The sequence below is a fragment of the Streptomyces sp. NPDC006207 genome (assembly GCF_040613835.1).
In the GTDB taxonomy this organism is placed as follows: Bacteria; Actinomycetota; Actinomycetes; order Streptomycetales; family Streptomycetaceae; genus Actinacidiphila.
The window spans coordinates 1-53,009 of record NZ_JBEXSX010000041.1 but is presented as its reverse complement, the minus strand read 5'-3'; the positions used below and the strand labels follow the sequence as shown (position 1 = coordinate 53,009).

Sequence of the window (53,009 nt, the reverse complement as noted above, 5' to 3'; positions counted from 1 at the left end):
AGCAGCGCTGTGCCGTCGGTGACGTCCACGGCCGCGGGCTGTCCGGGCGCGTAGCCGTAGGCCTCGACCCGGACGTCGTGCCGGCCGGCGGGCAGCGGCAGGCGGTAGCGGCCGCGGGCGTCGGTGGTGGCGCGGAAGATGCCCGCGGTCACCACCGCCGCGGGCACGGGCGCGTCACTGCGCCGGTCGGTGACCGTGCCGGTCACGGTGCCGTGCGGCCCCATCCGGAAGGCCCCCGTGCCGTCGGGGGTGCCCAGGCCGGTGGGCCCGTCGTAGCCGGGGCCCGCGGTGCACAGGTACGCCGGGGAACACCGGCCGTTGGCGCCGGAGGTGACGTCGTGCAGTCCGGCGCCGCCGGAGGCGTACGGGTAGGTGTTGGGGTAGGTCCCGGCGACCGGGGCGTCGGCGGTGGCGTAGACGCCGGCGATGATCGGCGCGGAGGCGCTGGTGCCGCCCGCCACGCCCCAGCCGCCGCCGCTGTAGCTGTCGTAGACGGCGACACCGGTGGCCGGGTCGGCCACGGCCGAGACGTCGGCGACCGTGCGCCCCGGGCAGCCGGTGTCCTTCTGGAAGGCGGGCTTGGCCTCGTAGCGGGAGCAACCGGAGCCGGTTCCGGCCCCGTCGTGGCTCCACACCGACTCCGACCAGCCGCGCGGGGCGCCGGCGTCCCGGGTGAGGGTGGTGCCGCCGACCGCGGTCACGTGGGGGGACGCGGCCGGGTAGGCGACGCCGTAGCGGGAGTCCCCGGACGAGGCGACGACGGCGACACCGGGGTGGTCGTAGTGGACGTCGGCTGCGGACTCACCCGGGTCCTCGGGGAAGAACGCGTAGTTGGAGCCGTAGGAGTTGGAGACGTACCCCGCGCCGAGCGCCACGGCCTGGTCGACGGCGGCACCGAGGTCGTCGATGCCGGCGGAGTCGGCTTCGACGAGCAGGATCCGGGCGTTCGGGGCGACGGCGGAGACCATGTCCAGGTCGAGGGAGATCTCCCCGGCCCAGCCGGGGTCGGGGTCCGGGTAGTGGGTGCCCCCGCGCTGGTCGACCTTGGTGAAGCAGCCGTCGGCGCTGGTGCAGGCGGGCAGCCCGTACTGCGCCCGGTAGAGGGCGAGGTCGGCCTCGGCGTTCGGGTTGTCGAAGGCGTCGACGACGGCGATGGTCCGCCCCGCCCCGCCGTCGGCGGGCAGGCCGTAGGCGCTGCGCAGGTCGGCGGGCCCGAAGCCCTCCGGGTCCTGCCCGGCCGCCCGCGCGCCCTTGCGCGCGGGAACGTCGGTGCGGCGCAGTCCGAAGCAGGTGAACTCGTGCGGCTTGGGCGTACCGCAGAGCGGCTCGACGTGACCCCCCGGCGGCTGCGCGGACGCGGGCGGCGCCGTGGTCCGCCCGCCCTCTGCGGCCAGGGCCTGGGCGGGGACGCCGAGCGCGGCAAGGACGGCGGCGCTCAGCAGCCCGGCGCCGAGGGACAGCCGTCTGCGCCGGTGGGGCGGACGGCTCGGGAACATGGACAAATCGCAACTCCTGTCGGCATCCTCGGGCGGCGGCACACACCGCCCCCGGATGGGTGAGTTGCGCGAAGTCCGGCGGAAGTTCCGGGTCCGGCGGGGGAATTTCCCGCGAACCGCGGTCGCGGACGTCTCAGGCCGTGTCCACCAGCCACTGCCGGACCTGTCTGCGCGCCTTGTGCAGCCGCGACTTGACCGTCCCGAGCGGGATGCCGAGGCGCTCCTCGATCTCGCGGTACTCCATCTGGCAGATGTCGCGGTACACCAGCGGCGCGACCAGTTCGGGGCCGGTGGCCTCCAGCCGCTCGAGGGCGTCCAGCAGGTCGAGCCGGGTCCCGGCGACCACGCTGGTCCTGCGCGGGTCGGGCGTGTCGGCCTCGGCGGCGGAGAGCGGCTGCTCGGCGCGGCGCCGTTTGAGTTCGCGGTACTTCTGGCGGGAGCAGTTGGCGACGACCGTGTACAGCCAGGTGTGGAAGAGGCTGCGCCCCTCGAAGGAGCCGATGCTGCGGGCGACTTGGAACAGCACGTCCTGGGCGGCCTCCTCGGCGTCCTCCCGGTGGGGCAGGAAGCGCCCGCAGCGGCGCATGACCTCGGGCCGGATCCGCGCGAGGAGCAGTTCCAGGGCCGCGGCGTCCCCGGCCGCCGCCCGCGCGGCGAGCTCCTCCGTCTCCTGGGCGGGCGTCACAGGGGTCCTCCTCGGTCCTTCTCGGGGTCGGTGCATGATAGGCACATGCCCCCACCTCAGCAGATCGGCCGCTACCGGCTGGTGCGACCTGTCGGTTCGGGGGCGTTCGCGATGGTGTGGCTGGCCCATGACGACTCGCTCGACGCGCCCGTCGCCGTCAAGGTGATGGCCGAGAACTGGGCGTACCGCCTGGACCTGCGCGAGCGCTTCCTCTCCGAGGCCCGGCTGTTGCGCAAGGCCGCGTCCAGCCGGCTGGTGCAGGTCTTCGACATCGGGGAACTGCCCGACGAGCGGCCGTACTTCGTGATGGAGTACGCCGACGGGGGCACCCTGGACGACCTCCTCGGCCAGGGACGGCCGGCCCTGGCCGAGGCGCTGCGGCTCACGGCGGAGGCCGCCCGCGGTGTCGCGGCGCTGCACGAGGCGGGCGTCGTGCACCGCGACATCAAGCCGTCCAATGTGCTGATCACCGGGGCGCGGGAGGGTCAGGAGCGGGTGCTCGTGGCCGACCTCGGCCTGGCGAAGGCGCTCGCCCAGGCCTCCGGTCTGACGATGGCCGCCGGTTCGGCCGGTTACATGGCGCCCGAACAGGCCCGCCCGGACGGGGGCATCGACGTGCGCGCCGATGTGTACGGCCTGGGGGCCCTGCTGTACCACCTGGTCACGGGCTCGGTGCCCGGCCCCGCGGGCAAGGTCGTACGGCCCGGCCGATTGCGCCCGGACGTCCCGGCGGCCGTGGAGCGGGCGGTGCTGCGCGCCCTGGAGCCGGACCGGCGCAAGCGCTGGCCCAGCGCGTCGCGCTTCGCCGACGAACTGGAGGCGCTGGCCGCCCGGTCCGCCGGCCACGAGGAAGGACGGCCGCGCCGGCGGTGTGGGCGGACCCTGGTGATCGCCCTGTGCGCCGCGGCGCTCGCGGCCGCCGGCGCGGGTCTCGCCGCCTCGCGTTCCGGGGCGCCGCAGAAAGTGCCGCCGACGGCGGTCAGCGACGCCACCGGCCGGATCCGGGTGGAGGTCCCCGCGGGCTGGGGCCGCGAACTCGTCCGCGGCGGCTGGAGCCCCGGGGTGCTGGGCCTTCCCGATACCCATGAGCCGGCCCTCCTGGTCGCCGGCGACGTGAGGAGCTGGCAGGACCTGGGCTCCGGCGTCGACGGCGTGTTCGTCGGGCTGAGCGAGCGGGGCGACCTCACCGCCCGGGTGGATGCCATCCGGCACGGCGGCTGCCGCTACCGGGGCAGCCGCGGCTACGGGACCGAAGGGTCGCCGGGATGGAGCGGGCGGGTCCGTCACTGGACCGGCTGCGGCGCGGAGGGCGGCTCGATCGACGAGATCAGCCTCACCCGGGCGGGTGCCGCGCAGCCCCAGGTGTACGTGCAGATCCGGCAGGACGGCGGCCCCGACCTGACCGACGATGTCCTCGGCGGTCTGCGGATCACCGGTTGAGCGGTGCCACGGATCGGCGAGAACTTCCGCCGCCCGCGGTGCATCTCACCAGGAGTACAGGATGCGGACCGGCACAGGACACCCGGCGGCGCCCTGCCGAGGAGGAAAGAGACATGCACGTGGCCCAGCACGAGGCAAGGCCCATCGAGCGGCTCGACCGGAGGGCGACGCCGTCCGGCCGACGCACCGGCCGTGGCAGAGTCGTCCCGCTGCTCGCGGGCGGGCTCGTCCTGGCGGCCCTGACCGGCTGTGGGAGCGGCGGGAACGGCACCGCGAGCGCCCCGCACACCCTCCCCGGCTCGGCGGGTCCGGCGAGCGGGGACCTGACGAGCAGTGAGCCGCCGACCTCCGCCACGCCCTCCGAGGACACCGACGGCTCCGCCCCCGCGGCGCACCACCCGCCGTCCCCCACCGCCTCCACGCCCCCGCAGGCCGGCGGGCGCTGCCACACCTCGGACCTCAGCGCGTCGATCGGCCGCAACGACCCCGGCGCGGGCCAGGAGAACTTCCCGGTCGTCCTCACCAACCGCTCGGCTCGCACCTGCACGGTCTACGGCTTCCCGGGCCTCGCCTTCGTCAACGCCGCCGGGGAACAGGTGACCGTGGACCCGGAACGCGCCACGGGTCAGCCGGCACGGCGGGTCTCGCTCGCACCGGGAGCCAGTGCCTGGTCGGCGATGTCCTTCTCCAACCCGTCCATCACGGGCGTGACCACGGTGACCCCGGCGGCCGTGCTCATCACCCCGCCGGACGAGACGGCGTCCCTGAAGGTGCCGTGGACCGGCGGCAAGGTCTCCAACACCGGCAAGGCGTCCGTGCCCCGCCTGGGGCCCTTCCAGCCGGGCAGTGGACCTGCGTGACGGGGGCGGCACGGCTCATCGCCGCCGGGCGGCCCCGAAGAGCCGGCCGAGGGGACCTTCGTGGAGGCCCTCGCTGGTGAGGCCGTGGTGGACGATCACCACGGCGATGCACACCCCCCCACGGGGGCGATGAACCGGCCGCCGATGCCGCAGACCACGTACAGGACGAGGCCGGTCAGCGGCCGGGTCCGCTGCGAGCGGAGGTAGCGGGGCGACACACCGGGCTCGAGCAGTTCCGGGTGGTCGCACAGATAGCCGAACACCCCCCACCACGGCGCCGACATGACGGCCGCGACCAGCGCGTACAGGACGACCGCGACGCGCTGGTCGTGAGGGTTCCCCGCATCGCCGAACGCGTCACCGAGGACCGCGGTGGGGAACGGCACGATGACGGCGCTGAACAGGATGGCGAGGTTGATCCACAGCAGGCCGACGTCCATCCGGCGGATCAGACGGAAGAGCCCGTGGTGGTTGAGCCAGATGACGCCGACGCAGACGAACGAGACGAGGAACGCCACGTACGCCGGCCACTTGCCGGCGAGCCCCGGCACGAGTTCGCCGGGCCCGTGGTCCGGATCGTAGAGGTCGAGGACGAGCAGCGTGATTCACGATGGCGAAGACGGCGTCGCTGAAGCCCTCGACCCGGCTGGTGTCCGCCAGGCGCATACCGTCGCCGGCGGCCGGACCTGACGGAACATCACGATCCGGGGGATTTGCCATGATGTGATCCTAGGCGCCGGCGTACGGCGGCGACGGAGGCCACACAGCATGTCGGTCGCGGGGGCGCCGGCGCGGGATTCTCGCTTTCTTCAATGGTCATTCGAGCTGCGCATGCCCCATCGGTGGCGATGTGCCGCAGCGCTGATCAAAGATGGACCGATGGACTACAGCTTCGAGGTCGTCAGTGCCGGTGAGCGAAGTCGACCGGTCATCGGTGTTTTACACGGAGCGCGCAGGCTTCACCCTCGACGTCGACTACGCACCCGGCGACGACTTCCGTGTCGTACAGCTGACACCGCCGCGATCGGCGTGCTCGGTGCAGATCGGGACCGGTCCCACCGATGCCGTCCCGGGGTCGCTGCGCGACCTCCACCTGGTCGTCGGTGACGTCGAGCGGGCCCGCCGGGATCTCGCCGAGCGGGGCGTGGCGGTCGGCGAGGTCCGGCACAAGTGGCCCCGCGACGGGTGGAAGGGCGGTTTCCGGCCCGGGCCGGACCCCGAACGCCGTGACTACGCCAGTTTCGTCGACTTCGCCGACCCGGACGGCAACACCTGGCTGGTGCAGGAGCGCGGTTTCCACCGGACGGAGTGAAGCCGGCGCGCACCCGCCGCAGGGAGAGCCGGGAGATTTTCGGCTTATGGAAGTTTCGAACAGTTCGGATAGATTTTAGACATGGCGACACTGCGGGCGCTGGAGTGCCTGGTGGCCCTGGTCGACGAGGGTTCGGTCACCCGGGCCGCGGCCTCCCTGCACATGTCCCAGCCGGCGCTCTCCCACCAGATCGCGGCGCTGGAGCGGGAACTGGGCACGTTCGTGGTCGAGCGGCTGGCCCGCGGTGTGCGGGTGACGGCGGCCGGCCGTGCCGCGGCCGAGGAGGCCCGGATCGCACTGGCGGCCGCGACCCGGGCCGTCCGGATCGGACGGCAGGTCGGCGCGGGCAGCGGCGGGCGGCTGCGGATCGCCTGCGCGGAGACCATGACCGCGTGGCTCCTCGTACCGGTACTGCGCCGCTGGCGCTCGCGCCGGCCCGAGGTCCGACTGGAACTGGCGGAGTTCAGCAGCGCCGACCGCATGGTGGAGCACCTGATGAACGGCGCCACCGACCTGGTGGTGGGACCGGAACCCACCACGACGACGGCCCACGCGGAGGTGCTGGGGCGGGAGGAGATGGTGGTGGTCACCTTCCCCGGTCATCCCTTCGCCTCGCGGGCGTCGGTCGCGGTCAAGGAGCTCACCGACGAGCCCTTCGTCCACTACGACCCGGACAACGGGATGGCGGTCTGGGTGGACCGGTTCGTCACCTCGCACCAGGTGACCCTGAGTCCCGTGCTGCGCACGCGCAGTCCGCGCACCGCCGCCCAGCTCGCGGGAGCGGGCATGGGGGTGAGCCTGGTGCCGGTGTCGGCCCTGGCCGGCCGGCCCGCGGCGGTGGTCCGGCGGCTGGAGCCCCGCGTCCACCGCGACATCGTGGCCCTCACGATGACGCCCTCGGACGCCCTGGTCCGGCGGTTCATCGCCGACCTGCACAGCCGGGGGCTCCCGAAGGTGGACACCGCCGCCGCGCTCCCGACCGCCTAGCCGCACCCGGCCCCGCCGTCGTCATCGGTGCCCGCCCCCACAACAGCAACCGATCACAGCGCCCAGGAGGTCGAAGATGACCCGCACCGTCCACTACCGCACCACCGGGGTCAACGGCCTGGAGGTCTTCCACCGGGAGGCCGGTGACCCCGGGGCACCCGTCCTGGTGCTGCTCCACGGGTTCCCGACGAGCTCGCACATGTTCCGGAACCGGATCCCCGCCCTCGCCGACCGCCACCGCGTGATCGCCCCCGACCACATCGGCTTCGGCCAGTCGGCCATGCCGGCGGCGACGGACTTCCCGTACACCTTCGACGCCTCACCGAGGTCGCCTCCGGGCTGCTGAACAGCTCGGCGTGGACCGCTTCGCCGTGTACGTCCAGGACTACGGCGCCCCCATCGGATGGCGACTGGCGCTGGCGGACCCGCGGCGGATCACCGCGATCGTCATCCAGAGCGGCAACGCGTACACGGAGGGGTTCGTCATGCCCTTCTGGGACGGGCTGTTCGCCTACGCCAAGGACCCGAACCCCGAGACGGAGGCGCCGGTGCGCGGCGTGCTGACCCTGGAGGCCACCCGCTGGCAGTACCTGAACGGGGTGGCCGACCCCAGCCTGGTCAGTCCCGACAACTGGGTCCACGACCAGGCGCTCCTGGACCGGCCGGGCAACGCCGAGATCCAGCTCAGCGTGTTCCGCGACTACCCGCGCAACGTCGACATGTACCCGGCGGTCCACCAGTACTTCAGGGACTCCCACGTCCCGCTGCTGGCCGTGTGGGGCGAGCGCGACGAGATCTTCGGGCCCGACGGTGCCCGCGCCTACCGGCACGACCTGCCGGACACCGAGGTGCACCTGGTGGAGTCCGGGCACTTCGCGCTCGAGAGCCATCTGGAGCCCATCGCGGAGTACATCCGTGGCTTCCTGGGCCGGGTCCCGGTCTGAGCGGCGGGTCACCGGCCCGGGCCGGGCAGCTCATCCGGCCGGGGAGGCGCGGCCGGAACGGTTGCGTTCGTAGTGGCGTGCGACGCGGGTCCGGTTGCCGCAGACGTTGCTCGCGCACCACTTGCGGCGCCTGTTCCCCGCCAGGAACAGCATCGAGCACTCCGGGTTGGCGCAGCGGCGCAGGAGCCGCAGCCGGTCGGGGCTGCCCAGCAGCGCCACGGCCTCGGCCGCGATCACCGCGAGGGCGGCGTTGCCGCCGTACTCGGTGTGCCGCCTGGCGGTCTCCCGGAGTCCTTCTCCGGTGACGACGAGCCGGGGGCTGACGGGCACGGAGGAGGCCGCGGCGTTGATGTCCTCCACCGCGGCGGGATCCACGGGCCGGCCCTCCAGATGCGCGTCGAACGCCTCCCGGACGGCCGCACGGAGCCTGCGGGTCGCCACCGGATCGGGGGCGGGGCCCGGCGGGAGCCTCCTCGCCTGGATCCCCCACCAGGCGGCGGCCGCGGCAGGAGTCCCGATCAGGTCCTCGGCCGGCTCGCGGGCGGTCTTCACCGTGTCCGCGAGGTCCAGTGCGACCAGGGGCTCCCCGCCCATGGGGAAACCCGCGGCCTGCAGCTCCTCGAGCCCGACACGAACGCTCACAGAGGAAAGATATGCATTAGGGCACCGGGAATCCAGCCGATCCCGGACCGTCGAATTACGACGTGATCGCCTCCAAAAGACGAATCCTTGATCGCTTGTTCCACGTCACTAACGGTTCTAGCGTCGAAGTATCCATTACGACGGCCGACGAGGAAGGAAAAGCCATGGGACTGTCCTGGCAGCAGGGGCCGCTCTCCACCACCCGGATCGGACACTTCCTGGTGCCCGATCCGCTCCCCGAGCGCATGCTCTTCGCCGAGCGCCTTCGACGCCGCATGCGGGTCCGGTTCGCGGGCGAGTGGATCGCCGATAGCGAGGACGTGGTGCTGCTCCACGAGCCGGGCCGCTATCCGGTCGCGTACTTCCCGCGCTCCGACGTCCTGCCCGAGGCGCTGGTGGCCGGAAACCACGTCACGCGGCACAAGGACCTGGGGGACACCGCCTGGTTCGCGGTACGCGCCGGCGAGCGGACGGCCGAGCGCGCCGCCTGGGAACTGGTCGCGCTCCCTGAGCACGCGGGCGACCTCAAGGGGCGGATCGCCTTCGCCTGGCGGGCGATGGACGCCTTCTACGAGGAGGACGACCGCATCCTCGGTCACGCCGCGGACGCATACCACCGCATCGACATCCGCACCACCTCCCGCACGCTGGAGGTCCGCTCCGATGGCCGTGTGGTGGCCCGGTCCGGGCATCCCGTGGTGCTCTACGAGTCGGGTTTCGCGCCCCGGTGGTACGTGCCGCGCGCGGACGTCGACGAGAGCGCGCTGACGCCCGCCGAGGACCGGACCTTCTGCCCCTACAAGGGGATCGCCGCCTACTACGACATCGGCGGTGCCAGGAAGGCGGCGTGGTCGTACCGCGACGCCTACCCCGAGGTCGGCCGCATCGACGACCTGGTCTCCTTCGAGCCGGACAAGGTCGAGGTCACCCTCGACGGCAAGCGGCTGGAGCCGGAGCCGGGCCAGCAGGTGATCCCGCACGGCGTGGACCGCGGCCTGGACGCCGACGAGGTCCGCGGCCGTTAGGCACGGCGCCCGGCACGGTCGCCTGCACACCGGGGCCCCCCACACGCGACGAGATCAAGGAGAGAGTGCCATGTCATCTTCCCTGCAGGACCGGACCGTCCTGGTGGTGGGCCGCGGCAGCGGCATCGCCCGGGCGGTCGCCGACGCCGCGCTCGCCGAGGGCGCGCACGTCGTCGCCGCCGGGCGGACGCCGGGTGACCTCGAGGACGCCTACAAGGGCACGGACGTCACCGTACGGCGGGTCGACCTCACCGACGAGGGCACGATCGCCGCACTCGCCGAGGACCTCGGCCGCGTCGACCACGTGGTCTCCACGGCGTCCGCCCGGGCCCGGGGGAAGGTGAGCGAACTGACCCCCGAGGCGATCGTCCTGTCCTTCCACACCAAGGTGGTCGGGCCGATCATGCTGGCCAAGCACTTCGCCCCGCGTATGCCCGAGGACGGGTCCTTCGTCCTGTTCTCGGGTGTCGCGGCCCTCGAACCCGACCCGGGCTTCCTCGGGGTCGCCGCCACCAACGGCTCGGTCAACACCGTCACCCGGTCGCTGGCCGTCGAGCTCGCCCCGATCCGCGTCAACGCCGTGTCCCCCGGCACCATCGACACCGGCGCCTGGGACGGACTCGGCGACGAGAGGAAGTCCGAGCTCTTCGCCCGCCTGTCCCGCAGCAACCCCGCCCGGCGGATCGGCACGCCGCAGGACGTCGCCCAGGCCGTGGTGTTCGCGATGACCAACACCTTCATGACCGGGGTCTCCCTCGCGGTCGACGGAGGCCAGCCGCTGGTGTGACCGCCCCACCCCGTACCCGGCACACGGGACCGTCGGTGGCCGGACTCCCCCCGGGCACGCGGCATTTCCACCCGAAAGGCCTGACCGATGACCAACCGGCGCCACTCCCCCTTCCTTCTCGACCCGGGCGGCCGGGCCCTGCACACCGAGAGTGCCGCGCTGCGCGCCCGCGGCGCGGTGACGAAGGTGCTGCTGCCCGGCGGCGTCGAGGCGTGGTCGGTGAACAGCCACGCCGCGCTGGAGCACCTGCTCACCGACCCACGGGTGTCCAAGGACTCCCAACGGCACTGGCCGCGCTTCGCGTCGGGCGGGATCACCCCGCAGTGGCCGCTGTACGCGTGGGTGGCGGTGCGCAACATGTTCACCGCCTACGGCGACGACCACCGGCGGCTACGGCAGCTGGTGGCACCGGCGTTCACCCCGCGCCGGACCGCGGCGATGCGCCCGCGGATCCAGCGGATCGTCGAGGAGACACTGGACGGGCTGCCCGCCGCGGCGCGCGACGGGGTGGCCGACCTGCGCAGGCACTTCGCGTACCCGATCCCGGTACGGGTCATCACCGAACTGATGGGCGTGCCCGAGGGCGCGATGGCCACCGGACTGCGGGGGTGCATCGACAACCTCTTCACCACCTCACTCGGGGCGGCGGAGGCGGCCGCCAACCACCGGAACACCTACGCACTGCTGGACGAACTCGTCGCCCTGCGCCGCAGGCGGCCCGGCGACGACCTGACCAGCGCCCTGGTCGCCGCGGAGGAGGGCGAAGAACGCCTCACCCGGGCCGAGGTGACCGACACGCTGCTGCTGATCATCGCTGCCGGGCACGAGACGACGGTGAACCTCCTCGACAACGCCTGCTTCGCCCTCCTGACCTCCCCGGCCCAGCTCGACGCCGTCCGTGCCGGGCGGGCCACCTGGGGCGACGTGATCGAGGAGAGCCTGCGCCGGGACGCACCCGTCGCCCACCTGCCCCTGCGCTACGCGGTGGAGGACATCCGCGTGGCGGGGACCACCATCGCCAGGGGGGACGCGATCCTCGCCTCGTACGCCGCCGCCGGCCGTGACCCCGGCCGGCACGGACCGACCGCCGACGACTTCGACGTCACCCGCTCCGACAAGGACCATCTCGCCTTCGGGCACGGCGTCCACTACTGCCTCGGCGCCCCGCTGGCCCGGCTGGAGGCCGCGGTCGCCCTGCCCGCGCTCTTCGCGCGCCACCCCACGATGACGCTCGCCGAGGAACCCGGCGCGCTGGAGCCGGTGACGTCCTTCATCTCCAACGGGCACGCCCGGCTGCCCGTCACCCTCACCCGAGCCGCCCGGCGCCGCGCGGCGCGAGGCCGTCCAGCTGCCGGTCGTGGACCCTGCTGAGCAGCAGCAGCGACAGCACGGCACCGACCAGGGCGCAGAACATGTCCCACTGGGTGTCCCAGACGTCCCCCTGCGTGGCGAGGAACGCGTCCGCGGCGTCCCCGCCGATCAACGCGGCCCACCACTCGATTAGTTCGAAGAACGCGCTGAACGCCATGCAGGCACAGACGGTGAGCGGCGCGAGCCAGCGGCTGCCGCGCAGCGGGGAGGTGCGGACGAGGATCTCACGGACGAGCACGGCGGGGACGAAGCCCTGCATGAGGTGGCCGATCCGGTCGTACGGGTTGCGCGACAGGTCCAGGGTGTCGCGCAGCCACTCCCCGAACGGGACCTGGGCATAGGTGTAGTGACCGCCCACCGACAGGACCAGGGCGTGCAGGGCCAGCAGCACGCACAGCAGCCCGGTCAGCGGGAAGCGGCGCCGCAGGGCCACGGCGAGCGGCAGCCCGATCATGATCCAGAAGGTCTCCAGCACCCACGTGCCGCGCTCCCGGGGATGGATTCCGGACACCACGAGGACGGCGAGCACGAAACCGGCGGCCAGCACGGGCAGCCCGACGCGCCGGACGGGGACGCTGAGGTCTGTCATGTCCACCAGGGTCGCGGGACGCGGTGCACGGGCGCATGAGTACGCCTACTCAATCCTGAGACGCGGCTCACACCGGACCGTGTCACTGGCGTCCCGGCTACCTCGTCCCAAGGGGTGAAGCCGTGGACGACACGGACGGCGGACACCGGAGGAGCACACCATGGACGCGCGACTGGACTACCTCGCCGACCCGACAGCGGGCAGGGCCCTCAAGCACTTCATGGCCGTGGGCAGGTCGTTCAAGGAGTCGTCGTTGCCGGCCGCGACGCAGGAGCTGGTGGCGCTGCGGGTGAGCCAGATCAACGGCTGCGGCGCCTGCATCGACATGCACACCAAGGAGGCCGCCGCCGCGGGCGAGACCCCGGTGCGGCTCCACCTGGTCGCGGGGTGGCGGGAGGCCACGGTCTTCACCGAGGCCGAACGCGCCGCGCTGGAGCTGGCGGAGGAGGGCACGCGGGTCGCGGACGGCGGTGGCGGGGTCGGCGACGAGGTGTGGGCGCGCGCCGCCCGGCACTACGACAAGGAGCAACTCACCGCCCTGGTAATCCTGATCTCCTTTATGAACGCCGTGAACCGGCTGAACGTCATCGCCCGGCAGCCGGCCGGCGACTACGAGCCCGGGCGGTTCCACTGAGCACGACCGGGGGAAGGGGATCCGGCATGGGCAAGGTGGAGGAGTTCGAGGCGCTGCGGCCGCTGCTGTTCTCGATCGCCTACCGGATCCTGGGCAGCGTGGGCGAGGCCGAGGACGCGGTGCAGGAGACGTGGCTGCGCTTCGACGGCTCGCCGACCCGGCCCGTGTCGGCCAAGGCGTTCCTGTCGGCCACGGTGACCCGGATCTCGATCGACGTGCTGCGCTCGGCGCGGGTGCGGCGGGAGGCGTACGTCGGGCCGTGGTTCCCCGAGCCGCTGCTGAGCGATCCGTACCAGGATCCGGCGCGGTCGGCGGAGCTCGCCGACTCGGTGTCGATGGCCGCGCTCCTGCTGCTGGAGCGGCTCAGCCCGCTGGAGCGGTCGGTGTTCGTGCTGCGGGAGGTTTTCGGCTTCGGTTTCGAGGAGGTCGCCCAGGCGGTGGGGCGTTCGGAGGCGGCGTGCCGTCAGCTGGCGGTGCGGGCGCGGCGGCACATGGAGGCCGGGCGGCCACGGTTCGCGGCGGACCGCCAGGCGCGGCAGGAGCTGGCGCGGCGGTTCTTCGACGCGTTGAAGGACGGCGACGTCGACGCGCTGCGGGACCTGCTCGCCGCCGACGTGCAGCTCGTCGGGGACGGTGGCGGCAGGGCCCCGCAGCTCGCGCGGGCCGTCGTCGGTGCGGAGAACGTGGCCCGGGTGCTGGGCACGGTGTTCCCCTGGCTGGTCCGGATCGACGTGACGTTCGAGCCGCGCGAGGTCAACGGCCAGCCCGGAGCGGTCTTCCGCGACCGGGACGGCAAGGTCCTGCACACCATGGCCCTCGACGTGCTCGACGGGCGGATCCAGGCCATCCGTTCGGTGCTCAACCCCGACAAGCTCGGCCACCTCGGTCCGGTCGCCGACGCCTGGGCGGTGCACCGGGAGGTGAAGCGGGCGCGCAGGCAGGGGAACTGACGGCACTGAGCCGGGCGGGCCTGGTCGTCAGGGCCGGCGCGGCCCGATGAGCGCGGTCTCCAGGGCCTCGCCCGTCATCTCGACGACGACGGCGGCGTCCCGCATGCCCACCGGAAGGTGCGCGTACTCCTCGGCCCGGCACACGACGGCGCCGTCGCTCGGGTCGAGGACGACCGCGCCGAGCCGGGAGACGAGTTCCGCGACGATCCCGAACACCCCGCCGGCGTGCGGGCGCGAGACCATGATGTCGCGCTCGCCGACGTAGACCTCGGCCTCACCTCCGTCCGCGGCCCGCACCAGGAAGTACAGCCCCTCGTCCGAGGCCGCGGTGAGCGGCGGATCCCCGACAGCGTGCGGCTCCAGGACGGCCCGCACCAACGCGCCGTCGACGGGCACGGGCACCTCCGCACCGTCGACGAACGTGAAGATCAGCGGACTCCACCCCACGACGACCCCTCCCCGCTCAAAACCGTGTGCGCCGGCCAGGACGGGAACCTACCCTCCGGGCATGGGTCTTCGCGAAGAGCTCCCGGACGACGCCGAGTCCGTACGTCAGGTCCACCGGCGGGCCTTCGGCCTCGACCACGGCCCGGTCGTGGCCGATCTGGTCGGCACCCTGCGCGGGAGCGTCACGCCCACGGACGGTCTCTCGCTGGTCGCCGAACACGACGGCCGGGTCGTCGGGCACGTGATGTTCACCCGCAGTCTGCTGGACGCCCCCCGGCGCCTGGTCGAGGTGCAGGTCCTCAGCCCGCTGGCCGTCCTGCCCGAGCACCAAGGGACCGGGATCGGCACGGCCTTGGTCCGGCGCGGACTGCGGACGCTGGTCGAGCGGGCGGTCCCCGTCGTCTTCGTCGAGGGCGACCCCGCCTACTACGTGCGCCTCGGGTTCCTGCCCGGCGGCGACCAGGGCTTCCGCAAGCCGTCCTTGCGCATCCCGGACGGAGCCTTCCAGGCGATGGCGCTCCCCGCGTACGAACCCTGGATGACGGGCACCCTGGTCTACGCCGAGGCGTTCTGGCGGCACGACGCGGTCGGCCTCCGCGACCCGGCGGCGCGGGAGGACGACGTGCCGCACGGCGACCGGTCCCCGACAATCCACCCGTGCCCATGATGACCGCCGGCAGGACGGAACGCGGCCCGTCCCCCCGGGCCCTGCTGACGGCGCTGGCCGGACGTGCCTACGGCGCGATCCCGCCCACGGCACTGGTCCTGCTCGGCATCGTCAGCGTCCAGGTGGGCTCGGCGTTGGCCAAGCACCTGTTCGGCGCGGTGGGCAGCTTCGGGACGGCCGCATTGCGGCTGTTCTTCGCGGCGGCGGTGCTGATGCTGTTGTGGCGGCCGTCGCTGCGCATGAGCCGTCGCACGTGGACGGTCGTGCTCGGCTACGGCGTGACACTCGGCCTGATGAACCTCTGCTTCTACCTGGCGCTGGCCCGGATCCCGCTGGGGATCGCGGTGACCGTCGAGTTCCTCGGGCCGCTGGCGGTGGCCCTGGCGGGATCGAGGCGTTGGCTCGACGCGTTCTGGGCCCTGCTCGCGGCCGGCGGTGTGGTCCTGCTGATGGAGGGACGCGGCGAACTCGACCTCGCCGGTTTTCTGTTCGCCCTCGCCGCGGGGACGTGCTGGGGCCTGTACATCCTGGTCGGCGCGGCGCTGGGCCGCCGCACCACGGAAGGCAACGGCCTGGCCCTGGGCATGGCCGTCGCGGCCCTGGTGGCCGTGCCGTTCGGCGTGACCGACAGCGGAACGGCGCTGATCCAGCCGTGGGTCCTGGCCGCGGGGCTCGGCGTGGCGCTGCTGTCGTCGGTGATCCCGTACTCGCTCGACCTGGAGGCCCTGCGCAGGATCCCGCCGCGCGTGTTCGGCATCCTGATGAGCCTCGAACCGGCGATGGCGGCCCTCCTCGGCTTCGTCGTCCTCCATGAGTCCCTGCACTGGGTCCAATGGATCGCGGTGCTGTGCGTGGTGGCCGCATCGGCCGGCGCCGCCCGCGGCACCACCCCGGGGGCCTGACCGCCGCATCCGGCGCCACCGCCGTGGCGCAAATCCGCCTTCATCAGGCCGGTTCGGGGCTCCGGTTCCCCCGGCCGCAACACTCCGCAGCGGCTGACGGCCGACCCCGTTGAGCATGACCACGCCTTCCACGCGACGCTGACTCCGCACGGGGACGACAACGTGTGCCTCCTGCGGATGGACATCGATCCCGTCGGCGCGGGCGAACTCCGTGACCTGTTCGGCTCGTTGCAGGCCTCGTTGGCGCCGTGACCGCGGAATCGCCCCGCCGCCCCGGGTCGGGCATCATCCCCTGGTGAGCATCGTGGTGGACTTCTTCGCGGCCCCGGACGACACCGCTGCGGCTTCCGTGCTGGGGACCGGGACGGTGCGCGGGTTCGCGTCGCTCTCGTTCGGGAACTTCGACCCCGAAGAGGCCGTGGTCGAGTGGGAATGCCTTCTCACCGGCAGCGGTTCCGAGGGACTGGCCGAGGCGGGTGAGCCCCGCCTCGTCGCGGGCGCGGATCACGGTGAGCACCTCGTCTTCGCGCTCTCGCCGCGGCTGCCGGCGGCACTCGCTAGCTAGGCGACGTCCCCGGCCACCACCAAGCCGATGGACGGCACGTGCAGGACGGTGTCGAGTCGGTGTCGGTGTGCCCCACCTCCACCGGATACAGCGCCCGGCCCTCCAGTTCGAACCCGCCCGCGGGGACCGGCTCGGCCAGGACGGGGCTCTCGGGGAACAGCCCCGGCCACAGCACGTCCCCCATCTGCTCGCGGCCCTCACCGGCCTGCCGGCGCATGAGCCCGATGGTGCCCTCGGTGGCGTGGACCGTGACCCCGGGGAAGCGCTTGAGCAGTTCGGCGGTGCCGAACCAGTGGTCACCGTGGCCGTGGGTGATGTAGACGTGGCACAGGTGCCTGCCGGACGCCTCGATCCAGTCGCCGGTCTCCTTGATCTGGTCACGGGTGAACGGAACGTCGACGAGAACGGCGTCCGTCTCCCCGTGGATCAGCGTCGTGGTGATCGGCGAGGAGACGATCGGCCCGCCGTCCGGCAGGCGCTGCGCCCCGGCGCGCGGCGCCCCGTCCACGACGAGGGTGCTGTAGGCCAGGGGTTTCGGGGTGTTCACGGGCCTTCGTCCTGCGCTCGGGTACTGCGCGGCATCACAGGGCGAGGAGTACCCGCCCGAAGGGTCCCCCCTCGATGAGGTGGCGCTGGGCCTCGGCGGCCCGCTCCAGGGGGAAGACCCGGTCGACAAGGGGATTGATCTCCTTGCGGGCGAGCATGTCCAGCAGCTTCACGTTGCCCGCGTTGATCTGCTCCTGGGTGAACATGGCGAACTGGAAGCCGCACACCCGGGCCGCCTTCCAGATCAGGTCGGTGACGTTGATCTCCGCCCGCATTCCGCCCGAGTAGCCGATGCTGACCAGGGTCCCGCCCCTGGCGAGCGCGCCCAGCGCCTGACCGGTGATCGGCCCGGCCACACCGTCGAGCACGATGTCGACACCCTTGCCGCCGGTGAGCCGCGCGACACCGTCGCGCAGCGATTCGGCGGTGAGGTCGATGACCTCGTATCCGGCCGCCCGCGCGAGCTCGGCCTTGGCCGTGGAGGTCGCGGTGGTGATCGCGAGGGACGCGCCGAGCCGCCTGGCGATCTCGACCCCGCCTTGGCCCACCGCGCCACCGCTTCCGGGGGCGAGCACGGTGGCACCCGGCCGGAACCCGGCCAGTTCGGTCAGCGCGAGCCAGGCGGTGAGGTAACCGGCGCCCGCGGACAGTGCCACGGCGCCGGTGTCGTCGATCGCGTCGGGAACGGGCACCAGGTGGGCCGGGTCGACAACGACGTAGTCGGCCCAGGTGCCGTCGGCCGCGATGCCGTAGCGGCCGCCGCTGATCATCACCCGGGTCCCCGCCGCCGGACCGAGCGCACCGGGCTCCTCGATCGTTCCCACGCCGATGCTGCCCGCCGTGACCGGGAAGGGCTTGACCGTACCGGGAGGCATCTTCCCCGAGCGCACGGTGTTGTCGAGCGGGTGGATGCCGGCCATCGCCAGCCGCACCAGAACCTGCTGGTCCTGGGGCACGGGCCTGGGGACGTCGGCCAGGTGCAACACGTCGTAGTCACCGAACCGGTCGTACTGGACAGCTCGCATCGTCATGGCCTCTCGGATGTCCGATCGTGGCGGATCAAAGCGTCGCCCGGCGGCCGCGACACCACGTCGCGCGGCGCAGGCCCCGGTCCAGCCAGGTAAAGCGATCGCTTTCCTCGACGCTAGTACGCCCGGCCCTCGAAGTAAAGCGACTGCTATACTTTTGCCGTGGAGACCGAGAGCACATCCGGTACCCGGCGCCGCGGCGGCCGGGGGGCGCGCGAGCGCATCCTGCGGGCGGCCGCGCAGCTGTTCTACGAGGAGGGCATCCACGCCACCGGCGTCGCGCGCCTGGTGGAGACCGCCGAGGTCTCCACGCGCACCTTCTACCAGCACTTTCCCACCAAGGCGGCGCTGGTGCAGGAGTACCTGAGCACCTACGAGACGGGACTGACGCAGCGGATCGAGCAGCATCTGACCCGGGCGGGGCTCACCCCCAGGGACCAGTTGCTGGCCCTGTTCACCATGATCGCCGACGCCGCCCAGGGACCCTCGGGCACCGTGAGCACACGCGGTTGCCCGCTCCACAACGCCGCCGTGGAAGCGGCGGGCACGATGCCCGACGTACGGCAACTGGTCCGGCACAACAAGCAGGGCGTCACCCGGCAGCTCATCGACATCGCCGCCCGCGCCGGTGCCGCAGACGCAGAGCAGCTGGGCCGCCATCTGGCCGTGCTCCTCGAAGGCGGCACCGCGCTGTCGACCTCCCTCGACAACCCCCGCCCCCGCCATGACGCCCTGGAAGCCGCCCGCGTACTGATCGATCACGCGCTGCCCGCGGCCCGGCCCGCCGACTGAGGGCACGGCCGGGCCGTCCGGTGTGATCACCGGAACCCATGCCCCGCCGGCCTCGCGTATCCGTCGCCCGTCCAGCCGCGGAGTCCGCGGCTTCTCGGTGCTCCTCTCGGACAGCTTGCGCAGCCCGCCAGTGCCAGTCGGCAGATGGGCATCACCGGAGGCGAAGGCCCCGAACCGTGTCTTCCGGAGGTCGGCGCCCGAGGCGCCGGTCGCCGCGGGGCAGCGCCGGCGTCAAGGCCGGTTCGGGTCGGGATGCACCACCATGAACAGCGACCAGGCAGGCGCGGCAGGGTCATCGGGGCGGTTGGCGAACTCCTCCAGCAGATCCTGGAGTCGGGTGCGGAACTCCTCCATCTGCGGTGGGGGCAGGCGCAGCCCCATCCTGGTGCCCTCGGCCTCGGCCGCGGGGACGAGGGCGAGTTCCTCAAGGAACGCGTCGAGCATCGAGCGGTCCTGTGCGGGGGCCTCGATGTGCCAGGTCTTGCGCGTCGACAGATAGGGGATCTCCCGTGCGCCGCGCGCGCCTCGCCGTTCTTCCTGTGGTTCCAGAAACCCGGTGCGGACCAGTGTTCTGGTGTGGTGGAGCACGCTGGCCGGGTCACGCCCGAGGATCACCGCGATCTCCTTGTTCGTGCGCGGCTCCCGCGCGCAGATACGCAGGATGCGCAGGCGGAGGGCGGAGGCGAGTGCCTTGGCCTCCGCGTCGGTCGCCGGCCGGCGTTGGGTCACGACCGGCAGTCTACTGAACTGCCGGCAGGCCATTGAAGGACCGGAACGCAAGCGATTGACAAAACCAAATCACTCGTCCAGGGTGCCACTGTGCTCTTCGGGCCGGGGAGGACCTCTGGCCGATCCGCGCAACTCCCGTCAACGAACGAGGTCGACCATGCCGAACCGCCCCGGAACGACCGGCGGACCCGCAGCTCCAGAGACCGCCGGACGGGCGGGCGTCCATGTGCCCAGCCCGGTGTCCTGGATCAGTCCCGTCGAAGCTCCCCCGGGCCCCGGGGAGACGGCGAACGACTACGACCGCTTCGCCGAGGCCTACGCGGCCGAGAACGAGACCAGCCTCATCAACGCCTACTACGCGCGCCCGGCGATCGTGGACCTGGCCGGCGACGTGGCAGGCCGCCGCATCCTCGACGCCGGCTGCGGCGCCGGCCCCATCGCCGAGGACCTGCGCACACGGGGCGCCTTCGTGGCCGGCTTCGACTCCAGCGCCGGGATGCTGGCGCTGGCCAGGCAGCGGCTCGGCGACGGCGTGGTACTGGAACGCGCCGAGCTGGGCGGCCCGTTGCCGTTCGCCGACGCCGAATTCGACGACGTCGTCGCCTCCCTGGTCATGCACTACCTGGAGGACTGGACGACCGCCCTGGCCGAACTGCGGCGCGTACTCAAGCCCGGCGGCCGGCTCATCGTGTCCGTCAATCACCCCTTCGTCAGCCAGATGGCGGCCCCGCCCGGAACTGACTACTTCGCGACTCGCACCAGCTCCGAGATGTGGGAACTCGGCGGCGCCAAACACCTGATGACCTTCTGGGACAGGCCGCTGCACGCGATCACCGACGCCTTCACCGCAGCCGGCTTCCGGATCGACGTCATCAGCGAGCCTGCCCCGGCGGCCGGCGCCCGCGAACGCTTCCCCGAGGTCTTCGCACAGAAGCAGTCCGGCACATTCCTGTGCTTCCTGTTCTTCGTCCTCACCAGAGCCTGACCTCCGCGCCGGGGGCCCGATCGCCGCGCTGGGGAGGACCGTCGCGGTTGCCGGAAGACCTGCCGGTCGTTCCTCGGCCGAGGAGACGCCGTCACGCCGACTGACCCTTGGCTGTCATGTCGCTGGTGCTGTGCCGTATTCGTGGCCACTGGGCGAGGCGCCAGCGCTGATCAGCAAAGCTCAGTGAGAGACGCCGGTATCTCGGTGTCTCCGTGGGACAGGGGCCTGTCATCGGCGGACCAGCACCTCCTAGCTAGCCGAGCCGTCCCGGCTGTGGGAGGTCGCCGTGGCGTGGGCCGGGCAGCGCGCGGCGGACGGCGAGGTCATCGACCCGGACGTCGCCCGGGCGATCGTGGACGATGTGGCCGACCTCGCCGGCGAGGCCGGACGCCGCGGCGAGGGCGTCTACTGCCGGGTCGGGTAGCCGGCAGGGCGACGCCCGCCGTTCCCGGCCCGCGTACCGCTCAGCGCGCGGGGACGGGGAAGAGCATGCAGCTGCTCGTGGCGTGGGCGAGCAGACGGTCCGTCGCGTCGAACAGCTCGGCCTGGGCGAGGGCGGTGCGGCGGCCCTGGTTGAGGACGGTGCCGACGGCGCGGACCTTGCCGGTGTCGACGGTGATCGGGCGCAGGAACTTCAGGTTCAGGTCGAGCGAGGTGTAGCCCATGCCCTCCGGGAGCACGGACTGCACGGCGCAGCCGGCGGCCGAGTCGAGGAGGGTGGCGTAGACGCCGCCGTGGACGCTGCCGATGGGGTTGTAGTGCTCCTCCCCCGGTTCCATGGCGAAGACCGCGCGGCCTTCCTGGACCTCCTCCAGGGTGAATCCGAGGGTCGAGGCGATGGGCGGTGCGGGAAGGCGTCCGGCCAGCACGTCGCGGAGGAACTCCAGACCGCTCGTGCGGCCGACCGCGGCCGCGGAGACCTTGGGGTCCCCCCATTCGAACGTACGCGACCTCGCCATTGGACGTGTCCTCCCTGACCTACTGACTTCGACATCCGAAGTTAGCCAGCCGCAGCTCTGGATGTCAATGCCGAAGCCAGCCTACGATGACCGCATGACCTGGCTGGAGACCGGTACCGAGAACTGCACGGTGCAGCGCACCCTCGACCTCGTCGGCGAGAAGTGGTCGCTGCTGGTGCTGCGAGACGCCATGAACGGGGTGCGCCGCTTCGACGACTTCCGCCGTCACATGGGGCTGTCCGAGGCGGTGCTGGCGGACCGGCTGCGCAAGCTGGTCGCCGCGGGGATCCTCGACACCGTCCCGTACCGCGAACCGGGCAGCCGTACCCGCAACGAGTACCGGCTCACGTCCAAGGGCTGGGACCTGTGGCCCGCGATGATCGCCCTCAAGCAGTGGGGCGACCGCTACACCGCCGACCCGGAGGGCCCGCCCCTGGAGGTCCGCCACCGCGACTGCGACGAGCCCGTCGAGGCGGTCGTCGTCTGCGCCGGCGGCCACGACGCGCTCGCCCCGCGGCAGGCCTACACCCGGCCCGGCGCCTCCGCCCGTATGCGGGTCTGAACAGCGGGCGACGGCGACGGGTCGCCGAAGACCCGTGTCCTCGTGGTCGCCGTGGTGGGCGTCGACACCCTCTCCCCCGAACCCCCGTGTCCCCCGTCGAGGGCGTCGACGTCCAAGCCACCGATCGGGACGCTCCCCCGGTCCCTGATGGCCCACGAGCGCGAAGCCGAACAGGACGGGCATCCCCGCCCTCTCCCGCTTCGTGCACTGGCTCCGTTCCCGGCGCCGTGACGATGCTGGCAGGGCAGGTGGCCGGTACACATTGCCGGTTCCCGGCAGTCTTGACGCCTTGTTGACGGCCTGTTGACGGAGCAACCTCCCGCGCTAGAGCGGTTGGTCGGGCCATCCGAGCAGCCGGGCACCCATCGCCGCGGTCTCCAGGGTGTAGCGGTGCAGCGGATCGCCCGGGTCGTAGCCGGTCAGCACCTTGATCCGCTCCAGGCGGTACGTGAACGTCCGCACCCCGAGGCCCAGTCGACGCGCCGCTTCCGCGTTGACGTGCCCGGCCTCCGCGTGCGCGGTGATCGTCTCCAGCAGCGGTCCGGCCCCGCCCCGGGCCTGCTCCAGCGGCCCCAGCACGGTGCGGACGAGGTCGGCCATGGCGGCCCGGTCCCGCATCAGCACGGGGAAGACCAGCAGTTCCTCGGCGCGCAGCACGGGGGGATGCAGGCGCAGCCGGTCGGCGACGTCCAGTGCCCCGAGGGCCTCCTCGTAGCTGCGCACGATGCCGCTCGTGCCGGAGTGGGTGCGGCCGAACGCCACCCGGCGGGCCGCCCCGTACCCGGGCCCGGGGCGCAGCGCCGTGTCGGCGAACGCCTCGAAGACGGCACGCTCACTGCCGGGGGCGATGCACACCAGCCGGCCGTCCTTCCCGGCCACCAGGACGTCGCGGTCGCCGAAGCGGCCCGCCAGTTCCCGCTCGATGCGCCGCACCGCGGGCTGGCCGTCCTCGTACGCGTCCACGCCGCGCGCCACCGCCACCGCGTGCCCGCGGCCCAGCCGCAGCCCGAACCGCTCGGCGCGCTCAGCGAGCCGTCCCGGGTCGCTGCGCCCGTACAGCAGGTCGTCGACGAACTCCCTTCGGGCCGCCTCCTCCTGGCGGACCAGGAGCCGCTGGGCGCGTTCGTGGCCCTCGCCGAGCGCGACCACCGCGGCGTCGAGGGCGGTCAGCACCGCCTCGCCGGCCCGCTGCACCTCGGTGGCGGTGTCGGCGGCAGCCACGCCCCGCAGCGAGCCCCACGCGTCGCGGGTCGCCGTCAGATAGGTGCCGACGAGGTCGCGCAGCCCGTACCCCCGGCCGCCCGCGCGCTCGCCGCAGGTGCGGAGCGCGTCCAGCTCGTCCCGCCGCAGCCGCCGGCCCGTCCCCGAGACCTCCCCCAGCACCCGTGCGTACGCCTCGAGCTCTTCCTCCGGTACGCCTGCGCCCCGCATGGCCGCGTCTCCCCTCCAGGCACCCGTCGTTGCCGTCCCCCGGCAGCCTGGACCGTACCAACCCTGCCCGGTCCGGTGATCACCGCCCTCGCCTCGGACGACGTTCGGGAGACGACGACGTTCGGGAGACCCGGACCAACCACCCGTCGGCGCCGCTGACTTGACGTACAGCCGTTCGAGGGACGATGATCTCCGCACACTCCCCAGGTCTCCCCCCGTGGCCTGGGGAGTGTCTCGTTCAGCCGTCCGCACCTCCGGCGAGGAGGTCCCCGGAGGCGGTGCGCCGGTAGACCACGCGCCGGTCGACACGGGTGCCGGTGACCAGTCCGGCATCCCGCAGCACCGCCAGGTGGCCGCCGACGGTGCCGAGGGACAGGCCGAGGTGGGCGGCGAGTTCGCTGGTGGTGGCGGGGCGCTCCAGTTCGTGGAGGATCGCCGCGCGGCCGGTGCCGATCAGCCGTCCCAGAGCGGGCCCGGGTTCCGCGCGTCCCCCGGCCGCGGCGGCTCCGCGGGCCGGGTAGACCAGCGCGTACGACGCCGGCGGCGCCTCGCACAGCCACGTGCCCCGGGACACGGCGGCGACCGGTACGAACAGCATCCCCTCGTCGCCGACGACCCGGTCCGGTGAGCCCCGGTGGCTGAAGCGGATCGCGTCCGCGCCGACCCAGGCGCTGTGCCGGCTCATGTGTTCCAGGGCGCGGGGCCAGCCGTAGGCGGCCAGCAGCCCTGCCCGGTAGGTGACGTCCCGCTCCAGCAGGGCACGGCGGCGCGGCCAGTCGGGAGCGACGTGCGCGGTCCAGGTGCGCCGGAAGAGCTCGGCGGTCCTGGCGGCCCAGTCGCGTCCGGTCAGCCAGCCGAGGTCGTGCTCCTTCCAGCTGTGCGCCACCGACTGCTCCAGTTCGGCGCGCACCTGCGCGTCGGGCACCCGGGCCACCTCGGCCAGTTCGGCCTCGATCGTGGTCCGCATGCCTCCCGCCGGCGGCAGGACGATGTGCGCCGGCATCCACTTCGTGGACCCCAGCAGCCGCACCAGGCCCTTCGCGAAGGGGTCGGTGTCGAGCGCGGCCCGGAACACGCCATGGTGGCGGTCGTACCAGGAGGCCAGCCAGGGGTCGCAGTACCCGGCGCCCAGCACGAGCAGCGACGCCAGGGTCTCGGCCAGCGGCGACAGGGCGAACCGGGACCGCGACAGGGCCAGCGGACTCAGCCGCAACAAGGTCATCTTTCGCCTCCCGCCGAAACGATAGTGCCCCGCCCGGCGCGTCCAGCAGACTCCGCCCGTGCTCGCATCCCTTCCGCCGTACCGGGACTTCCGCTGGTTCCTCACCGCCCAGACGGTGTCCCTGCTCGGCACCGCGATGGCCCCGGTCGCCCTGGCGTTCGCGGTCCTCGACGCCTCGGCCGGCCTCGGCGACCTCGGTGTCGTCCTCACCGCGTACATGGTGCCGCTGCTGGTGTTCCTGCTCGTCGGGGGCGCCACGGCCGACCGTCTGCCGCGCCGCACGGTGCTGGTGGCGGCGAACCTCGGTTCGGCCGTCACCCAGGGCGCGGTCGCCGTGCTGCTGCTGACCGGGCGGTACGCCCTGTTTCCGGTGGCCGCCCTGGGGTTCCTCAACGGCGTCCTCGCCGCCTTCACCACGCCCGCGCTGCGCGGCATCGTGCCCGAACTCGTCCCCGGGGACCGGATCCGGCAGGCGAACGCGCTGCTGGGCTCGGTGCGCAACGCCACGAAGATCCTCGGGCCGAGCCTGTCCGGCGTCCTGGCGGCGTCCGTCGGCGGCGGACCGGCCATCGCCTTCGACGCGCTGACCTACCTCCTCGCCGCCGGGTGCCTCACCCGCCTGTCGTCCCTCACCGCCCCCACCGCCGCACGTCGCCCCTCGGGTCTGCTCGCCGACATCCGCGAGGGCTGGGCCGCGTACCGCCGGATCCGCTGGGTGTGGACGGTGTCGCTGTGCTTCTGCGTGGTCAACCTGGTGCAGGTCGGCACCTGGCAGATCCTGGGCCCGGTGCTCACCCGGCAGCTCGCCGACGAGGCCGCCTGGGGCTTCGTGCTCAGCGCGCGCGGCGCCGGACTGCTGGTGATGAGCACGCTGATGTACCGGCTGGCGGCCCGTCACCTGCTGCGGCTGGGTGTGCTGGCGGGTGTGCTCGGCGCGCTGCCCCTGCTCGCGCTCGGTGCGCACCTGGGTGCCCCGTGGCTGATCGCCGCCGCCTTCACCGCCGGGCTGGGCTCGTCGGTCGCGGGCGTCGGCTGGGACACCTCCCTCCAGGAGCACGTTCCGTCCGACACCTTGTCGCGTGTGTCGTCCTTCGACGACCTGCTGTCCTACGTCGCCATTCCCATCGGCCAGCTCAGCGTGGGGCCGCTCGCCGACCGCATCGGGGGGTTCCGGGTCGCCGCGGCCGCCGGAGTCGTGTACGCCGCCGCGGCCCTGGCCCCGATGACCTCCGCGGCCGTACGCCGCCTCCCCCACGGCCGCCCGGCCGCCACGCCCGCCGATCCGGCCCCGGCGGCGCCGCCCGAGCCGATCGGGCGTTGACGGCTCCGACCGCGCGCGGGAGGGCGCCTACGGGGTGAGCCACAGGGGGTGGGTGAACCCGCTCCCCACCGGCCGACCGGACACGGCGCCCGAGCACCGCCGCTGTCAGCGCGCGGGCAGCAGGACGCCCGGGTTGAGGATGCCCGCCGGGTCCAGGGCGGACTTGGCGGCGCTGAGGGCGGCGGCGAAGGGGTCGGGGCGCTGGGTGTCGTACCAGGGGCGGTGGTCGCGGCCGACGGCGTGGTGGTGGGTGATCGTGCCGCCGTGGTCGGCGATGGCCTGGGAGACGGCGGACTTGATGTCGTCCCACTGGGCGACCGTGCTGCCCCAGCGGCCCGCGGCGTAGATGCCGAAGTAGGGGGCGGGCCCGTCGGGGTGGACGTGGCTGAACCGGCAGGTGACCACTCCGGTGCCGCAGGTGGTGCGGATCGCCTCGTTCGCGGCGTGGGTGACCGCCGCGTGGAGTTCCTCGAACCGGTCCCAGGTGCAGGCGGTCTCGAAGGTCTCCACGACCAGGGACTGCTGGGCCAGGGCGTCGCGCTGGTAGGGCATGCGGAGGAAGGACGAGCGCCAGGACCGGTCGGTCATGGTGCCCCCGTCCCCGCCCGCGTCGCCGCCCGCGCCGGTGTCGGTGTGGCGGGCCGGCTCGGGCACGTGGCCGCCGTGGTCGCGGCACAGTTCCAGGGCCCGGTCCATCCAGGGTCCCAACGGGTGGTCGGCGGACTCGAAGGCCAGGATCAGGACGCTGCCGCCCGTGGTGACGCCCGCGTTGACGAGTGCCTCGGCGGGGTCCAGCAGGCGGCAGTTCGACGGGTGGAGCCCGGACTGGGCCAGGGCGCGGGTGGCGGTGACGGCGGCCGTGAAGTCGGCGAAGTGGACGGAGGCGTTCGCCCGCCACCGGGGGCGTCGCTGAAGGCGCATCCAGGCCTCGGTGATGATCCCGAGGGTTCCCTCGGAACCGAGGAACATCCGGTCGGGCGACGGCCCCGCGCCCGAGGCGGGCAGTCGCCTCGACTCGCCGGTTCCGGACGGGGTCACGACGCGCAGCGCCTGCGTCAGGTCGTCGATGTGGGTGTAGAGGGTGGCGTAGTGGCCGCCCGCCCGGGTGGCCAGCCAGCCCCCGAGGGTGGAGAACTCGAACGACTGCGGGAAGTGGCGCAGCGTCAGGCCGGAGGGCCGCAACTGGTCCTCCAGGTGCGGGCCGAGCACGCCGGCCTGGATGCGGGCCGACCGGCTCACGGGGTCGGTCTCCAGGACGCGGTCGAGGCGCTCCATGTCGAGCGTCAGCGCCGGGCGTCCGTCGGGGAGGCGGGGTTCCACCCCGCCGACGACGGAGCTGCCGCCGCCGAAGGGGATGACGGCGATCCCCTCGCGGGAGCACCAGTCGAGGAGGTCGACGACGTCCTGCTCGGTACGGGGACGGGCGACGAGGTCGGGGGCGTGGCGCAGGTCGCCGTGGAGGTTGCGGACGACGTCCCGAAAGGCCTTGCCGTGGGTGTGCGCGGCGCGGTCGTGCGGGGTGTGGGAGCACAGGTGGGCCAGCGACGGCGGGGCCTTGACCCGTACCGGCGGCAGGGCGAGGGAGGCGACGTCCGGAGGGAGGTGGACGGTGAGGTCGGCGTCCGGGAGCAGTCCTGCCACCCGGCCGGTCAGCGCCGTACGTTCGGCGCCCCGCACCGCGTCCTCGACGGTGCCCCATCCCCACCACGACCGTGTGCCCGTGCGCGTCATGCGTGTCCCGCCCTTCGCCTCACCTCGATATGACCGATGGGTAAATTACCACTGGGTCACATCCTTGGGGTGGGGTGAACTGACCTCGCGGTCAGTTCACTGCCTACAATCACGGGCGTGACGAGCGCGCGAACCCGTACCGCCGGGACCAAGGGCGTGCCCCGCGCCGAGCGCGAGGAGCAACTGCTGAGCGCGGCAGTCGAGGAGTTCGGCCGCCGTGGCTACGGCGGTGCGTCGATGGCGGCCATCGCCGAGCGGGTCGGGGTCACCAAGCCCCTGCTGTACCAGTACTTCGGGTCCAAGGACGCGCTGTACGCCGCGGCCTTGGAGCGGGTCGCCGCTTCGCTGACGCGCGCACTGACCGACGCGCTGGTCCCGGGCGTCACCTCGCTGGGGACGCCGTTGTCCGTGCTGCGCGCGATCTTCACCACGCTGGAGGGGCAGCGCCACGCCTGGTTCGTGCTCTACGACCGGACGTTGCCCGCCACGGGTCCGCTGCGCGCGGCGGCCGAGCGCCACCGCACCGCCATCGACGGGCTGGCGGCCGCGGGCAGCGCGGAGTTCCTCGCCGCCCGCGGGATCGGGGACCCGCTGGACTCCGACGCGCTCAAGCACCTGTGGACCGGCACCGTCAGCACCCTGGTCACCTGGTGGATCCACCACCCCGGCGAGTCCGCGCAGGCGATGGCGGAGCGCTGCCGGCGGCTCATCACCGCGATCGTCACCTGAGCCGCCACGCCCCGTTCCCGCCACGCGGACCGCTCAGAGGGTGACGAGCCGTACCGCCGCGAGGAGGGTCAGGGCGACGGTGACGCGCTCGAAGACCTTCGGGCTGATGCGGCTGATGGTCGCGCGGCCGGCGGCGGCCCCCGCCAGCACCGCCGGGGCGGCCATCGCACCGAAGGCCAGCGTGTCGGGCGTGATCAGCCCCAGGGCCACGCTGAAGGGCACCTTGAAGGCGTTGAGCAGCAGGAAGAACCAGGCGCTGGTGCCGAGGAAGCTCAGCATCGGCAGCCCCACGGCCAGGAAGTACAGCGCCATGATGGGGCCCGCCGCGTTGGCCGTCATCGTGGCGAAGCCCGCGAGGATCCCGGCGCCCGCGGCGACGGCCCTGTGCTGGGCGACCGAGTCGTCCGGACCCCGGCGCCGGCTCCACCAGTGGACGGCGAGCATCAGCAGCAGCAGCGCGCCGATGAGTTCCCGCATCCGTGCGTCGTCGATCCGGTCGACGACCACCGCGCCCAGCAGCACCCCGACCACCACCCACGGGAAGAGCCGCACCAGCCGCCCCCAGTCGGCGTGCCGGCGGTAGGCGGCCACGGCCACCACGTCGCCGACCAGGAGCAGCGGCAGCAGCACGCCGGTGGACAGCTTGGCCGGCAGCACCAGCGCGAACAGCGCCACCCCCACCGTCCCGGCCCCGGACACCCCGGTCTTGGAGTAGCCGACGAGGAAGAGGGCGAGCAGCGCCACGGCCCACTGCGCCGGGTCGAGCGAGGGCATCAGGGCCGCCGGGGGACGGAGGGTACGAAGGTCACGCCATGTTCTTACCTGGCCCTCGCGCCGCCGCCGCGACCGGGGTGGGTCCGGCGGCACGGCCGCACGCAACTTCGCCATGGTCGCGCCCGGTTGTCACCGAGGGTTCCCCGGGGGGCCGTCGCCGCGTGGGCTGCCCGTCCCCGTGCGCGTCTGGGATGGCGATCAAGGACCGGGCGGCGCCAGGCGGCGCCCGGTGGAAACCAACGTCAGGAGAGCGAATGTCCGTCACAGCCGCCGAACCGCGCGACAGGGCGCGCCGGGTGGGGCAGGCCGCGCGGAGGGGGGCGGTGTTCGCCGCAGCCCTCACCATGGTCGCCGTCGTCCCGCCGGCCGTCGCGGGGGCGCAGTCGCCCGCCGCCTCCGGTGCGCACGGGGTCGTGTGGACGACGCAGCAGGTGGCGCCGGGTCTGCAGGTCCGCAGCGGCGAGCTGCGGGACCCCGCGGCCGCCGGGGTGTGGACGGTGACCGTGCAGGCCCCCGCCGTCAACCGGCTGACGGGCGCCGCCACGTGGGCTCCGCTGGGTGACCGCGCCTGGGCCGACGCGACCGCCGCGCGGCTGCGGGAGGCCGGGTTCGAGCCGCGGCTTGAGGCGGTGGAGTGGGACACCTACGCCGACACCCCGCGCGGCGTGATGGGCTGGCAGGTCCGGGTCGGCCGGTACGCCACGCAGGCCGAGGCGGGCCCGGCGAACGCGGCGGTCGTGGCCGCCGGTTTCCGTACGTCGACGGAGTGGACCGGTTACGACGGACGGCAGGCCGCCGACGGCGAGCGCATCCACGTGGCCGTGGTGGACCCGGCGCGGCTGCGCGGGTCGGTCGAGGTGAGCGACGGCGGCAACGTCGCCGACCGGGAGAAGACCTCGGCGGTCGCCGGCCGGCTGGGGTCGCTGCTCGGGGTGAACGGCGGCTTCTTCATCACTTCGGACGCCGACGGCGTCCAGGGCACCGTCGCGGGTCTGTCCGCGGTGGACGGCCGGCTGGAGTCGATGGCGGTCGGCTCGCGTGCGGCGCTCGTCCTCGGCGACGGCGGGCGGCGGCCGCGGATCGCGGACCTGTCCACCACGGTCACCGTGCGGGCCGGGTCCGCCCGGTACGCGGTGCAGGGCATCAACCGCGTGCCGGGCAAGGTCCGCAACTGCGGCCGCCCCGGCGGCGTCCCGACCGAGCAGCCCCGCCACGACACGACCTGCACCCTGGCCGACGACCTGGTGGAGTTCACCCCCGCCTTCCGCACACCGCTGCCCACGGGCAGCGGTGTGCAGGTGGTGCTCGACGCGCACGGGACGGTGCTCTCCACCGGCGCCCGCGGCGGCTCCGTCCCCGAGCGCGGCACGGTGCTGCAGGGCACCGGCGCGGCGGCGACGTGGCTGACCGGGCACGCGCGGACCGGCAAGCGGCTGGTCGTGCGGGAGATCGTCCGGGACGCCGAGGGGCGTCAGGTCAAGCTCGGTCCCGGCGACAGCATCGTGAGCGCGGCGCCCACCCTGGTGGAGGACGGTCGCGTCCACATCGACGCGGCCACCGAGGGCACCCTGGACCCGCTGGACCTGTCGTTCGGTTTCGCGTGGTCCAACGTCCGCCAGCCGCGGACGATGGCCGGCATCGACAGGCGGGGCCGTCTGCTGCTGGTCACCGTGGACGGGCGGCAGCCCGGGGTGAGCGAGGGCTTCACCCTCGGCGAGGCGGCGCGGTTCATGCGGTCCCTGGGCGCGGTGCAGGCCCTCAACCTGGACGGCGGCGGCTCGTCGGCGATGGTGGTCGAGGGCGCCCTGGTCAACGTCCCCTCCGACGCGACCGGTGAGCGCGCCGTCGGCGACACGATCCAGGTCCTGCCGGGTCGCCGCGGCCAGGACTGACACGGGCCGCCACCGCCAGGCCGCCCCTGACGACCTCCGACCACCCCGGGCCTCGCTCCGGGGTGGTCGGCTGGTCCGTCCGGCCGGAAGGTCGACCTTCCTTCTCTTTTGCCCCGGTATGATGCGCTTCGTGATCATGTCCGGATGGCCGCGGCGCCGACGCGCCCGCCTCGACGGCCGCTGGGAGGCTCCCTGGCTGTCCCCGGTGATCCTGACCGTGCTCATCGCCGCCCTGGCGTTCGCCACCCCGCGCGAGATCGCGATCAGCCGCCTGCTGCCCGTCGCGCCCGCCCTGGCAGCCGCGATGTGGCCGGTGCTGCCGACCGTGCTGCTGGGCGCGTTCTGCCTGCTGGTCATGGTGGGCCTGAGCTTCGTCTACACCGACCTGGGCACCCCGTACACCGGGGCCGCGATCGTCGCGGTCACCCTGGCGGCGGCGTACGCCAGCCACGTGCGGATCCAGCGCGAGGAGGCGCTCTTCCACGCCCGGATGGTCGCCGACGCGGCGCAGACGGTACTGCTGCGGCCGCTGCCGCGGCGCATCCAGGGCCTGGAGATCGAGTCGCTGTACCTGGCGGCACAGGAGCAGGCGCGCATCGGCGGCGACTTCTACGAGGTGGCCGACACGTCCCACGGGGTGCGGCTGCTCATCGGCGACGTGCGCGGCAAGGGGCTGTCCGCCGTAGGCGCGGCCTCCGCGCTCAGCGGCTGCTTCCGCGAGGCGGCGCACGACGAGCCTGACCTGCGGGGCATCGTCCGCCGTCTGGAGACCAGCATCATCCGCCACAGCTCCGGCTATCCCGGCCCGGACCTGCCGGAGCGCTTCGCCACCGCCGTGATCGCCGAGATCCCGCACGGCGGCGGCCGCCTGCGACTGCTCAACTGCGGGCATCCGCCGCCGATCCTCATGCACGCCGGCCGCATCCGGGTGCTGGAGCCGACCGCCGCCTCCCCACCCCTGAACCTCGCCGAGCTCATCGGGGACACGTACGTCGTGGACACCCACGCCTTCACCGCCGGCGACCAGCTGCTGCTCTACACCGACGGCGTCACCGAGACCCGCGACCGCGCCGGGGCGTTCTTCGCGCTGCCGGACTGGCTGCGGCGCCAGAGCCCGGCAACGCCCCGCGAACTGCTGGACCGGCTGCACCGGGAACTGGTGCACTACAGCGGCGGGCGGCTGGAGGACGACATCGCCGCGCTGGCCCTGCGCTCGCCGCACGTCGTGACCCGCGACGCCCCGTAAATCGCTGTCGCGCGGACGCGGCCCGGCCCTACGCTCACCGCCATGCCCCGACCTCACGGATTCTCCTACCGCCGGCGCGGCGACGGCACCGTGGTCGTCACCCACGGCGCGCACACGGCCGCCGTGCTGCGCGGGGAGCGGGCGGAGCGCTTCCTGGAGGAAGTGGAGCGCGGTGACGCCCAGCTGGTGATGGCCCGCTGGACCGGCAACTACAAACGGGGCAACGAGCGCACCGCCCGCGCCCACCCCCGCAACCACGGCTGACCGGCCCCGGCGGGCCCACCGCCGCCGTACACAAAATGTACAGATTGATGTCGTTTTGTAGACTTTCCTCATGGAACGTCGCCGGCCGGCGGATGCCGGATCCGCGACCGCGGTGGGCGCACCGCGGGTGAGCCTGCGCGCGCAGCAGCGGCACCTGACCCACAACCGGGTCCTGGACGGGGCGGTCGAGGTCTTCGCCGCCAAGTCGTTCGTCGCCGCCACCATGGAGGACATCGCCCGCGCGGCCGGGGTCACCCGGGCCACGGTGTACGCGCACTTCCGCGGCAAGGCGGAGGTCATCGCCGCCCTGACGGACCGGGTGTACCAGGTCACCGACGGCCTGTACGCCGAGCTGGCCGCCGTCCCGGAATGGACCCGCTCCGGCGTCCGCGACTGGCTGGAGCACGCGGCGGCGAGCTGGCGGGCGCTCGCGCCGACCATCCGCGTACTGCTGGCCGCCACCCCGTCCGCGGCCGGTGACGACGGCAGCGCCCGCGACCGCTACCTGGCGGCGCACGAACGCTACGTCACCCTGCTCACGGCCCCGCCCCGGCGCTGGCAGGGCGTCACCCCCGCGCAGGCACGGCAGCGGGCCCTGATGGCGGTGCTCCAGACCGGGTCGTTCCTCACCGCCTGGATCGCCGGCGGCCTGCCGGTCGACACCGACGACCCGCTGGAACTCCTCGCCGACGACCTGTGCCACCTTCTGCGCCCCGCCCTCGCCGACCGGCCCGCCGCGCCCCGGCGTCCCCGCGGACCGTCGTGAGGACCGGACCCGACTCCCCGAGCTCACTGGAGGCATGCGCCATGGCCGCGACCGAGCCCCGGAACTACCCCTTCACCGAAGCCGACCGCCTGACCGTCGACCCGGCCTTCGCCGAACTGCGCAAGGACGAGCCGCTGTGCCGGGTCCGGTTCCCCTACGGGGAGGCCGCCTGGCTGGTCACCCGGTACGAGGACGTCAGGACCGTCCTGGGCGACCCCCGGTTCAGCCGGGCCGAGGCCGTCCACCGCGACGAGCCGCGCCTGCGGCCGCACCGGGGCCTGGAGGGCAGCATCCTGGACCTCGACCCCCCGGACCACACCCGGCTGCGGCGGATCGTGGCCAAGGCCTTCACCGCCCGGCACATCGAACGCCTGCGGCCCCGTACCGAGCAGATCGCGGCCGAACTGGCCGACGGCATGGTCGCGCACGGCGCGCCGGCCGACCTCGTGGCGGACTTCGCCCTGCCGCTGCCGGTCACCGTCATCTGCGAACTGCTCGGCGTCCCCCTCGGCGACCGGGCCGACTTCCGCACCTGGTCCGACGCGTTGCTGTCCACCACCAAGTACACCCCGCGGGAGGTCCAGGACTGCACCGACGCCCTGATGGCCTACATGGCCGGCCTGATCGCCGAACGCCGCGCCGCGCCGCACGACGACCTCCTCGGCGCCCTCGTCGACGCCCGCGACAACGACGAGCGGCTGTCGGAACGGGAACTGCAGGTCCTGGCGATCTCCCTGCTGGTCGCGGGCCACGAGACCACCGCCTCGCAGATCCCCAACTTCGTCTACACGCTGCTCACCCACCCCGGGCAGCTCGCGGCACTGCGCGCCGACCCCGGTCTGGTCCCCGGCGCCGTCGAGGAGCTCATGCGCTACGTCCCCCTGGGCAACGGCGCGGGCATGCCCCGCTACGCGCTGGACGACGTCGAGCTCAGCGGCGGCACCGTACGCGCCGGGGACGCGGTGGTCGTCTGCCCCGTGTCGGCCAACCGCGACGAAACGGTGTACACCGACCCCGACCGGCTCGACGTGCTGCGCCAGGAGGCCTCCCACGTCGGGTTCGGGCACGGACCTCACCACTGCCTGGGCGCCCAACTGGCCCGTATGGAGCTGCAGGTGGCCCTGCGCACCCTGCTCGACCGGCTGCCCGGACTGCGCCTCGCCGGACCGGACGAGAGCGTCGTGTGGAAGTCCGGCGTCGCCCTGCGCGGGCCCGAGCGGATGCCGGTCATCTGGGACCGGACCTGACGACACCGGAGGACACGCATCATGACCTGGCAGATCGAGGTGGACCGCAAGACCTGCATCGGCACCGGCTCCTGCGCCGGGATCGCCCCCGAGCATTTCGAGCTCCGCGACCGCAAGTCCTGCCCCAGGCACCCGACGGCCGAACCGGACGAGCTCCTGGTCGACGCCGCGGAGTCCTGCCCGGTGGAGGCCATCACCATCCGGGACGCGACCAGCGGGGAACTGATCGCGCCCCAGCCGTAGGCCCGGACGGCCCTCAGAGCAGCGTGCGCGGGCGGAGCTCCGGCTCGGTGGAGGCGTCGGTCATCACGGCGTAGACGCTGCCCTCCTGTCCGGCCGCGCCACCGTGCCGCCCGTCCGGCGTGAGCGCCAGTGCCCGCAGTTCGGACCGGTACTCGTCGGGCAGGCCGGCCGCCTCCTCCAGCGCGACCCGGCACGCGTCGGCGGGCTCCTTGCCCAGCGCCAGCAGGTCGACCACCGTACGCGCCGTCCCGCCGCGCAGGCTCAGCTCGCCGCGTCCGGTGCAGGCCGCCCCGCCGCCGCGCAGGTCGCACCAGTTGCCCGCCCCCGGGACGGCGGAGTCCCCCACCCGTCCCGGGTACTTGAAGGGGTAACCGGAGGTCGAGACGCCCACGCACATCTCGCCGTGCGCGTCCAGCGCGATGATGTTGATCGTCCCCCACGGCCCCTCGTGCGGCGCCATCCGCCGCACCAGCTCCAGCGCCGCCCGCCGGTAGCGGTGGTCACCGTCCACGGCCGGGGTGTTCTCCCCCTCCACCGCCTCGGCCGCGGTCAGCAGCTGCTCGCGCCACATGGCCCGGGACTCCTCGGTCAGCAGTTCGGCGCCCTCGAACCCGTTCTCCCGCGCGAACAGCGCCGCGCCCTCCCCCACCAGCAGGCAGTGCTGCGGCAGCCGTTCCATCACCGCGCGCGCCACCGAGATCGGATTCGGGAACCCGCGCAGCGCGCCGACCGCGCCGAACCTGCGGTCCGAGCCCGTCATCACCGACGCGTCCAGCTCGACGACGCCCTGCGCGTTGGGGAGCCCGCCGGTGCCGACGTAGTGGTCGGTGAGGTTGTCCTCGCAGCGGCGCATCGCCGCCTCCACGGCGTCCACCGCCGTCCCGCCGCGCCGCAGGACGTCCATCCCGGCCGGCAGGCCGACCTCGCTGCGCTCGCTTCCGATGATGACGGGCCGCGTCATGGGATTCCCTTCGCTGGTGGGTCGGGCCGTGCGGGCGCCCGGCACCTGGCACGAGCTGGTACGACGTCGTCGCGAGCCTAGGCCCGGGCTCGCGCGGGCTGGTCAGGGGCCGGGGGCTGCCGCGAGGGCGCGCAGTTCGTCGCGGATCCGGCCGCCGGTCATCGCGACGGCGGAACGACCCCGGCCGCGGGCGGATCCACGCGGCACCTGGTACACCGTTCGGCCCACCCCGACGGGGAAGAACCGCGCCCCTCCGCCCCCACCCGGCATCTCCATGCGCATCCCGTACCCCGGCCCCGGGGGCCCGTATTCACCCGTCCGGCCCTTTCGCCGGGCGCGGAGGGAAATCCACGCTGTCTGCGGACGCGGTGACGACGCGGATGATCACAGTTGCCACTGCGCCGCCCGTAGTTGCGCCATCCACGCCGTTCGCCCGGGTCCCACGATCGGCGCAGGTGACACCGCCCGCACCGCCCCCACGCGGTGTTCCCGGGCTGCCCCGGCCCGGCCCGCCGCCCAAGCTGGAGTTGACGGATGCGGTCAGGACTTGTCGACGAAGACCTCGAGGTGAGCAGATGGCACAGACGCCGATTACCCCCGAGAACGTGCGCAGGATGCAGTTCACCACCGTCCGCCTCCGCGAGGCCTACGACGAGCGCGAGGTCGACGACTTCCTGGACGAGGTGCAGTCCGAGCTGACCCGGCTGCTGCGGATCAACCAGGACCTGCGCGCCGCGCTCTCCGCCGTCGAGTCCGCCGACCGGCAGCACGAGGAGCCCGAACTCGAGGTGGCGTCGGCACCCGAGCCCGAACCCGAACCGGAGCCGGAGCCGGAACCCGAACCCCAGGCGGCGCCGGAACGCGTCCCCGTCCCCGCCGCCGAGGTGGCGGAGCCCGCGCGGCTCGCCGAGCCCGCCGAGGCCGAGGAGGTCACGGACGGGCAGCCCGGGTTCGCCGTCGACAGCACGGCCCGCCTGCTCGCCCTGGCCGAACGCACCGCCGAGCAGGCCGTCGCCGAGGCCCGCGCCGAGGCCCACAAGATCGTCGGCGAGGCCCTCGGACAGGCCGAGAGCCTGCGCCGGGACGCCCGCGACCGGGCCCTGGCCCTCGAGCACGAGGCTCGCGAGAAGCACCGTCAGGCGATGACCACCCTGGCCTCCGCCCGCACCGCGCTGCAGCGCAAGGTCGAGGACCTGCGCACCTTCGAGAACGCCTACCGCACCCGCCTGACCGCCCACATGCAGTCCCAGCTGCGCCGCCTCGACCGCGACCTCGCCCGTTCCCTCGCGCCGCCGCCCGCTCCCCCGACGGTCTCCCTCACCCGCGCCACCGCCAAGCGCACCGCGGAAGCCCGGCCCGTCCCCCCGGCCCCCACCCCGGCCATGGCCGCCGCCCCTGACCCGGCCGCCTCACCGGCTCCGGCCCCGGCCCCGGACACCGCCACCCTCACCACCGCGGGCTCCCTGAGCGGCGAGGAGGACTAGGCCGTGTCGTCAAATGAGCGCCGGCCGCCCGGAGGGCGGGCCCAGCGGCGTCTGGTGCGGTGCATCGCAAGGCGGAGAGTCGTCCTCGTAGTGGGCTACTCGGACGATTCGACAACGCAGCGTGGGGGCACCCCCGGCCGAAGGCTGGGGGAGTGCCGTGCCAGGCGTCGCTGGGCAGGCGGGCATTTGACGACACGGCCTAGGAGCGCCGGTCACCACATGACCGGACGGTTGGCGCAGGAGTACTCGTCCGCGACGTTGAACACGCCGGCACAGCCCGGGCACTCCGCCGAACCGAACAAGTGGGCGATCCCGTCGGCGAGGGCCCGCTGACCGTCGCGGACGCAGATCCCGTGCATCCACCGGCCCGTTCCGGTGAGTTCCCCTGCGTCCGCCGCACGCAGGTCCCGCCGGATCTCCTCAGGCCCGTCCCACACCTGCGCGTAGCACCCGAAGCCGCCGACGGCGATCGTCACCTCGACACCGCAGTGCGGACACTCCACTCTGATGATGTCGTCCGTGAAGCCCTCCAGGACGTTCGCCCAGTGGTACTCCCCCCTCACCGCGAGGAGGGCGAGGAAGGACGCGAGGTAGTCGGCGGGCCTCGACCGCAGGTGCCGGTCGAGCACCTCGCCGAACTTCGCGATCACGGCGGCGCAACCGGCCAGAAGGTCGTCGCGACCGTGCCGGCCGGCCGCGCGCGCCAGGATCCTCCCGGCCAGGGCGCGTGCCTCCGCGCTGTGCGCGGCGAGGCGCACGAGGCGTGGCAGGGACGCGAAGCTCGCCGGGGACACCAGGTCGTGCTCGAGCACGAGGCGCCACCCCAGTTCCTTCCACGCTTCAGGGTCGTCCCGGCACTCCACCCGCGCCAGGAGTTCCGGAACGCGATCGACGTCGGACCAGCAGTCAGGCATGTGCGCCCACTCCACCATTCCGGCATTGAACCGTGCCGGGGCAGCGGGGGGCGACCCGGTCACCCTTCGGCGGCGGGGAGCCGGTAGACGGAGACGTGGGAGCGTGACTCGGCGGTGAACTCGGCGCCCTGCCAGTCGGCGTGGCGGGACTCCAGCGTGAATCCGGCCAGCTGGGCCATGAGGTCGAGCTCCGAGGGCCAGATGTAACGGTGCGGGGAACGGAACAGCCGGGCCGGCTCGCCGTCGGTGAACCGGAAGTGGTGCGAGACGACCCGCTGCCCCAGGACGTCGTAGGTGTCCAGCCCGATGTAGCCGGATTCGGAGTGGAAGACGACCGCCTGCTGGCCGGGTGGCAGCTTGCGCAGCTCGGGGACCCACAGTTCGATCACGAAGCACCCGCCCGGCTCGAGATGGCGGGCGGCGTTGCGGAAGCACGCGACCTGTGCGGCCTGGGTGAGCAGGTTCGAGATGGTGTTGTAGACGAGGTACACGAGCCGGAAGGTGCCCGGGGCGCGGGCGGCGGTCATGTCGCCGGTGACGACCGGGATCGACGCGTCGTCCGCCTTGGTGCGCAGTCGGTCGATCATGGGCTGTGACAGCTCGATGCCGCTGACGGGTACGCCTCGCCGCGCGAGCGGCACGGCCACGCGGCCGGTGCCGATGGCGAACTCGAGCGCCCGTCCGCCGTCGGCGAGTCCCGCGAGGCGGTCCACGACCGGCCCGAGTACGTCCGGGGCGAACATGCCGGTGCCGGGGGTGTCGTAGTTCCGGGCGGTCTCCTCGCTCCAGATCTCGTCCTGTCGCATGCGCCCGACGATCCACCAAGCGGGAGGCGAAGTCGAAGGAATTCCGCGCAGGGCATCACACGGCGAAAGCCGGGGAAGACGGATCGAACACCGTTCTGCGGGGCATGGATGTCCCAACACGGCGACGGGACCCGGGGAGGCGCCCGTGAAGGTGGCACTGCTCACGCGGGAGTTCCCGCCGTACGTCTACGGCGGGGCGGGCGTCCACGTGGAGTTCCTGGCGCGCGAGCTACGGTCCCTGACGGATCTTCAAGTCCATTGCTGGGCCGGGGCGGACGGCGCGGACGTGACGGGAGGCACGGAGGACGCGGGCGGCCCCGGCGTCAGCCGGCACGCCGCCGCCGCGGAGCTCGGGGGCGCGAACGAGGCGTTGCGCAGCCTGTCGGTCGACCTGTCGATGGCCGCCGCGCTGGCCGGCCGGGACCTGGTGCACTCGCACACCTGGTACGCCAACCTCGCCGGCCACCTGGCCAAACTGCTGTACGGCGTCCCGCACGTGATGACCGCCCACTCCCTCGAACCGCTGCGCCCCTGGAAGGCCGAGCAGCTCGGCGGCGGCTACGCGCTCTCCAGCTGGGCGGAGCGGACGGCGGTCGAGGCCGCCGACGGCGTCATCGCCGTATCACACGGGATGCGCGCGGACATCCTGCGGAGCTACCCGGCGCTCGACCCGGCGCGTGTGCACGTGGTCCACAACGGCATCGACACGCGCCTGTACCGGCCGGACGGGTCCACGGGGGCGCTGACCGCACACGGCGTCGACCCGGGCCGCCCGTACGCACTGTTCGTCGGCCGGATCACACGGCAGAAGGGGGTCCCGCACCTGCTGCGGGCCGCCCGGCGGATCGATCCGGACCTGCAGATCGTGCTGTGCGCCGGGGCGCCCGACACCCCGGCCATCGACCGCGAGTTCCGCGAGCTGGTGGAGGAACTGCAGGCCGTACGCGGCGGGGTGATCTGGATCCCGCAGATGCTGCCGCGGCCCCAGGTGGTGCAACTGCTCACGCACGCCGCGGTGTTCGTGTGCCCGTCGGTGTACGAGCCGCTGGGCATCGTGAACCTGGAGGCCATGGCGTGCGGCACCCCGGTGGTCGCCTCCGCGGTGGGCGGGATCCCCGAGGTGGTGGAGGGCGGAGTGACCGGGCTCCTGGTGCCGTACGAGGAGAAGGACCCGGAGGCCTTCGAGGCGGCGCTGGCCGCGGCGGTCGGCGCGGTGGCCGGCGATCCTGCGGCGGCGGCCCGGATGGGGACGGCGGGACGCGAGCGGGCGGTGGCGGAGTTCGGGTGGGACGCGGTGGCCCGCCGCACCGTGGGCGTGTACGAGGAGATCGGCAAGTCGCAAGGGCGGTAGCGGCAAAGGGGGCAGGGATGCGCGGCGGACCTTCGGTGCTGGGAATCGTGCTCGCGGGCGGCGAGGGCAAGCGGCTGATGCCGCTGACCGCCGACCGCGCCAAACCGGCGGTGCCGTTCGGCGGCGCCTACCGGCTGGTGGACTTCGTCCTGTCCAACCTCGTCAACGGCGACATCATGCGCATCTGCGTGCTGACGCAGTACAAGTCGCACTCCCTGGACCGGCACATCACCACCACCTGGCGGATGTCGAACCTGCTGGGCAACTACGTCACCCCCGTCCCGGCGCAGCAGCGGCTGGGCCCGCGGTGGTTCCTCGGCAGCGCGGACGCCATCTACCAGTCGCTGAACCTGGTGTACGACGAGCAGCCCGACTACATCGTCGTGTTCGGCGCCGACCACGTGTACCGCATGGACCCCCGGCAGATGCTGCGCCAGCACATCGAGGCGGGAGCGGGGGCCACGGTGGCGGGCATCCGCATCCCGCGTGACCAGGCCTCCTCGTTCGGGATCATCACCCCGGGACCGGGTGGGGTGCGGGTGGAGCGGTTCCTGGAGAAGCCCGCCGATCCGCCGGGCCTGCCCGGTGACCCCGACCGGGTGTACGCCTCGATGGGCAACTACGTGTTCACCACCAAGGTACTGCTGGACGCACTGGCCCAGGACGCCGAGGACGACTCCTCCGTGCACGACATGGGCGGCAGCATCATCCCGCTGCTGACCGCCAAGGGGCAGGTGCAGGTCTACGACTTCGACGACAACCACGTGCCCGGCGAGACCGCCCGCGACCACGGCTACTGGCGGGACGTGGGCACCCTGGACGCCTACTACGACTCCCACCAGGACCTGATCTCGGTCCACCCGGTCTTCAACCTCTACAACGACCAGTGGCCGCTGTACACGCACTCGCTGCGGCTGCCCCCGGCGAAGTTCGTGGCCGGCGGGATCGCGGGCGAGTCGATGGTCAGCCCGGGCTGCATCATCTCCGGGCAGGTCACGCAGTCCGTGCTGTCGCCGGGGGTCGTGGTGGAGGAGGGCGCGGTGGTGCAGGGGTCGGTGCTGCACGACAACGTCCGCATCGGGCGCGGCGCGGTCGTGCGCCGCGCCATCCTCGACAAGAACGTCGTCGTGCCCGCCGGCGCCACCGTGGGCGTCAACCCGGAGCGTGACCGTGAGCTCTACCACGCCTCCGCCAACGGTGTCATCGCGCTGGGCAAGGGCCAGCACGTGCTTTGACCGGGCGGCCGGGCCGGGCGCGGGCCGGACTCACACCGCGGTGGGGCCCGCCGCTCCTCCCCCGCTCCCGCCGCGTTCGCCGCCATCGTGGGACTGCCCGCACCAAGGCTGCGCAAAGTCCTGGCGGGGCATGAGACGGCGTGACGGGCCGCGGCGTAGGGAGGGTGCAGTTCCTTCCTCACGTCCCCCTGCCCGCCGGAGGTAGCACGCCCGTGACCGTCACCAAGGAGGCCCCGGCGCCGGCCGGGACCGCACGGCAGGACGCCGGGCGGCCGGATCCGGAACAGGGGTGGCGGGTCAGTTCGCCGCTGGTGCTGACGTTGCTGCTGCTCGTCGCCCTGATGCTGCAGGGACCGGTGCGCGGGGCGCTGTCCGCGCCGGTGATGCAGAGCTGGATGACCGTGTTCGTGGCGGTGGTGGTGCAGGCGTTGCCGTTCCTGGTGCTGGGCGTCGTGCTCTCGGCGGTGCTCGCGGTGTGCGTCCCGCCGTCGTTCTTCGCGCGGGCGCTGCCGCGCCGGACCGCGGTGGCGGTGCCGGTGGCGGGCGTGGCGGGGGCGGTCCTGCCGGGTTGCGAGTGCGCGTCGGTGCCGGTCGCGGGGGCGATGGTGCGGCGGGGGGTGGCTCCGGCGGCGGCGCTGACGTTCCTGCTGTCCGCGCCGGCGATCAACCCGGTGGTGCTGACCGCCACGGCCGTGGCCTTCCCGAACGAACCGCGCATGGTAGTCGCCCGGTTCGTCGCGAGCCTGCTGGTGGCCTGCGCCATGGGCTGGCTGTGGCAGCGTCTGGGGCACGCCGACCGGTTGCGCCCCGCGGCGCACCCGTCGGCCGAGGGGCAGGGCAAGGGTGCGGCGTTCTGGGGTTCGGTACGGCACGACGTGATGCACGCAGGCGGGTTCCTGGTGGTCGGGGCGATGGCGGCGGCCACGCTCAAGTCCTTCGTGCCCGAGGACGTCCTGCGGCTGGCGTCGGGCAACCCGGTGGTGTCCGTGCTCGCGCTGGCGGTGCTCGCGGTGGTGCTGTCGATCTGCTCGGAGGCCGACGCCTTCGTGGCCGCGTCCTTGTCGCAGTTCTCCCTCACCGCCCGGCTGGTGTTCCTCGTCGTGGGGCCGATGATCGACCTGAAGCTCTTCGCGCTGCAGGCGGGCGCGTTCGGACGCGCGTTCGCGGTGCGGTTCGCGCCCGCCACCTTCGCCGTGGCCGTCGTGGTGGCGTCCCTGACCGGGACGGTGTTCTTGTGAACCGGGAGGCACAGGCCGCCGTGCTGCTCCTGACCGGGGTGGCGATGCTCCACGCCGGGCTCAGCGACCTCTACCTGCGCTACGTCAAGGCCGGGCTGCAGCCGCTGCTGCTGGCGGCCGGCGCCGTGCTGGTCGTCGCCGCCCTGGCGACCGTCTGGTACGAACTGCGCCGCCCCCGCCGCGCTCGCCGTACCGGGGCGGACCCGGACGAGGGGCATGCGCACGACGCGGGGCACGCGCACCCGCACCGCGAGCCGAAGGTCGCGTGGCTGCTGGTGCTGCCGCTCGTCGCGCTCGTCCTGGTCGCCCCGCCCGCCCTGGGCTCCTACTCCGCCGCCCGGACCGGCACGTCCGTCCCGCGCCCCTTCGGTTTCCCCGCCCTGCCCGCGGGGGACCCGCTGCGGATGGAGACCGCCGACTACGCCGGCCGGGCGGTCTACGACCACGGGCGGTCCCTGGGCGGCCGTCAGGTCACCCTCACCGGGTTCGTCAGCATCGGCCGCGACGGCACCCCGTACCTGACCCGCATGGTGCTCAACTGCTGCGCGGCCGACGCCCGCCCGGTCAAGATCGGCCTGACCGGGCAGGTGCCGCCCGTCCTGCGGCCGGACGCCTGGCTGGACGTCACCGGGACCTACACCGCGCGCAGGGCGAAGGACCCGGTCAACGAGGGTCCCATCCCGTTCCTGGACGTGAGCCGGGCCCGGCCGGTGCGGGCGCCGTCGGAGCCGTACGAGGGCTGACGCACCGGCCCCCGGTCAGCCCGGCTGGCTGCTGTCCTTCAGCGTGCCCCAGCCGTGCCAGCGCTCGACCTCGATCAGGGCGCTCACGCGCTCGCGGTCCCGCTGCGGGTAGGCGCGGCCCAGGTACTGCTGGGCCAGCCGGTCGATGTCGGCCAGGTCGCTGTCCTCGCGCAGTTCGGCGACGCGACCGACCACGGTGACGTGGGTGTACCAGTTCCCCTCGTCCAGGACCGTGAGGGTGACCCGGGGGTCGTTGCGCATGTGCTCCAGACGCTTGCGGCCACCGTCCATGTTGACCAGGACCCGGCCGTCGTCCCAGAGGTACCAGGTGGCCGTGGACACCGGCTGGCCGTCGGCCCTCAGCGTCGTGATCACGGCCGGGTTGGGCTTCTTCAGCATCTCGATCGCGGCCGGGGGAAGCGGGGGCTTGGACACGGGAACTCCTTCTCGGTGATCTTCGGCGCTGCGCCCTCACCGTGCCACATCCCGCCCGGCCGGACGGCGGCCCGGACCCGGCGCGCCCCGCGGTATCCGTCGAAGGGGCGCGCGCCGGGTCGGCACGTCAGCAGAACCAGCCGTCCTGGACCCAGCCGTGGCGGTTGATGTCGCCGTAGGCGAACCCGTAGGCCCAGTCGCCCTGCTTGCTCTCGACGGTGAAGGTCTGGCCCTTGTAGAGGGTGCCCATCCAGGCGCCCAGCGGGGCGGTGCGGACGTAGAGGTCCTGGGCGCAGACGGTCTCGCGCCGGCCGATCGTCCCGTCGGCCGCCCGGGCGGGCACGGCGGTGGTCAGCACGGCGACGGTGAGGGCCGCGACGGCGGTGGCGGCGCGGAGCATCCGGGGTGCGGGCATGCGGGTGGTCCTTCCTGTCGTGGGGGTGACGGTGCGGGAGGGGGTCACCAGGAGCCGTAGCCGCCGAGGCACTCGACGCGGACGTAGCCCCAGTCGCCCTTGCCGAAGTCGAAGGTGGCGGCCCAGCCGTTGTAGACGGGGTGGGCGCCGCGGGTGTGGCCGACCTTGTTGCCGTAGCCCAGGACGCGGATCAGCCCGTGGGGACCGGAGGCGCTGTCGTAGTTGGCGTAGAAGCTGGCGCTCTGGCACACGATGATCGCGTGCTCGGGCGGCACCGCGGCGTGCGCGGGCTGCGTCATCAGTGCGCACGCCGCCGCTGCGGCGGTGGCGGCCAGCGTCTTGGTCACCGTCCTCATGAATGGTCCTCTCGTGGTGGGTGTCGCGGATCAGGATGGCGGCCCGTTGTCTATGCGGGTAGAGGGGGTGGGGAAAATTTGCGTGCCCATGACATTTCGTCTTGGCGTCGAGCCCGAACAGGCCCCCACCCCGGCCCGGTTGCCCCCTCGATAGCATGCGCGCATGCCCGAGGACAGCCTGATCGAAGTGACGCTGGTCGACGCGGCGGACGGACTGCCGTTCGGCCGCTCGGAACTACCCTCAGGACAACTCCCGGAGTCCTTCGCGCCGGAGACCCGGCTCGACCTCGGCGGGGCGGTGTGGCAGGTCGTACGGGCGCAGCCCGCCGACCGCACGGCCTACCTCGCCTCCGGGCGGCTGGTCCTGACGCTCCGGCGCCTGGGGACGGTGGACCCGCGGCAGGTCGCCTACACCCTGCCGACGCTCTGCGCGGAGCTGCCGCCGCTGGCGCCGGCCGACCCCGCCGCGGACGACCTGGAGGTCCACGAGGACGAATGGCGCCAGGCCGAACTGGTGGAACGCCGCTGCGCGGCCCAGGTCGAGGCGGAACTGGCGGACATCACGCGGATCTTCCGGGAGCACGCACGAACAGTCGGGGAAGGCGAGGAGGCCGTCCAGGTGTTCGACGAGCTGCACCTGCGGGAGACGCCGGCCGAGCCGCTGACGGGCGCGCTCACCCGGCAGCGGCTCTTCGACGTGCTCCCGGCGTCGCACACGTACGCGGGGGTGGCGCTGCGGGACGGACAGGGGCGGGTCGCCGACTCGTTCGCCGCCCGCGTCGGTCCGGTCACGGTGTACGGCCGCTGCGCCGGCGACCGGGTCGTCACCCTGGGCCTGACCCCGGCGGCGCGGGCGACGGTGGCGGTGCCGGGACTGGCCCAGCTCATGCGGGAGTTCGGCCTGGTGCTCGTCGACTGGTGCGCGCCGCGCCGCGAGGAGCTGCCGTAGCCGGTGGCCTGCCGCTTCGCGGCGGGGACCTCACGTCCACACGCCGGGGCCGGCCCCGCGCCATTCGACGAGGTCCGGGTCGGCCAGGTCGATGGCGTCGGGATCGAGGCCGGCGCGCCGCAGGAACTCCTGGAAGCCGCGGAGGTGGTACGCGATCCCCAGGATCTCGCCGTCCACGCGGACGCGCCGGCCGCCGCCCGTCGATGGCGGCATCACGATGACGCGACGCTGCATGCCGTCAGGATGACCCGTCCGGCCCTGCCCCGCATCCCGGCCGCCGGGCGGAGCCCCCGGGAACGGCACCCGGATGGTCCGGCCGCCGCTGCCGGGCACGGACGGGCGTGACAAGCTGGCCGGAACCCGTCAGCGCACCGAGGGAGCCTGCGGTCATGACCGAACGGACGATGCGGGCCGTCGCCTCCTACCGGGGCCTGCCCGTGGAGGACCCCGAGAGCCTCGTGGACGTCGAGGTGCCGGTGCCGGATCCCGAGCCCCGCGACGTACTGGTGCGGGTGCAGGCGGTGTCGGTCAATCCCGTCGACATCAAGGTCCGCCCCGGGCTGCCCGCCTCCGACCGGCCCCGCATCCTCGGCTTCGACGGCGCAGGCGTGGTCGAGGCGGTGGGTGAGGGGGTGACCACCCTTCAGGTGGGGGACGAGGTCTGGTACGCCGGGGACCTCACCCGCGCCGGCAGCAACGCCGAGTTCCAGGTCGTCGACGAGCGCCTCGTGGCCCGCAAGCCGCGCAGCCTCGGCTTCGCGGAGGCCGCCGCCCTGCCCCTGACCGGCATCACCGCCTGGGAGACCCTCTTCGACCGGTTCACCCTCGACGCCGGGTCCACCGGCACCCTGCTCGCGCTGGGCGGCGCCGGCGGTGTGGGCTCGATCCTCATCCAACTGGCGAAGCAGCTGACCGGCCTGCGGGTGCTGGCCTCGGCCGGCCGCCCCGAGACGGCGCAGTGGGTCACCGGGCTCGGGGCCGACGCCGTGGTCGACCACCACGACCTCGCCGCGACCGCCGCCGCGGCGGCCCCGGAGGGCGTCGACTACCTGCTCTCCCCGCACTCCGCCGGCAACATCGAAACGTACGCCCGGATCATGCGTCCGGGCGGGCACATCACGGCGATCGACGAGCCCGAGGGGCTGGACCTGCTGCCGCTGAAGGCCAAGAGCATCGCGTGGCACTGGGAGTTGATGTTCACCCGGCCGATGTTCCGGACCCCCGACATGATCGAGCACAAGAACCTGCTGCAGAAGATCGCGACCCTGGTGGACGACGGCCGCATCCGCAGCACCGTCACCACCACCATCGAGGACTTCTCTGCCGCCGGGCTGCGCCGCGCCCACGAGATGGTGGAATCCGGCCGGAGCATCGGCAAGATCGTCGTCACCCGCTGACAGCTCCCGGCGGCGGACGCGGCACCTCTCCGGCACCGCCGCCACGGCACCCCTCGGAGCCGTCCTGGGCTCTGACCGTGATCAATCTCCAGGACAGCAGCGCGAGCGGCACGATCGAGGCTCGCGCCAAGCAGGGGGTGGTCTGGGGGCCGGAGCCGGCCGGTCTCGACCATGGACCTCGACGGACAGCACCTGCACCTGTGGTTCCTCGGCGACTGAGACGAGGGGTCCCCGGCCGACGACAGCCTGATGCGGGGGCGCCCGCCGCCGGGGCGGCCGAAGCGGATCCTAGAGCGCTTCGCCGCCTTCGTGGCGGCGGATGGTGACGTACTCGCTCGCGTCGCGGCCGGCCAGACGGCGCTGGAGGGATCCGGCGATGCGGCCGGCCTGCCGCTTGGCGAGTTCGGCCTTCTCACCGTGGAAGAGCGCGTCCACCGTCAGGGTCCACAGCGCCAGCCAGCGGGCGAAGTGCGCGGGGCCCAACGGGGCCATGCGGTGAGGGCCAGATGCGGGGCCAGCGCGTTGCGCTGGTACCGGCCGGCCGCGAACAGCACCGACTCCCAGAAGTCACACATGACCGGCAGATGCGCGTCCAGGTCCATCCGGGCCACCTCGGTGAAGACCGGACCGATCAGGGGATCGGCGAAGGCCCGGCGGTAGAAGGCGGTCACCAGCCGTTCGACGTCCGCACGGTCCGCGAGGTCACGACCCGTCCCGCCCGCCACGGCGACGGGCCCGGGCGCGCTCACAGCCGCTCCAGGACGAGCGCCGCGCCGCATCCTGCCAGGCACAGTGCCTTGACCACCTCGAGCGCGACGTACCGCAGGTGCGCGCGGCTGCGCGGGCCGGTCTCCCCGGCGAGGACGGCGGCCGTGCGGCGGTTCAACGCGGGCCGGACCACGAACAGTTGTGCAAGGAGCACGGCGACGGCCCCCGCGCCCAGGCCCAGCGCCACCGGCCCCGGCACCTCCCACGCCACCGCCACGGCGGCGATCGCCGCGAGCACGGCCTCGACGCGGTTCAGCGCACGGAAGACGATCCGTCCGATGCCCAGGCCCAGGGGCACGGTGATCCCCTCGGCGCGGAACTTGAGGGGCGCTTCCAGGAACGAGATCCCGAGCACCATCCCCAGCCACACGAAGACCGCGGCCACCTGCGCCAGGACGGCGCCGGCGTTCACCGGGCCCTCCGCTCGGGGTGGCGCCGGGCGGTGCGCACGGGATGGCGTCGGATGCGGTGAAGGTCCATGCCCTCACCCTAGCGTAAATGTGCATTTCAGATGCACATTTGAGTCGGCCGTCACAATCCCCCCAACCCACTTGGGGAACAGGCGGATCGACACCGAGAATGGTCCGATGACCTCGCCCGATCTGCTGCCGGACCACCGGCTCGAGCGCACCGCCGTCGTCGCCAACAACACCATGAACCGCGAGCGGGGTCTGACCGGCGCCAACAGCTACGCCCGCGAACTCGGCTTCGACCCGGTCGGCCATCTGCTGGCCCGCACCCCCGAGCCGCGCTGGCTCGACCTGTGCAGCGGGGAAGGGCTGGCCCTGCGGGAGGCCGCGGGCCGCCTGCCGGCGACGGCGCGGCTGACCGGCGTCGACCTGGTGGGGCCCCTGGCACCGGCACCCCTGCCGCCCACCGTGGAGCTGGTCACGGCGTCGGTGACGGACTGGGAGCCCACCGCCCCGTACGACCTGATCACCTGCGTGCACGGCCTCCACTACGTCGGCGACCGGCTCGCAACGCTCACCCGCGCCGCAGGCTGGCTCCGGCCCGGCGGTCTGCTGACCGCCCACCTCGACCCCGCCTCGATCCGCTGGGCGGATGACGGCGGCCCTGCCGGGCGGTTCGCCCTGGCCGCCCTACGGGCCGAGGGGTTCACCTACAGCGCGCGCCACCACCGCCTCACGCTCACCGGGCCACGCACCGTCCGCCTCCCCCTGCGCTACGTCGGCGCCGACCCCGATGCGGGACCCAACTACACCGGCCAGCCCGCCGTCGCCGCCCATTACCGGCGCGCCGACTGAGCCACGGACCGCCGGCACCCCGACTGGCGACGCTCCTGTCAAGTCCCGAAATCCAGCGACGTGACGCGTGAGCGGCCGTAGGGCCTACTGGAGACATCGCCACTTCTCCGGCTCACGCAAGAGCACGACGTCGCCGGCGACGACATCGGCCCGACAGGGCCGGCCGGAGGCACGGGCCGCAACGGCCCGCCGCGGACGGGGGCGGAGGTCCTCACGCCCTCCTCGGACCTCCGCCCTTCCGCGACACCCCTCCCCGCACACCTCCCGGAAAGAAGCACCTGCCATGTCCAGGCACACACTGCAGCGGCCCGTCGCCCTGGTGATGGCCGCCCTGGCGGTCGCCGCCGGCACCACGGGTGCCGCGCACCTGACCCACACCTCCGCCGACCGCCCCGCACCGTGCTCACGGGAGGGGATTCCCGGGGACGACAAGGGCGCGGCGGGTCCGGGCGGCGTGCCCGGCCTGCCCGTAGCGGCGGGCGCGTCCGGATGCGCCGTGCCCGGCGCCCTGCCGGACAAGCCCGAGGACCGGCTCTCCGTCGTCGACAAGACCCGGATCGTGGTGCTCATGGCCACCGGCGAGGCCCGAGGTTCCGAGGTGACGGCACAGTACAAGGTCTCCGAGGACCGGGTCGCGACCTGGAAGGCGCAGCTGCTCATGGGCGACTGGTCGGGACTCCTCCTTCCCGACACCCGCACCGCCCCCTGACCGTCCCACCCCGCGGCAGGACCCGGCGGGGCCGCCGCGAGGCCCTGGGGCCGGCCGCCACGCCGGGCGCGGGAAGGACTCGCCCGGTGGGTCCTTCCGTCCGGCGGCGCCCATCCCCGCACGGCGCGCTTCACCCAGCAGGTGAATCGCGCCTTCTCGCGTGCCGCCGCCGGAGACCGTCAACCGACGGCACGTCATCCGGGGCGCCGGAATAACCGGTTGGCCGACAGATCGGGCATACGTCACCATCGCCCCATGGGAGCACTGGACGCGGTGGCGGGCAGGCTGGCCGGCGGGGCGAGCGTCGAGTTCCGGCCCAGCGGCTCTTCGATGGTCCCCTTGATACGCAGCCGCGGGCTGGTGACCGTCGCCTCGGTGGACCCGTCGAAGCTCGAGGTCGGCGACATCGTGCTCGCCCGTGTCGCGGGCACGGTGTACCTGCACCTGGTGTCCGCGGTGGACCCGGCCAGGAAACGGGTGCAGATCAGCAACAACCGGGGCCATGTCAACGGCTGGACCGGATACGGCCGGGTCCACGGGATCTGCACGTCGGTCGACGGTGTCCCCCGCCCTCGCACGGCGGGCAAGGTCCGCGCCTCGTGACACGTCTGTGACGGTCGGCGGACGGGGTCATGACGTCGCAGCGCGAAGGTGGTTCATAGAGGGCAAAACGCCCTATTCGGACATCCATCTCCTGCTACCGAGGGCGTGAGCAGGGACCGCAGCCGCCGAGCCGCCGAAGGACACCACCATGAGCTCCGCACCCACCACGCCCCAGGCCGACACCAGCCCCGACGCCGACACCGCCGGGACCGGCGGCGACGTCCCCGAACTCGCCCCCCGCGAACGCGAGACCCTCCGCCACATCGCCGCGGGCCGCACCTACCTCCAGACCGCCCGCCACATGGGACTGTCCAAGCACACCGTCGACGCCTACCTCCGCCGCATCCGCGCCAAGCTCGGCATCTACAGCACCGCGGAACTCACCCGCACCGCCGTCGCCCTCGGACTGTGACCCCGTCCGCACGGTAGGTGACCGCACCCGGGGCGGCGGGCGCGGTGCCACCGCGGAGACACCGACCCGGCGACCACCCCGGCACCACGGATCACGACGTCGCACCCACCTCCACGCGCGCGGCACGCCGCGCACGAGCCAGGTTCACCCCGCTGGCGATGATCCCGATGTGGCTGAACGCCTGCGGGTGGTTGCCCGCGAACTCCCCCGTCGTGGGGTCGATCTGCTCCGACATCAGCCCGAGCGGGCTCGCCCGGCCGCACAGCGAGGCGTACAGCTCCTCGGCCTCCTCGATCCTGCCCTGGCCGGTCAGGTTGTCGACGAGCCAGAAGCTGCACAGGACGAAGGCCCCCTCGTCACCGGGGAGGCCGTCCGGCGACTCGTCGTGGAGGTAGCGGTGGAGCAGTCCGCCGCCGGCCGAGAGGCGGTCCGCGATCGCCGTGGCGGTGGCGACCATCCGCGGATGGCTCACGGGGACGACCTGCCGCAGCGGGAGCGCGAGCAGGCTGGCGTCGAGTCCACCGCCGCCGTCCAGGTACCGGCCGAGGGTGTGCACGTCCCCGTCCCACGCGCGCTCGAGGATCAGCCGGCTCAGTGCGTCCGCGGAGGCCCGCCACGCCGCGGTCCGACCGGGCAGGCCGAGCCGCTCGCCGATCGATGCCGCCCGGTCGAGGGCCACCTGGCACATCCCGGCGGAGTAGGTGAACACCCGGCCTTCGCTGCGCACCTCCCAGATGCCCTGGTCGGGTTCCCGCCAGGCCCGGTCGGCGGTCTCCGCGAGCCGGCACAGGCCGCTCCACAGCGCGGGCTGGAGGGCGCCGCCGGCGAGCAGCCACTGGTCCGCGCAGTCCAGCACCTCGCCGTAGACGTCGTGCTGACGCTGGTCGGCGGCTCCGTTGCCCCACCGTACGGGGGCCGAGCGCCGGTAGCCCTCCAGCCCGGGGTCCTCGGCCTCACCGGGCACCGGGCAGCCGTCGACGTCGTACATGATGCGGGGCCGCCGGCTGTGCTCGAACGCGTCCAGGACCCAGCCGAGGAACGCGTCCGCCTCGCCGCGGAAGCCGATCCGGCGCATGGCGAACACGGTGAAGGCGGCGTCGCGGATCCAGGTGTAGCGGTAGTCCCAGTTGCGGATCCCGCCGACGGGCGCGGGCAGGGAGGACGTGGGCGCCGCGACGAGGGAGCCGTTCGTCCAGTCGTCACAGAGCTTCAGGGTGATCGCGGACCGGCGGACCAGGGGTTCCTCGGGGCCGTCGTAGCCGAAGTCGGTCATCCAGCGCCGCCAGGCGTCGGCGGTGCCTGCCACCATCGCCTCGGCGTCGAACCGGTGGTGCCGGTGGAAGCGGCCCCAGGACAGCACCAGGTCGAGGCGCTCGCCCTGCCGCAGGTCATGGGCGCTGTGCAGGGACTCCAGCGGCCGGCTGGAGCGCAGGTGCAGCCGCAGGTCCGGCCGGCGCGGCACGCGGACCTCCAGTCCGCTGAACAGCGCCTGGGCCTGCGCACCGCCGCGCGGTTCGACGTCGACGCGCAGGCGTACGCGGCCGTCGAGGACGACGGCCGAGCGGACGAGTTCGCCGCGGTCGGCGGGGGCGTCGTCGGTGAGGTCGGCGCCGGAGCGCAGCACCAGCGCGTCGGTGACGCGCACCGTGCCGGTGGGGCAGCGCAGTTCGGTGACGAGGACGCCGGTGTCGGGCTCGTAGCGCTGGCGGGCCTCGCGCAGTTCCTCCGGCGCCACGGTGAAGTGCCCGCCGCGGGCGGGGTCGAGCAGGCCGCAGAACAGGGGTGCGGCGTCGAACCGGGGCAGGCACAGCCACGGGAGGGAGCCGTCGAGGCCGACGAGGGCCGCCGTCCTGCCGTCACCGATGAGGCCGAAGTCCTCGAGCGGCAGGTAGCCGTCGTGCCTGCGCACCTGCCGGAACGGCGGATCCAGTTCGAGCATGCCGCCTCGCTTCCACGCGACTCCGACCGACGCGGGTTGCCGCGGGCCGCCAAGTCGGCCTGGCGGTAGGAGGATCCGCCGGGGGTCAGGAGTCGTCGGCGTGGAGGTTCTTGACCTTGATCCAGTCACGGCTGCGGCGACCCGGAAGGTACGTACTGGTCAAACGCTTCGCCACCACACCGTCGTACCCCTCCTGACGGATGTAGTGCAACGCCTCACTCGCCATCGCCGGCCAGTACGGCGGCACCACCACATGCGG

61 protein-coding genes and 1 pseudogene (1 of these 62 running past the window's edge) are annotated in these 53,009 nt (G+C 73.3%); 36 read left to right on the top strand and 26 right to left on the bottom strand.

Annotated features, from left to right (window positions below):
- Together ABZ312_RS28740 and ABZ312_RS28735 are read right to left on the bottom strand one after the other, a co-directional pair.
- Positions 1–1,496, bottom strand: partial view of a Kelch repeat-containing protein gene (locus ABZ312_RS28740; RefSeq protein ID WP_500439068.1) — the start only. Its footprint begins 2,311 nt before the window's first position; only the first 1,496 of its 3,807 coding nucleotides appear in the window; it begins with the start codon at positions 1,494–1,496; the stop codon falls past the left edge of the window.
- A gap of 133 nt (positions 1,497–1,629) precedes the next feature.
- Positions 1,630–2,217 (bottom strand): RNA polymerase sigma factor, encoded by a 588-nt coding sequence (locus ABZ312_RS28735; protein WP_500327634.1) that lies wholly within the window; start codon positions 2,215–2,217, stop codon positions 1,630–1,632.
- Between the two features lie 9 nt (positions 2,218–2,226).
- On the opposite strand from ABZ312_RS28735, the gene ABZ312_RS28730 reads away from it, so the two are divergent.
- Positions 2,227–3,621: a serine/threonine-protein kinase gene (locus ABZ312_RS28730; RefSeq protein WP_500359050.1), complete on the top strand. Its 1,395-nt coding sequence runs from the start codon at positions 2,227–2,229 to the stop codon at positions 3,619–3,621.
- A gap of 113 nt (positions 3,622–3,734) precedes the next feature.
- Positions 3,735–4,481, top strand: coding sequence for a DUF4232 domain-containing protein (locus ABZ312_RS28725; protein WP_500439067.1), 747 nt, complete (start codon positions 3,735–3,737; stop codon positions 4,479–4,481).
- A gap of 95 nt (positions 4,482–4,576) precedes the next feature.
- On the opposite strand, the gene ABZ312_RS28720 is transcribed toward ABZ312_RS28725, so the two are convergent.
- Positions 4,577–5,080, bottom strand: coding sequence for a TMEM175 family protein (locus ABZ312_RS28720; protein WP_500439077.1), 504 nt, complete (start codon positions 5,078–5,080; stop codon positions 4,577–4,579).
- A gap of 311 nt (positions 5,081–5,391) precedes the next feature.
- Here ABZ312_RS28720 and ABZ312_RS28715 point away from each other — a divergent pair, with 311 nt between their 5' ends.
- The 3 genes and pseudogenes from ABZ312_RS28715 to ABZ312_RS28705 all read left to right on the top strand — a co-directional run bounded on the left by ABZ312_RS28715 (position 5,392) and on the right by ABZ312_RS28705 (position 7,724).
- A complete protein-coding gene (locus ABZ312_RS28715; protein ID WP_500327639.1) occupies positions 5,392–5,793 on the top strand; it encodes a VOC family protein in 402 nt (133 codons plus the stop codon).
- A gap of 81 nt (positions 5,794–5,874) precedes the next feature.
- Complete coding sequence (locus tag ABZ312_RS28710) at positions 5,875–6,780, top strand: LysR family transcriptional regulator (RefSeq protein WP_500439066.1); 906 nt, start codon at positions 5,875–5,877, stop codon at positions 6,778–6,780.
- Positions 6,781–6,856: 76 nt separating this feature from the next.
- Positions 6,857–7,724: pseudogene (locus ABZ312_RS28705) on the top strand (alpha/beta fold hydrolase).
- Between the two features lie 30 nt (positions 7,725–7,754).
- On the opposite strand, the gene ABZ312_RS28700 reads toward ABZ312_RS28705, so the two are convergent.
- Positions 7,755–8,366: a CGNR zinc finger domain-containing protein gene (locus tag ABZ312_RS28700; RefSeq protein ID WP_500327643.1), complete on the bottom strand. Its 612-nt coding sequence runs from the start codon at positions 8,364–8,366 to the stop codon at positions 7,755–7,757.
- Positions 8,367–8,530: 164 nt separating this feature from the next.
- Here ABZ312_RS28700 and ABZ312_RS28695 point away from each other — a divergent pair, with 164 nt between their 5' ends.
- From ABZ312_RS28695 to ABZ312_RS28685, 3 genes are all read left to right on the top strand, one after another.
- A complete protein-coding gene (locus ABZ312_RS28695) occupies positions 8,531–9,391 on the top strand; it encodes a DUF427 domain-containing protein (RefSeq protein ID WP_500439065.1) in 861 nt (286 codons plus the stop codon).
- 70 nt (positions 9,392–9,461) lie between these two features.
- Positions 9,462–10,178: an SDR family oxidoreductase gene (locus tag ABZ312_RS28690; protein WP_500327646.1), complete on the top strand. Its 717-nt coding sequence runs from the start codon at positions 9,462–9,464 to the stop codon at positions 10,176–10,178.
- An 87-nt stretch (positions 10,179–10,265) separates the two neighbouring features.
- The gene (locus ABZ312_RS28685; RefSeq protein WP_500439064.1) at positions 10,266–11,549 is read left to right on the top strand and encodes a cytochrome P450 family protein; all 1,284 of its coding nucleotides are present in this window, start codon (positions 10,266–10,268) and stop codon (positions 11,547–11,549) included.
- Here ABZ312_RS28685 and ABZ312_RS28680 read toward each other — a convergent pair.
- Positions 11,485–12,138 carry a DUF2238 domain-containing protein gene (locus tag ABZ312_RS28680; RefSeq protein WP_500439063.1) on the bottom strand — a complete coding sequence of 218 codons (654 nt, stop codon included), beginning with the start codon at positions 12,136–12,138 and terminating at the stop codon, positions 11,485–11,487. The two genes, ABZ312_RS28685 and ABZ312_RS28680, sit on opposite strands and share 65 nt — an antisense overlap.
- Positions 12,139–12,298: 160 nt before the next feature.
- On the opposite strand from ABZ312_RS28680, the gene ABZ312_RS28675 reads away from it, so the two are divergent.
- On the top strand, positions 12,299–12,772 hold the full coding sequence (locus ABZ312_RS28675; RefSeq protein ID WP_500439062.1) for a carboxymuconolactone decarboxylase family protein: 474 nt from the start codon (positions 12,299–12,301) through the stop codon (positions 12,770–12,772).
- Positions 12,773–12,798: 26 nt separating this feature from the next.
- On the top strand, positions 12,799–13,722 hold the full coding sequence (locus ABZ312_RS28670; RefSeq protein WP_500439061.1) for an RNA polymerase sigma-70 factor: 924 nt from the start codon (positions 12,799–12,801) through the stop codon (positions 13,720–13,722).
- A 27-nt stretch (positions 13,723–13,749) separates the two neighbouring features.
- Here ABZ312_RS28670 and ABZ312_RS28665 read toward each other — a convergent pair whose 3' ends face one another.
- Positions 13,750–14,169 (bottom strand): hypothetical protein, encoded by a 420-nt coding sequence (locus ABZ312_RS28665; RefSeq protein WP_500439060.1) that lies wholly within the window; start codon positions 14,167–14,169, stop codon positions 13,750–13,752.
- A 61-nt stretch (positions 14,170–14,230) separates the two neighbouring features.
- Between ABZ312_RS28665 and ABZ312_RS28660 the strand changes: the two genes are divergently transcribed.
- The 3 genes from ABZ312_RS28660 to ABZ312_RS28650 all read left to right on the top strand — a co-directional run bounded on the left by ABZ312_RS28660 (position 14,231) and on the right by ABZ312_RS28650 (position 16,303).
- Positions 14,231–14,836 (top strand): GNAT family N-acetyltransferase, encoded by a 606-nt coding sequence (locus ABZ312_RS28660; RefSeq protein ID WP_500439059.1) that lies wholly within the window; start codon positions 14,231–14,233, stop codon positions 14,834–14,836.
- Entirely contained in the window at positions 14,833–15,738 is a 906-nt protein-coding gene (locus ABZ312_RS28655; protein WP_500439076.1) for an EamA family transporter, read from the top strand. The genes ABZ312_RS28660 and ABZ312_RS28655 overlap by 4 nt, the downstream gene beginning before the upstream one ends.
- 295 nt (positions 15,739–16,033) lie before the next feature.
- A complete protein-coding gene (locus ABZ312_RS28650) occupies positions 16,034–16,303 on the top strand; it encodes a hypothetical protein (RefSeq protein WP_500439058.1) in 270 nt (89 codons plus the stop codon).
- Here ABZ312_RS28650 and ABZ312_RS28645 read toward each other — a convergent pair.
- Both ABZ312_RS28645 and ABZ312_RS28640 read right to left on the bottom strand, forming a co-directional pair.
- A complete protein-coding gene (locus ABZ312_RS28645) occupies positions 16,296–16,850 on the bottom strand; it encodes an MBL fold metallo-hydrolase (protein WP_500327658.1) in 555 nt (184 codons plus the stop codon). The two genes, ABZ312_RS28650 and ABZ312_RS28645, sit on opposite strands and share 8 nt — an antisense overlap.
- Before the next feature lie 34 nt (positions 16,851–16,884).
- A complete protein-coding gene (locus tag ABZ312_RS28640; RefSeq protein WP_500439057.1) occupies positions 16,885–17,880 on the bottom strand; it encodes a quinone oxidoreductase family protein in 996 nt (331 codons plus the stop codon).
- Positions 17,881–18,039: 159 nt separating this feature from the next.
- On the opposite strand from ABZ312_RS28640, the gene ABZ312_RS28635 reads away from it, so the two are divergent.
- Positions 18,040–18,669, top strand: a complete 630-nt coding sequence (locus ABZ312_RS28635) for a TetR/AcrR family transcriptional regulator (protein WP_500439056.1) — start codon at positions 18,040–18,042, stop codon at positions 18,667–18,669.
- 231 nt (positions 18,670–18,900) lie between these two features.
- On the opposite strand, the gene ABZ312_RS28630 is transcribed toward ABZ312_RS28635, so the two are convergent.
- On the bottom strand, positions 18,901–19,398 hold the full coding sequence (locus ABZ312_RS28630; RefSeq protein WP_500327663.1) for an ArsR/SmtB family transcription factor: 498 nt from the start codon (positions 19,396–19,398) through the stop codon (positions 18,901–18,903).
- 238 nt (positions 19,399–19,636) lie between these two features.
- On the opposite strand from ABZ312_RS28630, the gene ABZ312_RS28625 reads away from it, so the two are divergent.
- Positions 19,637–20,383: a class I SAM-dependent methyltransferase gene (locus ABZ312_RS28625; protein WP_500439055.1), complete on the top strand. Its 747-nt coding sequence runs from the start codon at positions 19,637–19,639 to the stop codon at positions 20,381–20,383.
- 286 nt (positions 20,384–20,669) lie between these two features.
- Positions 20,670–20,807: a hypothetical protein gene (locus tag ABZ312_RS28620; RefSeq protein WP_500327666.1), complete on the top strand. Its 138-nt coding sequence runs from the start codon at positions 20,670–20,672 to the stop codon at positions 20,805–20,807.
- Positions 20,808–20,847: 40 nt separating this feature from the next.
- On the opposite strand, the gene ABZ312_RS28615 is transcribed toward ABZ312_RS28620, so the two are convergent.
- Positions 20,848–21,342, bottom strand: a complete 495-nt coding sequence (locus ABZ312_RS28615; RefSeq protein WP_500327668.1) for a PaaI family thioesterase — start codon at positions 21,340–21,342, stop codon at positions 20,848–20,850.
- A 94-nt stretch (positions 21,343–21,436) separates the two neighbouring features.
- Here ABZ312_RS28615 and ABZ312_RS28610 point away from each other — a divergent pair, with 94 nt between their 5' ends.
- Complete coding sequence (locus ABZ312_RS28610) at positions 21,437–21,904, top strand: winged helix-turn-helix transcriptional regulator (RefSeq protein ID WP_500327669.1); 468 nt, start codon at positions 21,437–21,439, stop codon at positions 21,902–21,904.
- 324 nt (positions 21,905–22,228) lie between these two features.
- Here the strand turns inward: ABZ312_RS28610 and ABZ312_RS28605 are convergent, their stop codons facing one another.
- Both ABZ312_RS28605 and ABZ312_RS28600 read right to left on the bottom strand, forming a co-directional pair.
- Positions 22,229–23,335, bottom strand: coding sequence for a PucR family transcriptional regulator (locus tag ABZ312_RS28605; protein ID WP_500327670.1), 1,107 nt, complete (start codon positions 23,333–23,335; stop codon positions 22,229–22,231).
- Positions 23,336–23,573: 238 nt separating this feature from the next.
- Positions 23,574–24,557 carry a helix-turn-helix domain-containing protein gene (locus ABZ312_RS28600; protein ID WP_500327672.1) on the bottom strand — a complete coding sequence of 328 codons (984 nt, stop codon included), beginning with the start codon at positions 24,555–24,557 and terminating at the stop codon, positions 23,574–23,576.
- A gap of 58 nt (positions 24,558–24,615) precedes the next feature.
- Here ABZ312_RS28600 and ABZ312_RS28595 point away from each other — a divergent pair, with 58 nt between their 5' ends.
- Positions 24,616–25,878, top strand: coding sequence for an MFS transporter (locus ABZ312_RS28595; protein WP_500327674.1), 1,263 nt, complete (start codon positions 24,616–24,618; stop codon positions 25,876–25,878).
- A gap of 105 nt (positions 25,879–25,983) precedes the next feature.
- Here the strand turns inward: ABZ312_RS28595 and ABZ312_RS28590 are convergent, their stop codons facing one another.
- A complete protein-coding gene (locus ABZ312_RS28590; protein WP_500439054.1) occupies positions 25,984–27,609 on the bottom strand; it encodes an FAD-binding oxidoreductase in 1,626 nt (541 codons plus the stop codon).
- A gap of 117 nt (positions 27,610–27,726) precedes the next feature.
- Here ABZ312_RS28590 and ABZ312_RS28585 point away from each other — a divergent pair, with 117 nt between their 5' ends.
- On the top strand, positions 27,727–28,338 hold the full coding sequence (locus ABZ312_RS28585; RefSeq protein WP_500359066.1) for a TetR/AcrR family transcriptional regulator: 612 nt from the start codon (positions 27,727–27,729) through the stop codon (positions 28,336–28,338).
- 33 nt (positions 28,339–28,371) lie between these two features.
- Here ABZ312_RS28585 and ABZ312_RS28580 read toward each other — a convergent pair whose 3' ends face one another.
- A complete protein-coding gene (locus tag ABZ312_RS28580; protein WP_500439053.1) occupies positions 28,372–29,112 on the bottom strand; it encodes a TSUP family transporter in 741 nt (246 codons plus the stop codon).
- A 254-nt stretch (positions 29,113–29,366) separates the two neighbouring features.
- Here ABZ312_RS28580 and ABZ312_RS28575 point away from each other — a divergent pair, with 254 nt between their 5' ends.
- The 6 genes from ABZ312_RS28575 to ABZ312_RS28550 all read left to right on the top strand — a co-directional run bounded on the left by ABZ312_RS28575 (position 29,367) and on the right by ABZ312_RS28550 (position 34,770).
- Positions 29,367–31,004 (top strand): phosphodiester glycosidase family protein, encoded by a 1,638-nt coding sequence (locus tag ABZ312_RS28575; protein WP_500327681.1) that lies wholly within the window; start codon positions 29,367–29,369, stop codon positions 31,002–31,004.
- A gap of 130 nt (positions 31,005–31,134) precedes the next feature.
- Positions 31,135–32,250: a PP2C family protein-serine/threonine phosphatase gene (locus tag ABZ312_RS28570; protein WP_500327682.1), complete on the top strand. Its 1,116-nt coding sequence runs from the start codon at positions 31,135–31,137 to the stop codon at positions 32,248–32,250.
- Positions 32,251–32,292: 42 nt separating this feature from the next.
- Positions 32,293–32,514, top strand: coding sequence for a hypothetical protein (locus ABZ312_RS28565; RefSeq protein WP_500327684.1), 222 nt, complete (start codon positions 32,293–32,295; stop codon positions 32,512–32,514).
- 70 nt (positions 32,515–32,584) lie between these two features.
- Entirely contained in the window at positions 32,585–33,280 is a 696-nt protein-coding gene (locus tag ABZ312_RS28560) for a TetR/AcrR family transcriptional regulator (protein ID WP_500327685.1), read from the top strand.
- A 41-nt stretch (positions 33,281–33,321) separates the two neighbouring features.
- On the top strand, positions 33,322–34,527 hold the full coding sequence (locus ABZ312_RS28555; protein WP_500327686.1) for a cytochrome P450: 1,206 nt from the start codon (positions 33,322–33,324) through the stop codon (positions 34,525–34,527).
- Positions 34,528–34,548: 21 nt separating this feature from the next.
- Positions 34,549–34,770 carry a ferredoxin gene (locus tag ABZ312_RS28550; protein WP_500327687.1) on the top strand — a complete coding sequence of 74 codons (222 nt, stop codon included), beginning with the start codon at positions 34,549–34,551 and terminating at the stop codon, positions 34,768–34,770.
- A 13-nt stretch (positions 34,771–34,783) separates the two neighbouring features.
- Here ABZ312_RS28550 and ABZ312_RS28545 read toward each other — a convergent pair whose 3' ends face one another.
- Positions 34,784–35,731: a glycosylasparaginase gene (locus ABZ312_RS28545; RefSeq protein WP_500327689.1), complete on the bottom strand. Its 948-nt coding sequence runs from the start codon at positions 35,729–35,731 to the stop codon at positions 34,784–34,786.
- 575 nt (positions 35,732–36,306) lie between these two features.
- Here ABZ312_RS28545 and ABZ312_RS28540 point away from each other — a divergent pair.
- Positions 36,307–37,215: a DivIVA domain-containing protein gene (locus ABZ312_RS28540; protein WP_500439052.1), complete on the top strand. Its 909-nt coding sequence runs from the start codon at positions 36,307–36,309 to the stop codon at positions 37,213–37,215.
- Between the two features lie 212 nt (positions 37,216–37,427).
- On the opposite strand, the gene ABZ312_RS28535 is transcribed toward ABZ312_RS28540, so the two are convergent.
- Positions 37,428–38,129: a hypothetical protein gene (locus ABZ312_RS28535; RefSeq protein ID WP_500439051.1), complete on the bottom strand. Its 702-nt coding sequence runs from the start codon at positions 38,127–38,129 to the stop codon at positions 37,428–37,430.
- Positions 38,130–38,188: 59 nt separating this feature from the next.
- A complete protein-coding gene (locus tag ABZ312_RS28530; protein WP_500360186.1) occupies positions 38,189–38,935 on the bottom strand; it encodes a class I SAM-dependent methyltransferase in 747 nt (248 codons plus the stop codon).
- 145 nt (positions 38,936–39,080) lie between these two features.
- On the opposite strand from ABZ312_RS28530, the gene glgA reads away from it, so the two are divergent.
- From glgA to ABZ312_RS28510, 4 genes are all read left to right on the top strand, one after another.
- Positions 39,081–40,286: a glycogen synthase gene (glgA, locus tag ABZ312_RS28525; protein WP_500439050.1), complete on the top strand. Its 1,206-nt coding sequence runs from the start codon at positions 39,081–39,083 to the stop codon at positions 40,284–40,286.
- A 17-nt stretch (positions 40,287–40,303) separates the two neighbouring features.
- On the top strand, positions 40,304–41,521 hold the full coding sequence (gene glgC, locus ABZ312_RS28520; protein WP_499509120.1) for a glucose-1-phosphate adenylyltransferase: 1,218 nt from the start codon (positions 40,304–40,306) through the stop codon (positions 41,519–41,521).
- Between the two features lie 212 nt (positions 41,522–41,733).
- Positions 41,734–42,759 carry a permease gene (locus ABZ312_RS28515; RefSeq protein WP_500360185.1) on the top strand — a complete coding sequence of 342 codons (1,026 nt, stop codon included), beginning with the start codon at positions 41,734–41,736 and terminating at the stop codon, positions 42,757–42,759.
- On the top strand, positions 42,756–43,502 hold the full coding sequence (locus ABZ312_RS28510) for a TIGR03943 family putative permease subunit (RefSeq protein ID WP_500332330.1): 747 nt from the start codon (positions 42,756–42,758) through the stop codon (positions 43,500–43,502). Before ABZ312_RS28515 ends, ABZ312_RS28510 begins: the two co-directional genes overlap by 4 nt.
- Before the next feature lie 15 nt (positions 43,503–43,517).
- On the opposite strand, the gene ABZ312_RS28505 is transcribed toward ABZ312_RS28510, so the two are convergent.
- The 3 genes from ABZ312_RS28505 to ABZ312_RS28495 form a co-directional block, all read right to left on the bottom strand.
- Positions 43,518–43,937, bottom strand: a complete 420-nt coding sequence (locus tag ABZ312_RS28505; RefSeq protein WP_500332331.1) for a PPOX class F420-dependent oxidoreductase — start codon at positions 43,935–43,937, stop codon at positions 43,518–43,520.
- Between the two features lie 127 nt (positions 43,938–44,064).
- A complete protein-coding gene (locus ABZ312_RS28500; protein ID WP_500360182.1) occupies positions 44,065–44,352 on the bottom strand; it encodes an SH3 domain-containing protein in 288 nt (95 codons plus the stop codon).
- 44 nt (positions 44,353–44,396) lie between these two features.
- Complete coding sequence (locus ABZ312_RS28495; protein WP_500332333.1) at positions 44,397–44,708, bottom strand: hypothetical protein; 312 nt, start codon at positions 44,706–44,708, stop codon at positions 44,397–44,399.
- Positions 44,709–44,871: 163 nt separating this feature from the next.
- On the opposite strand from ABZ312_RS28495, the gene ABZ312_RS28490 reads away from it, so the two are divergent.
- On the top strand, positions 44,872–45,657 hold the full coding sequence (locus tag ABZ312_RS28490) for a hypothetical protein (protein WP_500360180.1): 786 nt from the start codon (positions 44,872–44,874) through the stop codon (positions 45,655–45,657).
- A gap of 30 nt (positions 45,658–45,687) precedes the next feature.
- Here ABZ312_RS28490 and ABZ312_RS28485 read toward each other — a convergent pair whose 3' ends face one another.
- Positions 45,688–45,891, bottom strand: a complete 204-nt coding sequence (locus ABZ312_RS28485) for a hypothetical protein (RefSeq protein ID WP_500360179.1) — start codon at positions 45,889–45,891, stop codon at positions 45,688–45,690.
- Between the two features lie 155 nt (positions 45,892–46,046).
- Between ABZ312_RS28485 and ABZ312_RS28480 the strand changes: the two genes are divergently transcribed.
- Positions 46,047–47,054 (top strand): zinc-binding alcohol dehydrogenase family protein, encoded by a 1,008-nt coding sequence (locus ABZ312_RS28480; RefSeq protein ID WP_500332335.1) that lies wholly within the window; start codon positions 46,047–46,049, stop codon positions 47,052–47,054.
- A gap of 288 nt (positions 47,055–47,342) precedes the next feature.
- Here the strand turns inward: ABZ312_RS28480 and ABZ312_RS28475 are convergent, their stop codons facing one another.
- The 3 genes from ABZ312_RS28475 to ABZ312_RS28465 are packed head-to-tail and all read right to left on the bottom strand — an operon-like array spanning position 47,343 to position 48,234.
- On the bottom strand, positions 47,343–47,546 hold the full coding sequence (locus tag ABZ312_RS28475; RefSeq protein ID WP_500439049.1) for a globin family protein: 204 nt from the start codon (positions 47,544–47,546) through the stop codon (positions 47,343–47,345).
- Positions 47,492–47,803 (bottom strand): group III truncated hemoglobin, encoded by a 312-nt coding sequence (locus ABZ312_RS28470; RefSeq protein ID WP_500439048.1) that lies wholly within the window; start codon positions 47,801–47,803, stop codon positions 47,492–47,494. Before ABZ312_RS28470 ends, ABZ312_RS28475 begins: the two co-directional genes overlap by 55 nt.
- Positions 47,800–48,234, bottom strand: coding sequence for a hypothetical protein (locus ABZ312_RS28465; RefSeq protein ID WP_500439047.1), 435 nt, complete (start codon positions 48,232–48,234; stop codon positions 47,800–47,802). Before ABZ312_RS28465 ends, ABZ312_RS28470 begins: the two co-directional genes overlap by 4 nt.
- Before the next feature lie 175 nt (positions 48,235–48,409).
- Between ABZ312_RS28465 and ABZ312_RS28460 the strand changes: the two genes are divergently transcribed.
- The 4 genes from ABZ312_RS28460 to ABZ312_RS28445 all read left to right on the top strand — a co-directional run bounded on the left by ABZ312_RS28460 (position 48,410) and on the right by ABZ312_RS28445 (position 50,811).
- On the top strand, positions 48,410–49,087 hold the full coding sequence (locus ABZ312_RS28460; RefSeq protein ID WP_500332338.1) for a class I SAM-dependent methyltransferase: 678 nt from the start codon (positions 48,410–48,412) through the stop codon (positions 49,085–49,087).
- A 283-nt stretch (positions 49,088–49,370) separates the two neighbouring features.
- Positions 49,371–49,796 carry a hypothetical protein gene (locus ABZ312_RS28455; RefSeq protein WP_500332339.1) on the top strand — a complete coding sequence of 142 codons (426 nt, stop codon included), beginning with the start codon at positions 49,371–49,373 and terminating at the stop codon, positions 49,794–49,796.
- A 255-nt stretch (positions 49,797–50,051) separates the two neighbouring features.
- Positions 50,052–50,399 carry a S26 family signal peptidase gene (locus tag ABZ312_RS28450; RefSeq protein ID WP_500332340.1) on the top strand — a complete coding sequence of 116 codons (348 nt, stop codon included), beginning with the start codon at positions 50,052–50,054 and terminating at the stop codon, positions 50,397–50,399.
- 148 nt (positions 50,400–50,547) lie between these two features.
- On the top strand, positions 50,548–50,811 hold the full coding sequence (locus ABZ312_RS28445) for a response regulator transcription factor (protein WP_500332341.1): 264 nt from the start codon (positions 50,548–50,550) through the stop codon (positions 50,809–50,811).
- A gap of 91 nt (positions 50,812–50,902) precedes the next feature.
- On the opposite strand, the gene ABZ312_RS28440 is transcribed toward ABZ312_RS28445, so the two are convergent.
- A complete protein-coding gene (locus tag ABZ312_RS28440; RefSeq protein ID WP_500358638.1) occupies positions 50,903–52,750 on the bottom strand; it encodes a glycoside hydrolase family 15 protein in 1,848 nt (615 codons plus the stop codon).
- An 85-nt stretch (positions 52,751–52,835) separates the two neighbouring features.
- Entirely contained in the window at positions 52,836–52,976 is a 141-nt protein-coding gene (locus tag ABZ312_RS28435) for an ATP-dependent DNA ligase (protein ID WP_500323706.1), read from the bottom strand.
- Positions 52,977–53,009: the final 33 nt, after the last annotated feature.

What these genes read in the sequence shown, in the direction of transcription:
- ABZ312_RS28735 (WP_500327634.1), bottom strand. Translation starts at nt 2,217, where the DNA reads ATGCACCGACCCCGAGAAGGACCGAGGAGGACCCCTGTGACGCCCGCC.
- ABZ312_RS28730 (WP_500359050.1), top strand. Translation starts at nt 2,227, where the DNA reads ATGCCCCCACCTCAGCAGATCGGCCGCTACCGGCTGGTGCGACCTGTC.
- ABZ312_RS28725 (WP_500439067.1), top strand. Translation starts at nt 3,735, where the DNA reads ATGCACGTGGCCCAGCACGAGGCAAGGCCCATCGAGCGGCTCGACCGG.
- ABZ312_RS28710 (WP_500439066.1), top strand. Translation starts at nt 5,875, where the DNA reads ATGGCGACACTGCGGGCGCTGGAGTGCCTGGTGGCCCTGGTCGACGAG.
- ABZ312_RS28695 (WP_500439065.1), top strand. Translation starts at nt 8,531, where the DNA reads ATGGGACTGTCCTGGCAGCAGGGGCCGCTCTCCACCACCCGGATCGGA.
- ABZ312_RS28690 (WP_500327646.1), top strand. Translation starts at nt 9,462, where the DNA reads ATGTCATCTTCCCTGCAGGACCGGACCGTCCTGGTGGTGGGCCGCGGC.
- ABZ312_RS28685 (WP_500439064.1), top strand. Translation starts at nt 10,266, where the DNA reads ATGACCAACCGGCGCCACTCCCCCTTCCTTCTCGACCCGGGCGGCCGG.
- ABZ312_RS28680 (WP_500439063.1), bottom strand. Translation starts at nt 12,138, where the DNA reads ATGACAGACCTCAGCGTCCCCGTCCGGCGCGTCGGGCTGCCCGTGCTG.
- ABZ312_RS28675 (WP_500439062.1), top strand. Translation starts at nt 12,299, where the DNA reads ATGGACGCGCGACTGGACTACCTCGCCGACCCGACAGCGGGCAGGGCC.
- ABZ312_RS28670 (WP_500439061.1), top strand. Translation starts at nt 12,799, where the DNA reads ATGGGCAAGGTGGAGGAGTTCGAGGCGCTGCGGCCGCTGCTGTTCTCG.
- ABZ312_RS28660 (WP_500439059.1), top strand. Translation starts at nt 14,231, where the DNA reads ATGGGTCTTCGCGAAGAGCTCCCGGACGACGCCGAGTCCGTACGTCAG.
- ABZ312_RS28655 (WP_500439076.1), top strand. Translation starts at nt 14,833, where the DNA reads ATGATGACCGCCGGCAGGACGGAACGCGGCCCGTCCCCCCGGGCCCTG.
- ABZ312_RS28640 (WP_500439057.1), bottom strand. Translation starts at nt 17,880, where the DNA reads ATGACGATGCGAGCTGTCCAGTACGACCGGTTCGGTGACTACGACGTG.
- ABZ312_RS28615 (WP_500327668.1), bottom strand. Translation starts at nt 21,342, where the DNA reads ATGGCGAGGTCGCGTACGTTCGAATGGGGGGACCCCAAGGTCTCCGCG.
- ABZ312_RS28610 (WP_500327669.1), top strand. Translation starts at nt 21,437, where the DNA reads ATGACCTGGCTGGAGACCGGTACCGAGAACTGCACGGTGCAGCGCACC.
- ABZ312_RS28605 (WP_500327670.1), bottom strand. Translation starts at nt 23,335, where the DNA reads ATGCGGGGCGCAGGCGTACCGGAGGAAGAGCTCGAGGCGTACGCACGG.
- ABZ312_RS28600 (WP_500327672.1), bottom strand. Translation starts at nt 24,557, where the DNA reads ATGACCTTGTTGCGGCTGAGTCCGCTGGCCCTGTCGCGGTCCCGGTTC.
- ABZ312_RS28590 (WP_500439054.1), bottom strand. Translation starts at nt 27,609, where the DNA reads ATGACGCGCACGGGCACACGGTCGTGGTGGGGATGGGGCACCGTCGAG.
- ABZ312_RS28580 (WP_500439053.1), bottom strand. Translation starts at nt 29,112, where the DNA reads ATGCCCTCGCTCGACCCGGCGCAGTGGGCCGTGGCGCTGCTCGCCCTC.
- ABZ312_RS28575 (WP_500327681.1), top strand. Translation starts at nt 29,367, where the DNA reads ATGTCCGTCACAGCCGCCGAACCGCGCGACAGGGCGCGCCGGGTGGGG.
- ABZ312_RS28565 (WP_500327684.1), top strand. Translation starts at nt 32,293, where the DNA reads ATGCCCCGACCTCACGGATTCTCCTACCGCCGGCGCGGCGACGGCACC.
- ABZ312_RS28560 (WP_500327685.1), top strand. Translation starts at nt 32,585, where the DNA reads ATGGAACGTCGCCGGCCGGCGGATGCCGGATCCGCGACCGCGGTGGGC.
- ABZ312_RS28555 (WP_500327686.1), top strand. Translation starts at nt 33,322, where the DNA reads ATGGCCGCGACCGAGCCCCGGAACTACCCCTTCACCGAAGCCGACCGC.
- ABZ312_RS28550 (WP_500327687.1), top strand. Translation starts at nt 34,549, where the DNA reads ATGACCTGGCAGATCGAGGTGGACCGCAAGACCTGCATCGGCACCGGC.
- ABZ312_RS28545 (WP_500327689.1), bottom strand. Translation starts at nt 35,731, where the DNA reads ATGACGCGGCCCGTCATCATCGGAAGCGAGCGCAGCGAGGTCGGCCTG.
- ABZ312_RS28540 (WP_500439052.1), top strand. Translation starts at nt 36,307, where the DNA reads ATGGCACAGACGCCGATTACCCCCGAGAACGTGCGCAGGATGCAGTTC.
- ABZ312_RS28535 (WP_500439051.1), bottom strand. Translation starts at nt 38,129, where the DNA reads ATGCCTGACTGCTGGTCCGACGTCGATCGCGTTCCGGAACTCCTGGCG.
- ABZ312_RS28530 (WP_500360186.1), bottom strand. Translation starts at nt 38,935, where the DNA reads ATGCGACAGGACGAGATCTGGAGCGAGGAGACCGCCCGGAACTACGAC.
- glgC (WP_499509120.1), top strand. Translation starts at nt 40,304, where the DNA reads ATGCGCGGCGGACCTTCGGTGCTGGGAATCGTGCTCGCGGGCGGCGAG.
- ABZ312_RS28500 (WP_500360182.1), bottom strand. Translation starts at nt 44,352, where the DNA reads ATGCCCGCACCCCGGATGCTCCGCGCCGCCACCGCCGTCGCGGCCCTC.
- ABZ312_RS28495 (WP_500332333.1), bottom strand. Translation starts at nt 44,708, where the DNA reads ATGAGGACGGTGACCAAGACGCTGGCCGCCACCGCCGCAGCGGCGGCG.
- ABZ312_RS28490 (WP_500360180.1), top strand. Translation starts at nt 44,872, where the DNA reads ATGCCCGAGGACAGCCTGATCGAAGTGACGCTGGTCGACGCGGCGGAC.
- ABZ312_RS28485 (WP_500360179.1), bottom strand. Translation starts at nt 45,891, where the DNA reads ATGCAGCGTCGCGTCATCGTGATGCCGCCATCGACGGGCGGCGGCCGG.
- ABZ312_RS28480 (WP_500332335.1), top strand. Translation starts at nt 46,047, where the DNA reads ATGACCGAACGGACGATGCGGGCCGTCGCCTCCTACCGGGGCCTGCCC.
- ABZ312_RS28475 (WP_500439049.1), bottom strand. Translation starts at nt 47,546, where the DNA reads ATGGCCCCGTTGGGCCCCGCGCACTTCGCCCGCTGGCTGGCGCTGTGG.
- ABZ312_RS28460 (WP_500332338.1), top strand. Translation starts at nt 48,410, where the DNA reads ATGACCTCGCCCGATCTGCTGCCGGACCACCGGCTCGAGCGCACCGCC.
- ABZ312_RS28455 (WP_500332339.1), top strand. Translation starts at nt 49,371, where the DNA reads ATGTCCAGGCACACACTGCAGCGGCCCGTCGCCCTGGTGATGGCCGCC.
- ABZ312_RS28450 (WP_500332340.1), top strand. Translation starts at nt 50,052, where the DNA reads ATGGGAGCACTGGACGCGGTGGCGGGCAGGCTGGCCGGCGGGGCGAGC.
- ABZ312_RS28445 (WP_500332341.1), top strand. Translation starts at nt 50,548, where the DNA reads ATGAGCTCCGCACCCACCACGCCCCAGGCCGACACCAGCCCCGACGCC.
- ABZ312_RS28440 (WP_500358638.1), bottom strand. Translation starts at nt 52,750, where the DNA reads ATGCTCGAACTGGATCCGCCGTTCCGGCAGGTGCGCAGGCACGACGGC.
- ABZ312_RS28435 (WP_500323706.1), bottom strand. Translation starts at nt 52,976, where the DNA reads ATGGCGAGTGAGGCGTTGCACTACATCCGTCAGGAGGGGTACGACGGT.